This window comes from Streptomyces brasiliensis (assembly GCF_014647875.1).
Taxonomy (GTDB): Bacteria; Actinomycetota; Actinomycetes; order Streptomycetales; family Streptomycetaceae; genus Streptomyces; species Streptomyces brasiliensis.
In genome coordinates this window covers 1-57671 of sequence record NZ_BMQA01000034.1, presented here as the reverse complement: position 1 = coordinate 57671, position 57671 = coordinate 1, and the positions used below count along the sequence as shown (strand labels likewise).

Below are 57671 nucleotides of genomic sequence, written 5' to 3'. Positions count from 1 at the left end.
CCGTACGGCTTCAGCAACGGCGGCGTCGTGGTGGTGGTGGTGCGCTGAGCCTCCGGCCCCTGACACGGCAGAGGGCCGCCGCCCGCACTACGCGGGCGGCGGCCCTCACACTCGTATGGGACGTCGGCGTGGATCACACGTCGAAGAAGTGATGTCCTGGCTCGGCCACCTCGGCGGATGGCAGCCACTTTCTTCCTGACCAGCAAGGACGCTGTTGTTCTCTGGCGTCGTTGGTCGTCCTCGGTCTCCTTGGGACGGCCCACAGACGGCCGCGCTTTGCCGGTCGGGGGTGCCGCCCGCGATCGGGTAAGTCTGCTCCGTGCGGGTTCCCACCCGGCGCCTGGTGATCCTGGGCGAACCCGGCGCCGGCAAGAGCGTGCTGCTGATCCGGCTGCTGGACACCGGGCCCAAGTGGCCTCGCCGCGCCCGGGTTGCCACATTCCGGCTACTCGATGCACAAGGCGGAATCGTGGCGCTACGGGCGGCGTTGGCATCCGCAGGCCGGTATGCGGCGTGGGGTTCCCGAGGCGGGCGAACTGCGCGACCGGTGCAGGCACCTTTTCAGCGACTACGTGCTGCGGAGGCGCAAAGGGGAGGCCAGGGTGGACGACCGCACCGGCTCCCACCAGGGCGTATGAGGTTTTCGGCAAGGGCAGCACCCACGGAACCCGGAACTCAGAAGATGATTCTGGCCCGTTGGGTAGCTGAGAGGGCGGACTCGGCTCCGGACACCAGTTCCAGCGTCACTTCGGGGTCACGACCGGCCAGGGCACGCATGTACGCCAGGGCGTCCGCCCGGACGACCGACACCGGCTCGCCCGCGCCGATCAGCCACGAGCCGCCCGCAGCTCCGGTGAGCTCCAGCGCGATGGGCGCCTCGCGCCACGTCAGGGCCAGGTCGCGGACCACCTGCTCGACGATCTGTCCGTCGTGGTCGCCCACGGTGACGGTTTGTCCCGTTGCCTGCGCCAGGTCGATGCGGTGCATCCACAGGTCGCGGTTGTAGATGGTGTCGAGCAGATAGCCGACGGTCATGCGCGGCGCCGCCGGCATGCCGGTGTCGACCTTGGCGAGCCGCATCAGGCCGGGACGGCTTCGGCGTGCCTGTACGGCGCGGGGCCACAGCCGTGCGAACTGCGCGACCAGTACCGGTCCCGATGCCGCGGTGTGGTCTTCGATCTGCGCCGCCATATGGGCATCCACCGGGCCCTTGCCGCGGTGGCGCCGCCTGCCCGCGATCTCCCGACGCAGCATCGTACGCAGACTGATGTTGTCCTCGCACTGGGCGACGAGATGGGAGACCAGAGTGCGCACGTCCCATTCCACGCAGTCGGTGGGCCGCCGCCAGTCGTCGTCGCCGAGCTTTTCGAGCACTTCCAGAGCCGCCCGGCCTTCGGCCTCGGCGATCACGGCCGACTGGTCGTGATCAGTCTGCGGCAGGCGCGCGGCCTGGACAAAGGTCTGAGTCAACGGACTCGCCCTCCTCTGGGGCGTAGAAGCGGAAGAACATGTCCACTGCCGTCTGCGTGAGTCGGGTGAAGCGGCCTTCTTCGACCTGTGCGGACGGTTCATTGGCGAGCTGCTGGCTGATCACACCGGACATCAGTGCCGTGTAGAGGTCCACACCTTCGTCGCCGGCGGCCGCGGGGGCCAGTTGCCCGGCGTGTACGGCCGCCTGTAGCGCTGCCCGCAGGAGCTCCAGCTGCCGCACCGCGGGCTCGAAGGCCTGGGGGGTCGGTTCGAATCCGGGCACCGGCCGCCAGTACAGCAGCTGCGCCAGCACTGGATTGGCCATCGCCCAGGCGATGGCGGCCTGTTGGCCCGCCGTGATCGCAGCCCGCGGATCCTCGGCGAGCCCGGCACGGTACGGCTCCAGGATGCCGACCGACTCACGCATTCCCCGCTCGAACAGACGGTCGTAGATGGCCATCTTCGACTGGAAGTACTGGTAGAGCGAGGGCGGACGCACCCCCACCCGTCGAGCGACCTCGGCCATGCTCAGCGCGGCCACTCCTTCTTCCGCCATGACCTCGATCGCGGTGTCGAGGATCTCCTGCACGGTCTCAGTGCGCCGCCGAAGCCTCCGGTCGTCCCTCATGCCATTAAGAAAACCTAATACCAGTAGGGAAGTCAATGCCCCTTCAGTCAGCCCAGGTTGGAGGGGGACGCGCGGGCCGCTCGCCCGTCGGCGCCGCGCCTGGCGGTGCGCCGGCGTGACCTCGGTAGCGCTGGTGGTGGGGCGGCCCGTCGGTTCCAAACCCCCGGCGCCGGCTCGGGCAAGCGCGCCTCCGTAGCCAAACGAACCCGAACGCGTTGCTTCCCGCAGGGCACCCGCTGGCCCCGTACGTCAGCGACTTCGGGACGAGCCGGCATCGTCTCCATGACGACCAGGTAGCGATCAAGGCACTACGCCCAGCCGGGGACGACCAGGTACTGGAAGGTGCTCAAGGCGATGGCGATCTCCCCGGCCACTTCGTTCGGAGCGAGGCCTTCGAGGCGAACCCACTGGTCCCACATCGCGTCCCTCATCAGCTCCGAGATGATTTCCGACCGGGGTGGGTGCCCTTTGCGAGGCTTGCCATCACCGAGCATCGTTGAGGATTCAGTGAGCTCCACCCGTCCGGTCTTCCCCGAGCCCGACACACCCTCGGGCTCGCGGCACGGGCGTGCGGTGCACCTGGGGCAGACCGGTACCCGCACGCCACACAATCGCGGTTCCCTACGGGGAGCTGTCCCACCACCGGTCGGTACGGCGCTGAGGGTTGTAGTCCCCTGGTCAGCACACGGCCGACTGGTGTGCACCTCCATAGCTCAATGGCAGAGCGCCAGGGGCGCATCGCGCGGGCGTCAGCTTGTCGCTTGTCGGCTCACAGGTCCCTTTGCCGGCTTCGTGACCACGGAAGCCGGGTCTGCGCATCACGAGTTGTCCGATCTTGGTTCACAGGCATCCACGGTCGTCCGCTGACGAGCAGAACGGCAGGCATTAGATGACGTGCTCCGTAGACCCGCCGCGCAGAGGAAGTTCACCACGCCCGACAGCGACACCTATATCGGCGAGTGGGTCGCATATTTGAACCAAATGCATCTGATTGTTGGGCGATTCGGTGCAGGTGACATGCAGACTGTCGATCTCGACCACGGGCACATCGAAGAGCTGCGCCCCGGGTTGCGTCCTTGGAAGTGGTGTACGGGCTCCCACCTGATCCTGGCGTTTGGCCCGGCGTCTGAGTGAGTGCCCGGATACAAGAACGGCCACCGGCTGATCTTCGAGATGTCGAAGGCGCGAAAGAGATCAGCACTCGAAGTGCGCTCAGTTCAGCCGACCGGCCGGCACCGAAAAACGCCCCGCGTCGGTCGTTGCCGGTGCCAGGGCCTTGGCGTGGAGGCCTTTGACTCATTCCCTGTGCGGTAGGTTCCACAGGTGGAGGGTCGTCTGGTCCTTGGAGACCGTGTGCCAGGCGCCCTGCCCTGCCGATCGGGGAGGTCCCGAGACAGGGAAGGGGTAGGCGATCCGGCCGCGCAGGGCCATCGTGTGCGGGTCGACAAGCCAGTGGCGGGGGTCCTCCGCGGAGTAGTACTCGGTGCTGACCACGGCGGTGTCCTCGTAGGGGAACGCCGCCGCCTCGTAGTCCCAACGAACGCGGTCGTCGTCCACGCTTGCGGAGTGGGGCACGGCTTCCGCGGCGTCCAGGCTCCGCAGTTCCATGCCATCCTCCGCCCGGTGCAGGTAGAGGGTCCACTGCCCCAGATCCGTGGTCAGGAAGTGCTCCCCGGACGGGCTCACGGCGAGAAAGACCTCCTCGACGAACCGCTGGACGGTCAGGTTCGCGCCATCCCAGTGTCCCCACAGCACGGGCGAGTTCTCCTCGCCCTCGCCGACGGTCAGCCCCATGTACGCCGGGTTCGGATGGGGGGAGTGGTAGGAGCCCGATCCCACGGTCATCGTCTCGGCCTGGGCCAGCACCGTGCCGTCGGCGGGGTCGATGATCAGCCATTCCTCCTTGACGTCGCGCCCCGCGCGGTTGCGGACGTGTGCCCACAGGAGCTTGCCGTCCGAGGAGAAGGCCGCCGAGCCGATGTCCGCGTGGCCGTGCCCGTAGTCGTCGGCGTACTCGGCGAACGCAGCATGAGCCTCGGTGCACCTGGCGGCGGACCAACAACCATGCCGGATCTCCCACCGCACGGCACCGGTCAAATCCACGGCTCGCAACGCGTGCACGCCGGCGAATACGGCAACATCCCCCGTGGGCGAGACAGTCACCGAGCCGTACCGGCGAGGCCAGGGCGCGGGGAAGCGGACCTCTGTCCCCTCCCCATCGAGGTCGCGGACGGCCAGCTCGGTGTCCCCGCGCTGCAGCAGCAGCCTGCGCCCGGGCCAGTGCAGCACCTGGGGGGCGTCCGCACATGCAGGGTCGAGCGGAGCTGCGACGGTGGCCACGAGACGGGCAGCGACCTGGGCGTGACCCCCGTGAATAGCATCGTTCGGCATCGTCGTATGCTTTCACGCTCGTCAGATGGTGCAGCTGACCTGAAGTCGCCCGCTTCGACCAGCTTCTTGCATCGAGTCTTCGGCCTCACTTTGCGAGCCCGGTATCCGGTACGTCGCCGTGAGCAGGAGCCGGTTCACCTCGAACAGCGCCGCCAAGAAATCATTGAGCCATCTTCATCCTGAGTAGCGGCTGGTCTCGACGTGGTGCAGGACGAGGATGGCCTGCACGATCGGGGTCCTTCGGCGGGGGCAGCAGCGCAGCTGGGCCAGGATCAGCACGGCGAGGCCCCCGGTCGGGGCATCGCGTCTTGGTCGACCGCTGTCCTTACCTGGAGCCTCGCCGTCATCGATCTCTGGTCCCCGGCACCCACCGTGACCAGCATGATCACGATAAAAGGGCTCAGACAAAAGGGGCTCAACAGATAAAGCCGTCGGCCGGCTCTCCTGAAGATGGAGAGCCGGCCGACGGCCCAGAGACGGCCCGGGCGAGCGGTTATCCGCTCTGACCTGGGGCGATATCACACGTCGAAGTACAGCTCGAACTCGTGCGGGTGCGGACGCAGCTGCAGCGGCGCGATCTCGTTCGTGCGCTTGAAGTCGATCCACGTCTCGATCAGGTCGGACGTGAAGACGTCACCGGCGAGCAGGAACTCGTGGTCGCGCTCGAGCGAGTCGAGAACGGCCGGGAGCGAGGTCGGGACCTGCGCGACGTTCGCGTGCTCCTCGGGAGCCAGCTCGTAGAGGTCCTTGTCGATCGGCTCGGCCGGCTCGATCTTGTTCTTGATGCCATCCAGGCCGGCGAGCAGCAGCGCCGAGAAGGCGAGGTACGGGTTGCCGGAGGAGTCCGGGGCGCGGAACTCGACGCGCTTGGCCTTCGGGTTGGAACCGGTGATCGGGATACGCATCGCGGCGGAGCGGTTGCGCTGCGAGTACACCAGGTTGATCGGGGCCTCGAAGCCCGGGACCAGACGGTGGTACGAGTTCACCGTCGGGTTGGTGAAGGCCAGCAGCGACGGGGCGTGCCTGAGGATGCCGCCGATGTAGTAGCGGGCGGTGTCCGACAGGCCCGCGTAACCGGCCTCGTCGTAGAACAGCGGGTCGCCGTTGCTCCACAGCGACTGGTGCACGTGCATGCCCGAGCCGTTGTCACCGAAGATCGGCTTCGGCATGAAGGTCGCGGTCTTGCCGTTGCGCCAGGCGACGTTCTTCACGATGTATTTGAAGAGCTGCAGGTCGTCGGCGGCCGCGAGCAACGTGTTGAACTTGTAGTTGATCTCGGCCTGGCCGGCGGTGCCCACCTCGTGGTGCTGACGTTCGACCTTCAGGCCGGCCTTGGCCAGCTCCAGGGAGATCTCGGCGCGCAGGTCGGCGAAGTGGTCGACCGGCGGGACGGGGAAGTATCCGCCCTTGTAACGGACCTTGTAACCACGGTTGTCCTCGAGGGCACCGGTGTTCCAGGCGCCGGCCTCGGAGTCGATGTGGTAGAACGCCTCGTTCTCGGCGGTCTTGAAGCGGACGTTGTCGAAGACGTAGAACTCGGCCTCGGCGCCGAAGAACGCGGTGTCGGCGATGCCGGTGGAGGCCAGGTACGCCTCGGCCTTCTTCGCCACGTTGCGCGGGTCGCGGGAGTACTGCTCGCCCGTGATCGGGTCGTGGATGAAGAAGTTGATGTTGAGGGTCTTGTCCCGGCGGAACGGGTCCAGACGCGCGGTGGACAGGTCGGCGCGCAGGGCCATGTCGGACTCGTGGATGGCCTGGAAGCCGCGGATCGACGATCCGTCGAACGCCTGCTCCTCGTCGGGGTCGAAGGCCTCGGCGGGCAACGTGAAGTGCTGCATGACGCCCGGCAGGTCGCAGAAGCGGACGTCGATGAACTTGACGTCCTCGTCCGCGATGAACTTCTTGGCCTCGTCGGCGTTCTGGAACATCCAGCTCCTCCTACTCCCGACCGTCCGTGCCGGGGTGGTAGATCGTTCGTTCGTGCGGCCAGTGCGGTGGCACACGCTGGCCTCGACCCTAGGGACGTGTGGTTTCTCGCTCGTGACCCATTTGTTTCGCTGAAGTTAACCGGCCTTCTTCCACCGTAGCCCCGGGACACCCCGCCGTCCCCCGGTCATTTACGGGCGCAGTACCGTGGAGCGGTGGACAGAAGGCAAGCAGTGGGATCGTGGCTCTCCGGGCCGCGCGCGGCCATGGAAGAGGCCGGTGCCGACTTCGGCTACCGGGGCGAGCAGCTCGGTCTGCCGGAGGAGGGGCCGGGATCGATCGCCCGCCCGGGACGGCGCCTGGGCGCGCTGGCCGTGGACTGGGCGCTGTGCGTCTTGATCGCATACGGCCTCATCACCGACGGCTACAACCAGTCGACCAGCAACTGGGCGCTGCTCGTCTTCCTGGTGCTCGGCGTCCTCACCGTCGGCACGGTCGGCTTCACCCCCGGTAAGCGCCTCTTCGGCCTGCGCGTCGTCGAGCTCGCCACGGGCCGCGTGAACCCGCTGCGCGCCCTGCTGCGCACGGTCCTGCTCTGCCTCGCGATCCCGGCCCTGATCTGGGACCGCGACAGCCGCGGCCTGCACGATCGGCTGGCGAAGACGGTGGAAGTGCGGATCTAGTCCTCGTCCGGCTTCTCGTACGACGAAGGGGGGCGCCCGGAGTGATCCGGGCGCCCCCCTTCGTCGTACGGGTGACTAGCGGCCCTTCGGACCGCCGCGCGGCATCCGCATGCCCTTCGGCATCGGGCCCTTCGGCAGCGGCATGTTGCTCATCAGGTCGCCCATGGCGCGCAGCCGGTCGTTGGTGGTGGTGACCTGCGGGCCGGTCAGGACGCGCGGGAACTTCAGCAGCGTCGTGCGCAGCTTCTTCAGCTCGACCTGGCCCTCGCCCGTGCCGACCATCACGTCGTGCACCGGCACGTCCGCCACGATGCGGGCCATCTTCCGCTTCTCGGCGGCCAGCAGGGTCTTCAGCCGGTTCGGGTTGCCCTCGGCGACGAGGACGATGCCGGCCTTGCCGACCGCCCGGTGCACCACGTCCTGGCTGCGGTTCATCGCCACCGCGGGCGTCGTCGTCCAGCCCCGGCCGATGTTGTCCAGCACGGCCGCGGCCGCGCCCGGCTGGCCCTCCATCTGCCCGAAGGCCGCCCGCTCGGCTCGGCGCCCGAACACGATCGCCGACGCGAGGAAGGCGAGCAGCAGGCCCAGGATGCCGAGATAGATCTTTTGACCGATCAAGAAGCCGATCGCGAGGAAGACACCGAAGGTGACGATTCCGACAGCCGCGAGTACAAGACCGATCTTCTTGTCGGCCTTGCGGGTCATCTTGTAGGTCAGGGCGATCTGCTTCAGTCGCCCGGGATTTGCAGCGTCCGCTGCCGTGTCCTTCCTCGCCATGCCACGAAGTCTACGTGGCCCCGGGAGCGCCGACGACGGCAGTGTCCCGGAGAGGGAGGGACGTCAGGAGCGCGAGGAAGCGGCCTGCTCCAGGACGCGCTGTGCCTCGACCCGGTCCTTGGCGCGGCGGCGGTCCTCCAGGACGGAGGTCCAGGCGTTGCGGCGGGCGGTGCGCTGGCCGCCGCTCATCAGCAGGGACTCGACGGCACGGAGTGCGTCGGTGAAGGACGGGATGGGTGTGGCGCGAACCGGCGCGGCCTGCATGGCGGGGGTCCCCCTCGGTACGGCTCGTGTGTGGGTGTACCTGGCGTGAGTCGAGCGTCACTGACTGGTGTTACCAGGGCGTGACCGACCGGTCAAACACCAATGAAACCTTGTCGCGAGGGGCCGAAATGCTGACGCGGCCCTGACGGGCGCCCTCATCTGCGAGGACGCCCGGGGCCGCGTCGTATCGGTCGCTACTCGCCAGTAGCGGCGTGTGCGCGAACTCATACGAGTCCACCGCCGCTGCGGCGTAAGTCAAGTGACGGTGCGTCAGACAGCCTGGGCGGCGACCGGACCGCCCGGCAGCGGGGCGGCTGAGTGACGCTGTTCGACGGCCATCCGGTACAGCCGCCCGGCACGGTAGGAGGACCGTACCAGCGGGCCCGACATCACGCCGGAGAAACCGATCTGCTCGGCTTCCTCCTTCAGCTCGACGAACTCCTGCGGCTTCACCCAGCGCTCCACCGGGTGGTGCCGCACGGACGGGCGCAGGTACTGCGTGATGGTGACCAGCTCGCAGCCCGCGTCGTGCAGCTGCCGGAGCGCGTCGCCGACCTCCTCGCGGGTCTCGCCCATGCCGAGGATCAGGTTCGACTTGGTGACCAGGCCGTAGTCGCGGGCGGCAGTGATCACCTTCAGGGAGCGCTCGTAGCGGAAGCCGGGGCGGATGCGCTTGAAGATCCGGGGCACCGTCTCGACGTTGTGCGCGAACACCTCGGGGCGCGACGAGAAGACCTCGGCGAGCTGCTCGGGGACCGCGTTGAAGTCGGGGGCCAGCAGCTCGACCTTCGTGCGGCCCGCCTCGCGGCCGGCGGTCTGCGCGTGGATCTGGCGCACCGTCTCGGCGTACAGCCAGGCGCCGCCGTCCTCGAGGTCGTCGCGGGCGACGCCGGTGATGGTGGCGTAGTTCAGGTCCATGGTGACCACGGACTCGCCGACGCGGCGCGGCTCGTCGCGGTCGAGCGCCTCGGGCCTGCCGGTGTCGATCTGGCAGAAGTCGCAGCGCCGGGTGCACTGGTCGCCGCCGATGAGGAAGGTCGCCTCGCGGTCCTCCCAGCACTCGTAGATGTTGGGGCAGCCGGCTTCCTGGCAGACCGTGTGCAGGCCCTCGCTCTTCACGAGGCTCTGCATCTTCGTGTACTCGGGGCCCATTTTCGCCCGGGTCTTGATCCACTCGGGCTTGCGCTCGATGGGGGTCTGGCTGTTGCGGACCTCCAGGCGCAGCATCTTGCGTCCGTCGGGTGCGACTGCGGACACGACCGGCTCCCTAGCGTTTGATTCTTCGGCGTGATTCAGGGTACGCCCGTTGATTTGTTGGCCGGCGTGGGTGCTGGCCTTGGCTGTCTACAAGGGCCGGACTCGCTGGTTTATGCCGCCGAGTTCGATGCCGCCGGTGTCTTCTCGATCACCCTGGGGCTGAGGTCCGCGTTCTCGAGTACGTCGCTCAAGTGCCGCTCCACCACCGGCAGGACCTCGTCGATCGTCACGTCGCGGCCCAGTTCGTTCGCGAGGGAGGCCACGCCCGCGTCGCGGATGCCGCACGGGATGATCTTGTCGAACCAGCGGTTGTCGGGGTTCACGTTCAGTGCGAAGCCGTGCATCGTCACGCCCTTGGCGACGCGGATGCCGATCGCGGCGATCTTGCGGTCCTCGCGCCGCTGGCCCGCGTTGGACGGGGCGTACTCCGGGCCGTTGAGGCGGGGGTCGAACTCCTCGTCGTGCAGGCGCGGGTCGAAGTCGAGCGAGAGGCCGCCGAGCATCGGGCGCTGCTCGACCGGGTCGCCGAGGACCCAGACGCCGCTGCGGCCCTCGACCCGGGTGGTCTCCAGGCCGAACTCGGCGCAGGCGCGGATCAGGGCCTCTTCGAGCCGGCGGACATGGGCGACGACGTCCACGGGGCGCGGGAGCTTCTGGATCGGGTAGCCGACCAGCTGGCCCGGGCCGTGCCAGGTGATCTTGCCGCCGCGGTCCACGTCGATGACCGGGGTGCCGTCGAGCGGCCGCTCGTCGTCCGCCGTGCGCCGGCCCGCCGTGTACACCGGGGGGTGCTCCAGCAGCAGGACCGTGTCGGGGAGCTCGTCGGCGAACCGTGCCGCGTGCACCCGGCGCTGCTCGTCCCAGGCCTCCTGGTAGTCGACGGCCTGTGCCCCGAACCCCATGCGGACGAACCGCAACCCACTCACGGCAAACGCCTCCCTCGGCGATGTGTGTGTCAGGCACGTAACGCGCCCAAGCCACTGTACGTCCGGCCCGTGCACGTCAGCTCCGGAGGCAATCCTCACACGATCGGATGAATGGGGGGAGAAGTCTGCTATCGGCCGTTCACTCTCCGCTACATTCGCGCCGTCCATGAGGCCATAAGGGCTGCTCACAGGCAATCCGGGCACTTCGCCGGCCCGGAAGGCAGGAGACCGCACCACAGATGACGGAACGACCCGCGCAGCGCACGCCCAATCGCCAGCTCGCCGCGCTCATCGCAGAAGCGGGGTTCTCCAACGCAGGTCTGGCCCGTCGCGTCGACCAGCTCGGTCTCGAACATGGGCTGGATCTCAGATACGACAAGACGTCGGTGACGCGGTGGCTGCGCGGACAGCAGCCCCGGGGCACGACGCCCGCCCTCATCGCCGAGGTCTTCACGCGCCGGCTCGGACGCAGGCTCACGGCTCAGGACCTGGGCCTGGACGCCTGCGCGCCGGTGTACGCCGGGCTGGAGTTCGCCTCCACCCCCGAGGAGGCCGTGGACATCGTCAGCGGGCTGTGGCGCAAGGACTCGGGCAGCCACGCCGAGCTGCGCAAGATCGCGTTCACCCCGGCAGGCCTCGTCGTGCCCAGCCGCGACTGGCTGATCGGCCGGGCCGACGACAAGGTGGCCCGCGCCGAGCCCGCCCCCCGGGTGCCCGCCCAGGGCCGGACCGCCGCGCCCAGGTCCGTTCCGGAGCAGCCGGTACCCGCACCGTCCCGCCCGCGCGGCCCGCGCGAGCGGGACCCCGGCCAGAAGGTCACTCACGGCGACATCTCCGCGCTCCGTTCGGTCGGCGACCTCTTCCGCACGCTCGACGACCAGTACGGCGGCGGCCACGCCCGGCAGGCCCTGGTGCGCTACCTGGAGCACGAGTGCGAGCCCATGCTGCGCGGCAGCTACGACGAGCAGACGGGCCGCCGGCTGTTCGCCGCCGCGGCCGACCTCACCCGGCTCGCGGGCTGGACGTCGTACGACATCGCCGCGCACGGACTCGCCCAGCGCTACTACGTGCAGGCGCTGCGCCTCGCGCAGGCGGCCGGGGACCGGGCCTACGGCTCCTACGTCCTGGTCACCATGAGCCGCCAGGCCGTCTATCTCGCGCACGGGCGGGAGGCCGTCCAGCTCGCGCGCGTCGCCCAGCAGGGGGTGGGCACCAGCGCCCCGCCGGTCGTCCAGGCGCTGCTGCACTCCGCCGAGGCCCGCGCGCACAGCGTACTGGGGGAGGTGCGGGCGTGCACGGGTGCGCTGGTGCGGGCCGAACGCGCCCTGGAGGCGGCCCGGCCCGGGGACGAGGTCCCGCACTGGGCGCGCTTCTTCGACGAGGCACAGCTCGCCGACGAGTTGGGGCACTGTCACCGGGATCTGCAGCAGTTCCGGGCCGCGGCGCAGCATGCCGAGCGCTCGCTGCAACTGCGCGCCCCCCTGTACGCCCGCAGCCGGCTGTTCTGCCGGGTCGTCCTCGCCACCGCCCGGCTCGGCCTCGGTGAACTCGACCAGGCCTGCGCGCTGGCCGCCGAGGCGGCGGGCCAGGCGGTGGAGATGCGCTCGGCGCGGGCGGTCGAGTACGTCAGGGACTTCGAGCGCCGGCTGGAGCCGTACAAGGACGCGGCCCCGGTGCGCGGCTACCGGGACAAGGTGGCCGCGCTCGGGTAGACCGGGTCCTCCTCAGGCCGCCTTGCGCAACGCCGGGGGCGGGTCCGTGTGGTGCATCGAACCGGACGCGTCCAGGTCCGCCAGGATCGCCGACGCGGCCCGGTGGGCCGAGTGCAGGGCGCCCTGGACGGTGCTGGTGTCCCGGTGGTCGCCGCACACGTACAGGCCCGCCAGGAGCCGTACCGGGCGGCGCAGGTCGTGCGGCGGTCGCATCGCGGGGACGGCCTCGGGCGTGTGGTGCACGGCGAGGGTCTCCCAGCGGTGCGTCGGGGTGCCGTACAGCCGGGCCAGATGCATGCGTACGGCGGTGTCGACGTCCTCCGGGGGAGTGCCCAGGACGGTCGAGGAGACCAGCGCCCGGCCCGCGGGCGCGCGGCTCGGGTCGACCTCACTGACGACCGCGGTGTGCGCGACCGGGCCGCCGCGGTCGGCGTCGAGGAGCAACGAGGCGCCGGTGGCGGGCGGTTCGTCCGTGGTGTGGTGCACCACCGTCACCGGGTGGAACTCCGGGACGCGCAGGCCGGGCAGCAGCTCGGCGGCGGCGCGCGCGTCGGTCGCGAGCAGGAGGGCACGGCAGCGGATCTCGCCGTGCTCGGCGGTGGTCACCGAGGTCGTGCAGACGGAGGTGGCGCGGACGCCGGTGCGCACGGTGCCGGGCGGCAGTGCGCGGGCCAGCAGTTCGGGCACCACCTCGGCGCCCCCCTCGGGCACGCACAGCCGGCCGCTCGCGAAGGAACGCAGGGCGAGGTCGGCGCACCGGCTCGACGTGGTCAGCTCCGGGTCGCACAGCAGGGCGGCGAGCAGCGGGCGCAGAAATCCGTCGATCGTGCGGGCGGGCACCCCGCGAGCCGCGAGGGCGTGGGCGGCGGGCAGTTCGGGGCGGGCCAGGATGCGCTCGACGGGCGTACCCGCGATCCTCGCGAGGGCCACCCCCAGGCGGGCCTGGTCGACGGCTCCGCCCACCGGGGCGGGTGACGCGGCCGAGCCCCTGGGGGCGCTCGCCAGGGCGCGCACCGCGTGGAGTGCGCCCCTTGCGCTCCCTGCGCCCGCGGGTGCGCCCGCACGGTGCCGGCGTCCGTCGCGGTGCAGCAGAACACCGGACGCGAAGGGGCGCAGGACGAGGGCGTCCAGCCCCCGCGTCAGGCGTAGTTCGGGGTACGACGTGGACAGGAGCTGTCCGATCCGGTCGAGCCGGAAGCCGTCGACCTTCTCCGTCGACATGCGGCCGCCCACACACGGGGCGGCCTCCAGGACTACCGTCGACACTCCAGCGCTGGTCAGCCGATGGGCCGCCGAGAGTCCGGCGATGCCGGCCCCCACTACGACGACGTCCGCCTGGTACGCGGGCTCAAGCACGAGGCCCCTCCTCGAGGTTGCGCTGCCGGTGGAGACGTCATGCCCCCAACAGGCTCCAGGGATACCCGAGTTCGGGTCGAGGTTAGGTCCGTGATCGGTCGGGGGCAGTCGCGCATCGACAGGGCACGGTCGCACGGCGGTCGCACATCGGGCACACGCCCGCTCTCTCCTGGTCGGCCGTGCCCGTTCCGTGCGGTCCCGCGCGTCCCGTCAGTCCAGAGCGGCGCGGATCGCGTCCTCGATCCCGGGGAACGCGAACGTGAAGCCGGACTCCAACAGCCGCTTCGGCACCACCCGTTGACTGCCCAGCACGTCTCCCGCCAGCTCGCCCAGCACCGTCCGCAGCACCGGTGCCGGGACGGCGAACAGCGTCGGCCGGTGCAGCACCCGGCCCATCGCCGCGGTGATCTCACGGTTCGTCAGCGGCTGCGGGGCCGTCAGGTTGACCGGCCCGGACAGGCCGTCGGTGTCGATGAGATGGCGGAGCGCGGCGACCTCGTCCCGCAGCGCGATGTACGACCAGTACTGCCGCCCGCTCCCCAGCGGTCCGCCGAGCCCGGCCCGGAACAGCGGGAACAACCGGCCCCAGGCACCGCCCGTGCGCGCCACCACGAGCCCGGTGCGGGCGAACACCGTACGGATCCCCGCCTCCCGTACGGGCGCCGCGGCCTCCTCCCACTCCACGCACAGGGACGGCAGGAAACCGTTCCCGGGCGGCGCGTCCTCGTCCACCGTCCGCTCACCGGTGTCGCCGTAGAAGCCGATCGCGCTGCCGTTCACGAAGACGCGGGGCGGCTGGGGCAGCGACGCGACCGCCTCCGCCAGCGTGGCCGTGCCGAGCACCCTGCTGTCCCGCACCCGTTTCTTGTAGGCGTCCGTCCAGCGGTGGTCGCCCACCCCCGCACCGGCGAGATTGACCACCACGTCGCAGCCGGCCAGGGACGCCGCGTCCACGTACCGCCCCTCGGGGTCCCAGCACACCTCGGCGTCGCCGTGGGAGGCGCGGCGGACCAGACGCACCACCTCGTGCCCGTCCGCGGCCAGGGACCGCACCAGGGCGCTGCCGATCAGACCGGACGCGCCGGCCACCGCGATTCGCGAACGTTCCATGACCCCAGCATGCCGTTCCGGCGCCCGGAAAACCCTGCGGGGTGCCCGTGCCGTCCGACGTAGGGTGACCCACATGTCCGAGCTGCACATACGCGCCGCCCTGCCCGACGACGACGAGGAGTTGAGCCTCCTCGACCGGTCCACCTGGTCCCCGCTGCACGCGGTCATGCCCGAACCCCGGCCGCCGTATCCGCCCTTCTTCGACGAGCGCCACGCGGTCGACGACGTGCTCGTGGCCGAACTGGAGCGGCGCATCGTCGGCTACATCCGCCTGGGCCACCCGACCCGCCTCGCCGTCAACGCCCATGTGCACCAGATCCAGGGCCTCGCCGTCGCCGACGAGGCCCGCGGCCGGGGCGTCGCCCGCGCCCTGCTGCGCGCCGTCGCCGACGAGGCCCGCCGGCGCGGCGCCCGCCGCCTCACCCTGCGCGTCCTCGGCCACAACACCCCGGCCCGGAAGCTCTACGAGTCCGAGGGGTTCGCCGTCGAGGGTGTGCTGCCGGAGGAGTTCCTGATCGACGGCGCCTACGTGGACGACGTGTTCATGGGCCGGTTCCTGTAGCCGCTGTACCTGTTCTACGACGTGACCAGGTTCCCGGTGTCCACAGGGGCCGTCGCGTCCGCCGCCCGCCGGGCGTCGCCGGCCACCTCGTCGGCCGTCAGCACGTACCCCGTCTCGGCGTCCGACGTGGAGCGCGCGAACACCACGCCGTACACCCGGCCGTCCGTCGTCAGCAGCGGTCCGCCCGAGTTGCCGGGGCGGACCGTCGAGCGGATCGAGTAGATCTCCCGGGTGACCGTGCCGTCGTTGTAGATGTTCTGGCCGGTCGCCTGCACCCGGCTCGCCACGGTCGCCGCCTGGAGGTTCAGGGAGCCGTCCTGCGGATAGCCCGCGACCACCGCCGAGTCACCGCGCGCGGCACTGTCGTCGAAGCGCAGCACCGGCGCCGTGAGCCCCGGCACATACAGCACCGCCACGTCCCGGTCCGGGTCGAAGAGCACCACCCGGGCCTCGTACGACCGCCCGACGCCGCCGACGCGCACGGTCGGGTCGTCGATGCCCGCCACCACGTGCGCATTGGTCATCACGTGCCCCGCCGCGTACACGAACCCGCTGCCCTCGCGGCCCTCGGTGCCGGAGACGCCCTCGATCTTCACCGTGCTCAGCTTCGCCGCGTTCGTGGCGCCCGCCGTGACGCTGTCACCGGAGGGCCTGGCCACCTGGGCCGTCGACTCGTTCTCGAACGGGTTGAACACCTGCGGGAAGCCCGCCTCGGTGAGCGCCGACGTGGCGCGCGAGAACCAGGCGGGCGTGGTGTCCGGCATCGTGTCCTGGACCGCGCCCAGCAGCGCCGAGTTCCGGATCGCCGTCGTCAGCAGCGGCGAGGAGGAGGCGCCCAGCACGCTCGCCGCAACCCAGGCCACGATCAGCACCGCGACCGAGTTGGCCGCGGCCCCGCCCAGCCCGTCGGCCACCCGCAGCGGCCCCCGGTCCAGCTCGCCGCGCAGCCGCAGCGCCAGCCGCCCCGCCAGCTCGTGTCCCACCGCCGCCGGGACCAGCACCGTCAGCACCGCCGTCACCGTCGCCGCCGTCGTCCCGCGCGTGACCAGATCCATCACCCACGGCAGCACCCACACCCCGACGGCCGCACCGCCCACGAACCCGGCCAGCGAGACACAACCGGCCACGAGACCGCGCCGGTATCCCGATCCCGCGTAGACGAGGATCACCAGCACGAGCACCACATCGAGCAGATCCACTCAGCCGCCGCCTTTCTCTCGGACCCCCTGGTACGAGCGGGACGGGCCCAGTGATCAGGAACGCGCGCGTGTCGTCCGGAACCCGTCACACGTGCGTGTATCACATGAAACGTCCCGGACCGGGACGATGGTTCCGCCGGGTGGCAGAGCACACATCGCGGGCGGCGTGCGGCCCGCCCACAGTGGGACCCATGCGTGCCTTTCCGAGAGCGTGGGGAAAACGGGGGCCACGGGGGCGACGGGGGCGGCGCCGCGCCGTGCGGCTGCCCGGCGCCGTCCTGGTGCTCCTGGGCTGTCTGCCCGGCCTCACCGCCGTCGGCGCGCTGGTGCTGTGCGCCCGCACCGCCGAGGGTCCCGTCGTCCAGGCCCGGCCGGCGCAGCCCGCCGCGGCCCGCTCCGCCACCCCGCACCACGCGGCGGAGCCCCGCATCGTGCCCCGGTCGGCCTGGCTCGACACGACCACCCGGCACAGCCAGCCGCCGCCGCGCTACGACGACAAGGTCGTCGCCGTGTTCGTCCACCACACCGACTCTCCCAACGACTACCTCTGCGCCGACGCGCCGCGCATCATCCGCCATCTCTACGCCGGCCAGACCGGGGCCCGCGCCTGGGACGACATCGGCTACAACTTCCTCGTCGACCGCTGCGGCACGATCTACGAGGGCCGCGCCGGCGGCGTCGAGCGCGCCGTCACCGGCGCCCACACCCAGGGCTTCAACCACCGCACCACGGGCATCGCCGCCATCGGCACCTTCACGGCCGGGGTCCCGGTGCCGCGCGCGATGACCGAGGCGATCGCGAGCATCGCCGCCTGGAAACTCGGCCTCGCCGATGTCGACCCGCGCGCGACGGTCACCCTCACCTCCAGCAACAGCCTCAGCCGGTACCCGGCCGGCACCACCGCCTCCCTCCCCGCCCTGACCGGCCACGACAACGGCTACCGCACCACCTGCCCCGGCGCAGCCCTCACCGCCGAACTGCCGAAGATCAGAGAGCGGGCGGCGAAACTGCAGGGCCGCGCGGCGACGGGCATCGGCTGACGGAACCCGCTGGACACGTGCCGAGCATGCGGTGTTCCATGAGCCCGGTTCACGGCGGAAGCGGGGGAGGAACACACGATGGCCGGTGCGCCGCCGCTGGTGCGCATGGTCGACGCCACGATCGGTGAGGCGCTGGCCGGGGTGTCGGCAGGTGTCGTGGCGGACGTCGTCGTGTTCACCACCGTGGACGACTTGAGGCTCTCCGGCACCGCCGGGTGGATACAGCTCGGCCTCACCGGCGGCCTGGTGGTGGTCGGGCGCTCGGCTTCCTGCTGCACCGGCCGCGCCTGCGGCGGCAGTTCGCGGACGCGGTGGCACCGGCGTCGATGCCGGACCTGGAGCAGGAGACCCGCTGGCTGCGGACGGGCCGCCGTCGAGCGGCGCTCTTCGCCGTTGCCGTGACACTGGGCGGCGCTTACCTCGCCCACATCCCGCTCCTCGGCGTCGGCTTCCAGCTGATCTTCCTCATCGGCGCCGAGAACACCCGGAGCACCGTGCGGCAGTGGGAACGCCGGCACGGCGTCCGCCTGTGGAAGCCCTCGCTCGCCGCCGTGGGCCGGGAGGAGTTCCGCCGGGCGCCGTACTACGTGACACCGGACGGGGTCACTCCCTGAAGCGGTCCCACAGTTTGGGATAGCGCTCCGCGAGTGCCCGTTCGTTCTCGAAGTCCACCGGTGTGCCCTCCGGTTCGGCCGGGGCGGGGGCGATGCCCAGGTCCGGGGCCACCGTGCCGGTGAGCTGCTCGTAGGCCTCGTCCGGCGCGTAGCCCAGTTCCTCGCCGTCGCCGTCGATCTCCTCGTCGAAGTCGGCCAGCAGGTCGGCCAGCGAGTCCGGGTCGTGCACGGCGCCCTCGAAGACCTCCCGGCCCTGGCCGATCAGCCAGCACCGGAAGAAGTCGAACGCGTCGTCGCTGGCCCCGTCGAGCAGCACCCACGCGGCGCCCCACAGGTCCCAGGTGTAGGCGCGGTTGTAGCGGGACTCGAAGTGCCGGGAGAAGTCCAGGACCGACTCCGGGTCGAGCTGGACGAGACGGTCCACGAGCAGGTCCGCCTGATCCTCGGGGTCGCCCTCGGCGGCCTCCCGGGTGGCGTCCACCAGCTCCCAGAACTCCAGCTCCTCCATCACGGGACAAGCATCGTGCCTGTGCGGGTGGGACGCACGTGGAGTGCGGCGGATTGTTGTCGGGGCACACGGGTGCCCGGGTGCGCTCAGGGGCGTCCGTACAGCTCTCCGAGCCGCGCCGCATCTCGGGCGAACCGTTCCCGCAGCGTCTCGGGCGCCAGCACCTCGGCCTCCGGCCCGAGCGCCATGAGCTGGGTGTACGCGACCTCCTCCGACTCCACCGGCACCGTCACCGTGACCCGGCCGTCCGCGTCCGCGGCACCCGCGTCCCGCAACGCCTCGCGCGCCCCCGGCGGATCGACGGCGTACGCCAGCCTGCGCACGCCCTCGGGGGACAGCCGTACGACGACCTCGGCGCGCAGGATCGACCGGGCGAACTCCTCGGCCCGCTCGGCCCAGAAGCCGGGCAGGTCGAACTCCTCGTCGCGGACGAAGCGGGCGGCGGTCGCCTCGACGGCGGTGAACCGGTCGATGCGGTACGTCCGGAAGGCGTCAGCGTCCGGGACCCGCGCGCACAGATACCAGGTCCCCGCCTTCAGGACCAGGCCGTACGGCTCCAACACCCGCTCCACCTCGGCTCCGTCACGCCGGTAGCGGGTGGTCAGACAGCGGTCGGCCCACACCGCCTCCGCGACGGCGGACAGCAGAGCGGGCGTCTCCGGCTCGCGGAACCACGCGGGGGCGTCCAGATGGAACCGCTGCGCGGCCGTACGGGAGGCGTCGCCGAGGGACGGCAGGAGGGCCGCCGACACCTTCAGCCGCGCCGCCGAGGCCGCGTCCTCCAGCCCCATCTCCCGCAGCGCACCGGGCACCCCGGACAGGAACAGCGCCTCGGCCTCACTGCGGGCCAGCCCGGTCAGCCGCGTCCGATAACCGCCGACGAGCCGGTACCCACCGGCCCGCCCCCGGTCCGCGTACACCGGTACACCCGCCTCCGACAACGCCTGCGCGTCCCGCGTCACGGTCCGCTCCGACACCTCGAGCTCCCGCGCGAGCTCGCCGGCGGTCATGGAGGGCCGTGACTGCAGAAGGAGAACCATCTTGATGAGCCGAGCCGCACGCATGCGCTCATGATGCCGGGGGCCACCGACAGTGAAAGGGGTACGGCAGCTGCCGTACCCCTTTCACTTGATGCCGGGCGGATGTCAGGCCTTACAGCCCGTAGCGCTCCCGCGCCTCCTTCACCGCCGTCGCCTTGACCTCGCCGCGCCTCGCCAGCTGGGCCAGGGCCGCGACGGTGATCGACTGGGCGTCGACACCGAAGTGGCGGCGGGCCGCGTCGCGGGTGTCCGAGAGGCCGAAGCCGTCGGCGCCCAGCGAGGACCAGTCCTGCTCGACCCACTGCGCGATCTGGTCCGGGACCTGGCGCATGTAGTCGGAGACCGCGAGGACCGGGCCCTCGGCGCCGTGCAGCGCCCGGCGCACGTACGGCACGCGCTCCTCGCCCCGCAGCAGCGCCGCGTCCGCCTCCATGGCGTCCCGGCGCAGCTCGCCCCACGAGGTCGCCGACCAGACGTCCGCGGCCACGCCCCACTCCTCGGCGAGCAGCTTCTGCGCCGCCAGCGTCCAGTGGATCGCCGTACCGGAACCCAGCAGCTGGATGCGCGGCGCGTTGGCCGCCGGGGACAGCCCCGCGGACTCCGCCGTGTTGAAGCGGTACAGGCCCTTGACGATGCCCTCGTCGATGCCGGCTCCGGCCGGCTTCGCGGGCTGCGGCAGCGGCTCGTTGTAGACCGTCAGGTAGTAGAAGACGTTCTGGTCCTCGCCGGGGAGGGCCTCGCCGTACATCCGGCGCACACCCTCCCGCACGATCACCGCGATCTCGTACGCGAACGCCGGGTCGTACGTCAGCGCCGCCGGGTTCGTCGCCGCGATGACGGGGGAGTGGCCGTCGGCGTGCTGCAGGCCCTCACCCGTCAGCGTCGTACGACCGGCCGTCGCACCGACCAGGAAGCCGCGGCCCAGCTGGTCGCCGAGCTGCCACATCTGGTCGGCCGTGCGCTGCCAGCCGAACATCGAGTAGAAGATGTAGAACGGGATCATCGCCTCGCCGTGCGTCGCGTACGCGGTCGACGCGGCGACGAAGTCGGCCATCGAACCGGCCTCGGTGATCCCCTCGTTGAGGATCTGGCCGTTCTTGGCCTCCTTGTAGTACATCAGCTGGTCGCGGTCGACCGGCTCGTACGTCTGGCCCTTCGGCGAGTAGATGCCGAGGGACGGGAACAGCGACTCCATGCCGAAGGTGCGCGCCTCGTCGGGGACGATCGGCACCCAGCGCCTGCCCGTCTCCTTGTCGCGGACCAGGTCCTTGATCAGGCGGACGAACGCCATGGTCGTGGCCACGTTCTGGGAGCCCGAGCCCTTGTCGAAGGACGCGAACGCCTTCTCGGCCGGGGCGGGCAGCGGGGCGAGCGCGTGCGTACGGCGGGCCGGGGCCGGGCCGCCGAGGGCCGCGCGGCGCTCCTGGAGGTAGCGGACCTCGGGGGAGTCGGCGCCGGGGTGGCCGTAGGGCACCTGGCCGTCGGCGAAGGCGCTGTCCGGGATCGGCAGCTCCAGCAGGTCGCGCATCGTCCTGAACTCGTCCACCGTCAGCTTCTTCATCTGGTGGTTGGCGTTCTTCGACGCGAAGCCGTCGCCGAGCGTGAAGCCCTTGACGGTCTGGGCCAGGATCACGGTCGGCGCGCCCTTGTGCTCGAGGGCCGCCTTGTAGGCCGCGTACACCTTGCGGGACTCGTGACCGCCGCGCGAGAGGTGGAAGCACTCGAGGATCTTGTCGTCGCTCAGCAGCTTCGCCATCTCGACGAGCGCCGGGTCCTTGCCGAAGAAGTCCTGGCGGATGTAGGCGGCGTCGCGCGTCTGGTACGTCTGCACCTGCGCGTCCGGTACCTCACGCAGCCGCCGCACGAGCGCGCCGGTGGTGTCGAGCGCGAACAGCTCGTCCCACGCCGTGCCCCACAGCGTCTTGATCACGTTCCAGCCGGCGCCGCGGAACTGGGCCTCCAGCTCCTGCACGATCTTGAAGTTGGCGCGGACCGGGCCGTCGAGGCGCTGCAGGTTGCAGTTGATGACGAAGGTGAGGTTGTCCAGCTCCTCACGCGCGGCCAGGGCGAGCGCCGCCGTCGACTCCGGCTCGTCCATCTCGCCGTCGCCGAGGAAGGCCCACACGTGGGACGCGGAGACGTCCTTGATCGCGCGGTTGGTGAGATAGCGGTTGAAGCGCGCCTGATAGATGGCGGAGAGCGGACCGAGACCCATGGACACGGTCGGGAACTCCCACAGCCAGGGAAGGCGGCGCGGGTGCGGATACGACGGCAGGCCGTTGCCGCCCGCCTCCTGGCGGAAGTTGTCCAGGTGGGCCTCGGTCAGCCGGCCGTCGAGGAAGGCGCGGGCGTAGATGCCGGGGGAGGCGTGGCCCTGGATGTACAGCTGGTCGCCGGAGCCGTCGCCCTCCTTGCCGTGGAAGAAGTGGTTGAAGCCGGTCTCGTAGAGCCAGGCCGCCGAGGCGAAGGTGGCGATGTGGCCGCCGACGCCGTGCTTGCTGCCCCGGGTGACCATCGCGGCCGCGTTCCAGCGGTTCCAGGCGGTGATCCGGCGCTCCATCGCCTCGTCACCCGGTACGGCGGGCTCGGCGGCGGTGGGGATGCTGTTGACGTAGTCGGTCTCGAGCAGCTTGGGCAACGCGATGCCCGTGCCCTCGGCGCGCTCCAGTGTGCGGCGCAGCAGGTACGCGGCACGGTGCGGCCCGGCCGCCTTGTTGACGGCGTCCAGGGAGGCCTGCCATTCGGCGGTCTCCTCGGGGTCGCGGTCCGGGAGCTGGTCGAGCTCGCTCGGCTGGATGGCCTTGGGGTCGGTCATGTCGCCGCCTTCCTCAGTCGAAGGGGGTTCCCTCATCGGTAAGGGTTCGGGGGTGCCCTTGGTCTTTGGCAGGACAGGGCGGTGGACCTCGGTGGAAGTCCAACCGGGACTGTAACTCCCTGATCGATGATCGATCAAAGGGACCCGGGCAAAACTTCTCGATTTCGAGAAAGTCGGCACGGGGTGCCTTCGGCGATGGCACCGGGTGACGTGATTTGAGCGGGGTTTTTGCAGGTGGGGCGGGGTTTTGGGTGGGGCTCGGGGTGGCGGAGCCAGGGGGCGGTGGCGTCAGGCCCTCGGGGCGCAGCCCAGGACGTGGGACTTGACCAGGTCTGCGATGCGCGGGTCGTGTCTCTTGAAGGCGGCGACCAGTTCCTCGTGTTCCTCCGCGTACGACTGCTGCACCGTGCCCAGCCAGCGGATGGACAGGGCCGTGAAGACCTCGATGCCCAGGCCCTCCCAGGTGTGCAGAAGCACCGAGTTGCCCGCCGCGCGGACCAGCTCGCGGTGGAAGGCCACCGTGTGCCGCACCTGGGCCGTGCCGTCGGACTTGCGGTCGGCCTCGTACAGGGCCGCGACGTGCGGCTCGAGAGCCGAGCAGTCCTCCGCCAGCCGCTCGGCCGCCAGCTCCGCCGCGATGGCCTCCAGACCGGCCCGCACGGGGTAGCTCTCCTCCAGGTCGGCCGCGGTCAGGTTCCGTACGCGGACACCCTTGTTCGGCGCGGACTCGATCAGGCGCAGCGACTCCAGCTCGCGCAGTGCCTCGCGCACCGGGGTCTGGCTGACCTCCAGCTCGGTCGCGATCCGGCGCTCCACGATCCGCTCACCCGGCTGCCAGCGCCCGCTGACGATCCCCTCCACGATGTGCTCGCGGATCTGTTCGCGCAGCGAGTGGACGACGGGCGCGGTCATGAGGGCTCCTCAGTCGGGGCGGTTGACGTTTAGACAATAAGGCCGGTTCGCTCTGCGGGTAGGGCGGACGAGAGGGCTTTCGTGCAGGTGAGACGAGACTTACACGGTGCTCGAGACGGATTGGAGCTCGGGGTGGTCCGTCGTTCGGCGGGTGCGGGTTTCGTCGTTGTTTCTCGCGCCCACGCGGCGGAGCCGCATATCGACACAGCCTCGCGCCCCTGTTTTTTCGGGCTGCGCCCTCAAAAACATTGGTGCCCCTGCCCGGAGTTTTCCAGGCAGGGGCACCGATGACTCAGCGGTCAGAGGCGGTTACAGGCCCAGTTCGACCTCGAACTCGCCCGCCTCCAGGATCGCCTTGACCGCCGTCAGGTAACGGGCCGCGTCGGCGCCGTCGACCAGGCGGTGGTCGTAGGACAGGGTCAGGTACGTCATGTCGCGGACGCCGATGACCGTGCCCTCCTCCGTCTCGATGACGGCCGGGCGCTTGACCGTGGCGCCGATGCCGAGGATCGCGACCTGGCCCGGCGGCACGATGATCGTGTCGAACAGGGCGCCGCGCGAACCGGTGTTGCTGATCGTGAAGGTCGCACCGGCCAGCTCGTCCGGCGTGATCTTGTTGCCACGGACCTTGGCCGCCAGGTCGGCCGTGGCCTTGGCGATGCCCGCGATGTTGAGGTCGCCGGCGCGCTTGATGACCGGGGTCATCAAGCCCTTCTCGGAGTCCACCGCGATACCGATGTTCTCGGAGTCGAAGTAGGTGATCGTGCCCTCGGCCTCGTTGATCCTGGCGTTGATGACCGGGTGGGCCTTCAGCGCCTGGGCCGCCGCCTTCACGAAGAACGGCATCGGGGAGAGCTTGACGCCCTCGCGCGCGGCGAAGGAGTCCTTGGCCTGGGCGCGCAGGCGCATCAGGCGGGTCACGTCGACCTCGACGACCGACGACAGCTGGGCCTGCTCGTGCAGGGCCTTGACCATGTTGTCGCCGATGACCTTGCGGATGCGCGGCATCTTGACGGTCTGGCCGCGGAGGGGGGAGACCTCCAGCGTCGGCGCCGCCTTCCTCGCGGCCGGAGCGGCGGCAGCGGCCGGAGCCGGAGCCGCGGCGGCGGCCTTCGCGGCCTCGGCGGCGGCGAGGACGTCCTGCTTGCGGATACGGCCGCCGACGCCGGTGCCCTTGACGGTGGCCAGGTCGACGCCGTTCTCGGCGGCGAGCTTGCGCACCAGCGGGGTGACGTAGGCGCCCTCGTCGGTGGCACCCGCGGCGGGGGCCGGCGCGGCCGGGGTGACCGGGGCCGGAGCGGCCGGCGCGGGGGCCGGGGCCACCGGAGCCGGAGCGGCGACCGGGGCGGCCGGGGCGGCCGGGGCCGGGGTCGGCACGGGCGCCGGAGCGGCCGGGGCCGGCGGGGCCACGGGGGCGGCCGGGGCGGCGGCGGGGGCCGGAGCGGCGGCCGGAGCCGCGCCCGGGGCGCCGATGACGGCGAGCTTGGCGCCGACCTCGGCGGTCTCGTCCTCACTCACCACGATCTCGAGCAGCACACCGGAGGTGGGCGCCGGGATCTCGGTGTCGACCTTGTCCGTGGAGACCTCGAGCAGCGGCTCGTCGGCCTCGACGGCCTCGCCGACCGCCTTCAGCCAGCGGGTGACGGTGCCCTCGGTGACGGACTCACCGAGCGCGGGCAGGACCACGTCCGTGCCGGTGGCGCCGGCCCCTGCGGGGGCGGAAGGCGCGGCGGCGGGTGCCGGAGCCGGGGTCGGCGCGGGGGCGGCCGGGGCCTCGGCCACGGGGGCCGGGGCGGCGGCAGGTGCCGGAGCCGCGACGGGCTCGGCGGCCGGGGCGGGAGCGGCGACGGGGGCACCCGTGCCGTCGTCGATGACGGCCAGCTCGGCGCCGACCTCGACGGTCTCGTCCTCGGCGACCTTGATGGAGGCCAGCACACCGGCGGCCGGGGCGGGGATCTCGGTGTCGACCTTGTCGGTCGAGACCTCGAGCAGCGGCTCGTCGGCCTCGACGCGTTCGCCCTCGGCCTTCAGCCAGCGGGTGACAGTGCCCTCGGTGACGCTCTCGCCGAGCGCCGGAAGGGTTACGGAAACCGCCATGGTTTCGGTTGCTCCTTACGAGTTGCGGAAGTCTGTGTCGTCGCGTTCGTCGACCGAGGGTCAGTCGTGCGAGTGGAGGGGCTTGCCGGCCAGGGCAAGGTGGGCCTCGCCCATCGCCTCGTTCTGCGTCGGGTGGGCGTGGATGAGCTGGGCCACCTCGGCCGGCAGCGCCTCCCAGTTGTAGATCAGCTGGGCCTCGCCGACCTGCTCGCCCATGCGGTCACCGACCATGTGGACGCCGACCACGGCACCGTCCTTGACCTGGACGAGCTTGATCTCACCCGCGGTGTTCAGGATCTTGCTCTTGCCGTTGCCCGCCAGGTTGTACTTCAGAGCGACGACCTTGTCCGCGCCGTAGATCTCCTTGGCCTTGGCCTCGGTGATGCCGACGGAGGCGACCTCCGGGTGGCAGTACGTCACCCGCGGGACACCGTCGTAGTCGATCGGGACGGCCTTCAGACCGGCCAGACGCTCCGCCACCAGGATGCCCTCGGCGAAGCCGACGTGCGCGAGCTGGAGCGTCGGGACCAGGTCGCCGACGGCGGAGATGGTCGGGACGTTCGTCCGCATGTACTCGTCGACCAGGACGTAGCCCCGGTCCATGGCGACACCCTGCTCCTCGTAGCCGAGGCCCTGGGAGACCGGGCCGCGGCCGACGGCGACGAGGAGGACCTCGGCCTCGAACTCCTTGCCGTCGGCGAGGGTGACCTTGACGCCGTCCTGGGTGTACTCGGCCTTCGAGAAGAAGGTGCCCAGGTTGAACTTGATGCCGCGCTTGCGGAAGGCGCGCTCGAGAAGCTTGGAGGAGTTCTCGTCCTCGACCGGGACGAGGTGCTTCAGGCCCTCGATGACCGTGACGTCGGCGCCGAAGGACTTCCACGCCGAGGCGAACTCGACGCCGATGACACCGCCGCCCAGGATGATCGCGGACTGCGGAACGCGGTCCAGGACGAGGGCGTGGTCGGAGGAGATGATCCGGTTGCCGTCGATCTCCAGGCCCGGCAGCGACTTCGGCACGGAGCCGGTCGCCAGGAGGACGTGGCGGCCCTGGACCCGCTGTCCGTTCACGTCGACGGAGGTCGGCGAGGACAGGCGACCCTCACCCTCGATGTACGTCACCTTGCGGGAGGCGATGAGGCCCTGCAGACCCTTGTACAGGCCGGCGATGACGCCGTCCTTGTACTTGTGGACGGCCGGGACGTCGATGCCCTCGAAGGTGGTCTTGACACCGAACTGCTCGCTCTCGCGGGCCTGGTCGGCGATCTCGCCCGCGTGCAGCAGGGCCTTGGTGGGGATGCAACCCCGGTGCAGGCAGGTGCCGCCGACCTTGTCCTTCTCGATCAGGGCGACGTCCAGGCCCAGCTGCGCCCCGCGCAGGGCCGCGGCGTAACCACCGCTACCACCGCCGAGGATCACTAGGTCGAAAACGGTGCTGGCGTCGTTCGCCACGTCACGTCCTCCATGCATGTGCGCCGTACGCCGGTCTCCAGTGACCGGTCGGCGGCTGGTGTCCGGCCGCTCTTTCTTCGGCCCTGTGGTGGGGCCCTGTCCTGCCGAGGCCCATCTTCGCACTTGTCGAGGACGATGTAGACGCCGGGCCGGGGTGTGGAACGTCTGATCCGTCACGTCTCGAGCGCACGGCGAGGACGAACCTCCGGATTTCGTCGCCCCTTCAGGGGCAGCGCCCGAAGGGGCGCGGAGCCGTGTCGATATGCGGCTCCGCCGCGTGGGCGCGACCAGCCCCCACGCGGCGGCACTCGCCGACGCATCAGTCCGGACCGAGCTGGAAGGCGACCGTCACGCCAAGTCACCGGAGGCAGCGACCTCGGCCAGCCGCACCAACGTACGCACGGCAGACCCGGTCCCACCCTTCGGCGTGTAACCGAACGGTCCCTGCTCGTTGAACGCAGGCCCCGCGATGTCGATGTGCGCCCATGTGATCCCGTCGCCCACGAACTCGCGCAGGAACAGACCCGCGACCAGCCCGCCGCCCATCCGCTCACCCATGTTCGCGATGTCGGCGGTCGGGGAGTCCATCCCCTTGCGCAGGTGTTCCGGCAGCGGCATCGGCCAGGACGGCTCGCCGACCTCCTCCGCCACGTCGACGATCGACGAGCGGAACGCGTCGTCGTTCGCCATGACGCCGAACGTCCGGCTGCCCAGCGCCAGCACCATCGCCCCGGTCAGCGTCGCCACGTCGACGATCGCGTCCGGCTTCTCCGCCGACGCCGCCCACAGCGCGTCGGCCAGGACCAGCCGGCCCTCGGCGTCCGTGTTGAGCACCTCGACGGTCTTGCCGCTGTACATGCGCAGCACGTCGCCCGGGCGCACCGCGGAGCCCGACGGCATGTTCTCGGCGAGCGCCAGCCAGCCGGTGACGTTGACCTCCAGGCCGAGGCGCGCGGCGGAGACGACGGCGGCGAACACGGCGGCGGCGCCGCTCATGTCGCACTTCATCGTCTCGTTGTGCCCGGCGGGCTTGAGGGAGATGCCGCCCGAGTCGTAGGTGATGCCCTTGCCGACGAAGGCCAGGCTCTTGTTCGCCTTCGGGTGCGTGTACGACAGCTTCACCAGGCGCGGCGCCGACGCCGAGCCGCTGCCGACGCCGAGGATGCCGCCGTAGCCGCCCTTGGCCAGGGCCTTCTCGTCGAGGACCTGGATCTTGAGGCCGTGCTCCTTGGCCGCGCCCTGGGCGATGGCCGCGAACGCCGCCGGGTTGAGGTCGTTCGGCGGGGTGTTGATCAGGTCGCGGGCGCGGTTGAGCTCCTCGGAGACGGCGGTGGCGCGCTCGACGGCCGCCTTGTGCTCCTTGTCCCGAGGCTTGCCGCCGAGCAGCGCGGCCTCGGCGAGGGGCGCCTTGCCGTTCTTCGCCTTCGCCGCGTTGTCCGCGCCGGTCTCCTTGTACGTGTCGAAGGAGTACGCCCCGAGCAGCACGCCCTCGGCGACCGCGCCGACGGCGGCGGCGTCCGCGAGGGGCAGCGCGAAGGCGGCCTTCTTGGAGCCGGAGAGTGCGCGGGCGGCCACACCGGCGGCCCTGCGCAGCGCCTCCGGGTCGTGGGCGGCGTCCTTCTCGGGCTCGTCGCCCAGGCCGACCGCCACCACGAGCGGCGCCTTGAAGCCCGCCGGAGCGGGCAGCTTCGTCAGTTCGCCCTCGGCACCGGAGGCACCGAGGGTCTCCAGGACGTCGGCGAGCCTGCCGTCGTACCCCTTGTCCACGGCTTCGGCGCCCTGCGCGACGACGGGTCCCTTGGCGCCCTTGGCGACACCGACGACGATCGCGTCGGCCCGCAGGCCGGGCGCCGCGGCGGTGCTGAGAGTGAGAGCAGTCACGGTGGTGGAATCTCGCTTCCGGTGTGAAGTTGCTGTGGCCGAGTGGGTGGGTCGACCGGGCCCGGGAGCCGACCCTAGAGGTGTTCCAGGGGCTCGTCTCGACCGGGGCCTTCACTTCGTCGGCGGACACCCGGGACGAGCCTACGCGTGTGTGTGCGTTCGCTCATTCCTGCGGTCGTTCACCTGTGTGTGGGGGCATGGTCACTTTCCACCGCTCGGGCCCGGGTGCCGGTACACGCACGGGACCGGTGTGTTCGTGTACGCAGCCGTCGGTGCCGCCCAAGTCCCCCTGTCCGGCGCGCTGTTGGCAGGCGACGGCACCGCTGGACCTCCGGTGCCTTTGGTTAGCGCTGTGACCGGAAAGGTTCACCGGCTCGCGACGCCCGGCACGGCACCTCGCGGCGTTGTCGCCTCACCCGAGTACATCCAGTACGCGGGTGACGCTCCGCCTTGCGATGCACCGCACCGGACGCCGCGAGCTTCCCGGCAAACCTTCCCGGCCACAGCACTAGCGCCCCAGTGACAGCACCACGAGCGCCGTCGTCGCCGCCGTCTCGGCGAGTCCGCCGAACACGTCGCCCGTGACCCCGCCGAAGCGGCGCGTGCAGCGGCGGAGCAGGAGTTCGGCGGCCGCGACGGCGGCCACGACCGCGAGCACCGTGCGCGTGATGTCGTACGACCCGAGGAGCGCGCCGCCCGCCGCGGCCAGCGCGCCGACGCCGAGCGCGACGGCGACCGCGCCGCCTCTCGGTACCACCCCGGCGACCGCCGCACCCAGCCCCTCGGGGCGGGCGGCCGGTACCCCCGCGCGGGCGGCGAGGGTCAGTGCGAGCCGGGCGGCGGTCGCCGAGACGATCGCGGCGAGCGCGCCCCGGACCCACGAGTCGCCGTAGGCCTGCGCGAGGGCCGCCACCTGGGCCAGCAGGACGAACAGCAGGGTGATGACGCCGAAGGGCCCGATGTCCGACTGCTTCATGATCCGCAGGGCGTCCTCGGCGGGTTTTCCGCTGCCGAGCCCGTCGGCGGTGTCGGCGAGGCCGTCGAGGTGCAGGCCGCGTGTGAGCACGGCCGGTACGGCGGCGGTGGCGACGGCGGCGAGCAGGGGGCCGGCGCCGAGGAACAGCAGCAGCCCGCCCAGCGCCGCCGCGCACCCGCCGACCACGAGCCCGGCCAGCGGGGCGCACAGCATGCCGCCGCGCGCGGCGTCGCGGTCCCACCGGGTGACTCCGACGGGGAGCACGGTCAGGGTGCCGAAGGCGAAGCGCAGGCCGTCCGGCCAGGGGGTCTTGAGCACCGGCGCAGGCTACCCGGCGGTCCGGGAAGGCTGTACGTCCCTGGGGGCGAAGAGCTTTACGTCCTGGGGGCGAAGGGCTGTGCACCCTCGGGGATAAAGTGCGCATATGGGACAGTGGCTCTATCGGAACATCATCGAACCGGGCAAACTCCCGCTGCTCCTCGCCCTGACCGCCTTCGTAATGACGTTCCTGGTCACCCGGACCGTCACCCGTCTCATCCGGGCGGGCCGGGGGCCGTTCGGCAATGTGAAGGCGGGCGGTCTGCACATCCACCACGTGGTCCCCGGTGTCGTCCTCACCGTCATCGGCGGATTCGGCGCCGTGGCCAGCGGGCGGCAGGGCTTCGGGGCCGCCCTCGCCGCGGTCCTGTTCGGCATCGGCGCGGGCCTGGTCCTCGACGAGTTCGCGCTGATCCTGCATCTCGCCGACGTCTACTGGACGGAGGAGGGCCGCCGGAGCGTCGAGGTCGTCGTGCTCACCGCCGCCCTCGTGGGACTGCTCCTCGCCGGGTTCGTCCCCTTCGGCGTCAACGACCTCACGCAGGACGAACTCCAGGACCGTGGCACGGTCGTCGCGACCGTCGTGTCGAACTTCGTCTTCTCGCTCGTCGCCCTGAGCAAGGGCAAGGCCCGCACCGCGCTGTTCGGCGCGGTCGTTCCGGTCCTCGCGCTCGTCGGTGCCGTCCGCCTGGCCCGGCCCGGCTCGCCGTGGGCCAAGCGCTTCTACCGGAGCCGTCCGCGCGCCCGCGCCCGTGCCGGACTGCGCGCCTACCACCACGACCGCCGCTGGGCCGGCCGCGCCCGCGCGTTTCAGGACTGGATCGGCGGCAAACCCGACCCGGCCCGCCTGCCCGACCGCCGATGACCTCGACGGAGCCGGTGACGCAGCGCCGGCATCCCGCACAGCACCGCCACGCCCACCAGCGCCGCCAGATGTTCCTTGCCGGCGAGGTTCTCCTTGACCAGTACCTCGGTCGCCATCGCCGCCGCCACCGCCCCCGCCGTGGCATAGGCGCCGTAGCGCCAGCCCAGACAGACGGCGAGGCCCACCACGGCCGCCGACGGGCCGGTGTCCACGACCTGCGCGTCCGAGACCGGCAGCCCCAGCGGGTGGCCGGGGCCGAGGGCAATGCCCACGCGCGCGTACAGCGTCCCGGCCAGCGTCGCGACGTACGCGACAGTCAGCGTCCGCCGGCGGCCCAGGCAGATCTCGGCGACGCCGAACACGAACAGGATCTGCGCCAGCGCGCCCCACACCGGCAGGTCCAGCGCGGGGACGAACAGCGACAGTGGAGTGCGCAACAGGCCCAGCCACAACGGCTCCTCGGCTCGCACCGCGCCCGCGTTCTGCACGAGCCGGTAGCCCCACGACTGGTTCTGCACGATCTGCAGTACCGCCGTCAGACACACCGCCCCGACCGTCATCGGCACCGCCGCCAGGCGCCGCTTGAGCAGCGGTCTGCGCACGGTGACGTACAGCAGCCCCCACTCGACGCGGCCCCAGCGCGCGAGCCTTCTCATACAGCGGTCCTCATCGATGTGTCTTCAGCTGTCTGCGGTGCAGCCACTTCGGCAGCCCCGACGGCAGGGTGCCCAGGAACCCCTCCGCGCGCGCGGAGGCGAGGCCGATGCGCGGCAGGTCCGCGCTCTTCTCGAAGAGCAGGAACCGCGGCTCCCAGATGGGCCGGTACTTGGCGTTGGCGCGGTACAGCGACTCGATCTGCCACCAGCGCGAGAAGAAGCTGAGCAGTGACCGCCACAGCCGCAGCACCGGACCGGCACCGAGGCGCGCGCCACGTTCGAAGACGGACCGGAACATGGCGAAGTTGAGCGAGACCTGCGTGATCCCGATCTCCCGGGAGCGCCGCAGCAACTCGATGACCATGAACTCCATCAGCCCGTTGTCGGCGTCCCGGTCCCGCCGCATGAGGTCGAGCGACAGCCCGTGCGGGCCCCACGGCACGAACGACAGCAGCGCCTTCAGTTCGCCCTGCCCGTCCCGGCACTCGAGCATCACGCACCGCCCGTCCCCCGGGTCCCCGAGCCGCCCGAGCGCCATGCTGAACCCGCGCTCGGTGGCCCCGTCCCGCCAGTCGTCCGCCCGCTCGATCAGATACGCCATCTCGTCGGCCGGCACGTCCTCGTGGCGCCGGACGCGCACCGTGTACCCGGCCCGCCGCACGCGGTTGTGCGCCTGCCGTACGGTGCGCATGGCCCGCCCCTCCAGCGTGAACTCGGCCACCTCCACCAGGGCCTCGTCGCCGAGTTCCAGCGCGTCGAGGCCGTGCCGCGTGTACACGGTGCCGGCCTCCTCGCTCGCGCCCATCACCGCCGGGATCCACCCGTGCGCCCGCGCCTCGGCGAGCCACGGCACGATCGCGCCGGGCCATGCCTCGGGGTCGCCGAGCGGATCGCCGGAGGCCAGCGAGACCCCGCCCACGACCCGGTACGCCACCGCGGCCTTTCCGGTCGGCGACCACACCACGCTCTTCTCCCTGCGCAGCGCGAAGTACCCGAGCGAGTCCCGCTCGCCATGCCGCTCCAGCAGTTCCCGCAGCCGCTTCTCGTCGTCCTCGGTGAGCGGGTCGACGGCGCGCCGGGAGCGGAAGGCCGCGTACAGCACGGCGAGGACGAGGGCGGTGCTGAGCACGTTGACGACGACGTTGACCCAGTTGGGCGTGGAGATCCCGGGAAACCGGGACTCGTCGGCGGCGACCGACACCAGCCGCAGCGTCCCGTAGTGCCAGCGCTCCGGGAACGTCGAACTCCCGGCGTCCGGCGATCGGTTGGTGACCGTCACGAGGAGCGCGGCCAGCAGGGAGGCGCCGAGGCCGCCGCCGACCGCGACGCCGGCGGCGAGCCTCGGGTTGGACCGGTCGCCCTTGGCATAGAACGCGCGCCGCCCGACGAGCAGCGCGGCGACGAAGGCGGCCGTGAGGCCCAGGGAGATCCAGTTCTGGGCGTACCGCCGGATCTCCGGGAAAACCATGGCCACGGCGAACAGCGCGAGGAACGCTCCGCCGAGCACCAGATTCAGGATCCAGGCGGCGCGCTTGCGGCGGCGCATGGTGATGGCGAGGAACGCGGTGAACACACCGGAGGCGAAGCCGGCGGTCAGCAGGTACGGCGTGAAGAAGTTCTCCTGATTGTGCCGTCGTACGTCCTGCCCGAGGGACACCCACACGGCACTGAGGAAGTTGACGAAGGCGACGCCCCGCAAGTACCAGACGGCGAAGGCGGCGGCGCGAGCACCGGCCGCGCCGCCCGACGGCCCGTCTCCGGCTCCCCGTTCAGTGGCAATTCGGGCATATCTCATGAAAAGGGATCATATGCCCGCAATTCACCTGTCCCTGGTTATTGCTGACGTCCCCTCTGCCCCGTCGCCCCCTCGAATCCGCCGCGACAGCACTCGACCGGGACGGCGCAGTCCGGCGGTGCCGAACTCGCCGTCACCGACTACTCCTTCTCCTCCGCCTCGTCGGAAAGCCCCGCCTCCTCCGAAAGCCCCGGCTTCTCGGGGAGTTCCGCCTCTTCCGAAAGCGCAGGATCCTCGGGAAGTTCCGCTGTGAGAGACGCCGCGGCCTGGACCAACGGCAGAGCGAGCAACGCCCCGACCCCCTCGCCCACCTTCACGCCCTGGTCCAGCAGTGGCTCCAGTGCCATCCGGTCCAGCGCCTTCGCCTGCCCCGGTTCCCCGCTGTCGTGCCCGGCCAGCCACCAGTCCGGCGCCCGGAACGCGATCCGCTGCCCGACCAGCGCGCACGCCGAGGACACCACGCCGTCCAGCACCACCGGCAGCTTCCGGACGGCCGCTTGCAGCAGGAAGCCGGTCATCGCCGCGAGGTCGGCCCCGCCCACGGTCGCCAGCAACTGCAACTGGTCCCCGAGTACCGGCCGCGCCCGCCGCAGCGCGTCCCGGATCGCGGCGCACTTGCGCATCCACGCCAGATCGTCGATCGCGAGGCCGCCCCGGCCGGTCACCACCGACGCGTCGGTCCCGCACAGCGCGGCGACGAGCACGGCAGCCGCCGTCGTCCCGCCCACGCTCACATCCCCGAGGACCACCAGATCCGTACCGGAGTCGGCCTCCTCGTCGGCCACCGCGACACCCGCCCGGAAGGCCGCCTCGGCCTCGTCCAGGGTCAGCGCGTCCTCGACGTCGATACGACCGCTGCCGCGCCGCACCCGGTGCCGTACGACATCGGCCGGGAACGCCTCCGGTTCGCAGTCCAGCGCCATGTCCACCACCCGCACCGGCACCCCGAGCCGCCGCGCGAGGACCGCCACCGGACTGCCGCCCTCCAGGACCGCCCGCACGAGCAGTTCGGCACTGCCCGCGGGCCGCGCGGAGACGCCCAGTTCGGCGATCCCGTGGTCGCCGGCGAAGAGCACGACCCGCGGCCGTTCGACGGGGCGTACCGGTACCACGCCCTGTGCCGCGGTCAGCCACTCACCCAGGTCGTCGAGGCGCCCCAGGGACCCGGGCGGTACGACCAGACGTTCCCGGCGCGCCTCGGCGTCACGGCGCACGCCCCCGTCGGGGCGCTCGATCAGATCGGTGAAGTCGTCGAGATTAAGCGAGCTCATTCGCCGAACAGTACCGGCAGCGGGCGAACTCCCGGTCGCCACGTCGGCACCCCACCCGCACGGCGTCTTGGCAGCCAAGATCGCCATCCCCTACCTTCCGTTTGCGGCGGATTGCTAATGATTGCCGCGCATTGCCGAGGATCGGTGAGGATTGTCCTACGACCGGGAGTCACCCATGCCGCCGGAGCCGACCACGCCCCCCGCCCCCCGGGCCACCGCACCCGTGCACGAACCACGCCGCGAGGACTGTCCCTGGTGCGGCTCCAGACGGCTGCGCACCCGGCTCCGCGCCCCCGACCTGCGGCGCCGTACACCCGGGACCTTCGTCGTGGACGAGTGCCAGGACTGCGCCCACGCCTTCCAGAACCCCCGTCTCACCGCGGAGGGCCTGGCCCGGCACCATCGCGACCTGCGGGACGCACCCCCGCAGCCCTTCGCCGAGCGCGTCCGTTCCGCCCGCCGCCACCGCGCCGCGGCGCGGGCCATGCTCGTGTGTCCCGGTTTCGCCGAGCCGGAGAGCTGGCTGGACGTCGGCACGGGCCACGCCCGCTTCCCGGAGGCGGCGCGTCAACTGTTCACGTACACGTCGTTCGACGGTCTCGACCCCACGCCCCGCGTCCAGCAGGCCCGTGCGGCGGGCCGGATCGAGGAGGCGTACACCGGCCGGCTGACCGATCCGCGCATCGCCGTACGCCTGCGCGCCCGCTACGACGTGGTCAGCATGTTCCACCACCTGGAACACACCCCCGACCCGCGCGAGGAACTCCGCGCCGCACTCGGCGTCCTGCGCCCCGGCGGCCACCTCCTGCTCGAAGTCGCCGACCCCGGCAGCGCGTTCGGCACCCTGCTCGGCAAGTGGTGGCACCCGCACGGCCAGCCCCGCCATCTGCACCTCATGCCCTTGGGCAACCTCCGCGCGGAACTGGAGTCCCGGGGCTGCACGATCGTCACCACGGACCGCCGTGCCCCGCACACCCCCGACGATCTCGCGGCGGCCCTCTCCCTGGCGCTCACCCACGTCCTGCCGAAGCCCCTGCTGCGGGCGGCCGCGCCGCTGCCGGTGCTGGCGGCGGCCCTGGACCACGTCCTGGCGCCCGTGTTCCGCCGCACCCGCTTCTCCAACGCGTACCGCGTCATCGCCCGCAAGGCGCTCGACTAGTGCTGTGGCCGGGAAGGTTTGCCGGCCACAGCACTGGTCAGCCGCGCAACACCAGCGCCTGCCCGGCGACCACCAGCAGCACGTGCTCGCACTCGTGCGCGAACGCCGCGTTCAGCCGGCCCAACTCGTCCCGGTACCGGCGTCCGGACGCCGTCGCGGGCACGATGCCCGAGCCGACCTCGTTCGAGACGGCGACGACGGTCCGCCGGGTGGCGCGCAGCGCCGACGTCAGCTCCCGCACCCGCTCCCGCAACGCGTGCTCCCCGCCGGACGACCACTCCGCGTCGTCCCACGCCCCGACGGAGTCCATCGCGTCCGTCAGCCACAGCGACAGACAGTCGATCAGCACCGGCGGCCCGTCCTGTGCCAGCAACGGCACCAGATCGCAGGTCTCCTTGGTACGCCACGACCCCGGCCGCCGCTCCCGGTGGACCGCCACCCGCTCCGCCCACTCGGAGTCGCCGTCGCGAGCGCCCCCCGTCGCCACGTACAGCACGTCCGGGAACGCCTCCAGGCGCCGCTCGGCCTCCACCGACTTCCCCGACCGCGCGCCGCCCAGCACCAGCGTCCGGCGCGGCACGTCCGGCACCTCCTCGTACGCGCCCACCACCAGCGTCGTCCCGTCCGGCACCGCACGCGCCCCGGCCGCCGCCAGCCGCCGCCTGAGCTCCGCGCCCGGCGGCACGCCGTGGTCGAGGTGGACGGCGATCACGTCCGTGGCCGGCCCGACCGCGCCCACAGCCCGCAGCTTCGCCAGCGCGTCCGGCCGCCCCACGACATCGGTGAGCACCATGTCGTACGCCCCGTCGGTCCCCTCCTCCAGACCGGCCGGCGCGCTCCCCGGCGGCAGATACAGCAACCGCTGCCCGTCCGGCCCGGTCACCGCGTATCCGGTGCCGCCCGCGTCCATCGCCAGCGCCCGAACCCGATGCCCCGTCAGCAGCGTCAACTCCCGCCCGTCCGGCACCCGTACGGGCTGCGGCAGTCCGGCCGGCACCTCCACCGCCGGTCCGTCGTGCGGATGCGACAGCAGTACCTGCCGTACGCCGCCCAGCGAACGGCCCGCCCGCGCGGCCGCGAACGCCGCCCCGGGCGTCAGGTCGAGCAGCACCGCCCCGTCCACGAGCAGCGCGGTCGCCGCGCGCGCGTCCGGGCCGAGCGCGGTCGCGCACACCGCGCAGGGACAGTCGGGGCGAGGCAGTCCCGCCGGGGCACCGGTGCCGAGCAAAGTCACTTCCACGGAACTGATTTTCCCGTGTTCTCGCACGTGCCGCGCGTCTGAAGCGCCCTCAGTCCTCTCCCGGCCCCGCCCGAGGAGCGTCTACGCTTCGATCCAGACGCGCTCACACCTGGGAGGCCCCTACATGACGGCATGGACGTGGCGGTTCGAGAAGGCCGACGGGACGGAGGTCCAGCCCGCCGTGCAGCCCGAGGAGTTCACCACGCAGGGGGATGCCGAGTCCTGGATCGGTGAGTACTGGAAGGACCTGCTCGCCGGCGGCGCCGACCAGGTGCGGCTGTTCGAGGACGTCACGGAGATCTACGGCCCGATGAGCCTGCACGCCGACGAGTCGTAACGGCACCCGCACGCAAGGGGGCGGCCCCCGGGCCCGGCCGGGGCCGCCCCTTCCGCCCGCTCACTGCTCGCCCAGCGTCACGCCCACCGTCCGCTCGGCGCCGTCGCGCTGGAACGTCACCGTCGTCCGCTGCCCCGGCCGGTCCACGGCCAGCGCTTCGGCCAGCGAGGTGATCGTGCTGATCCCGGCGCTCCCGACCTTGGTGATGACGTCACCCGGCCGGATGCCCGCCTTGTCGGCCGCGCCGCCGCTGTGCACCTCGACCACGGCGACCCCGGCGGGCTGGAAGTTCGCGTCGACGACGGTCCGCCCCGTGATGCCGAGCGCCGCCCGCCCCGAGTTGGTGACCCGGCCCTCCTTGACGATCTGGTCGGCGATCCTCCTCACCATCGAGGACGGGATCGCGAACCCGATGCCCGGCGCCGTGCCGCCTAGGTCGGGGTCGGCCGCGGCGAGCGTGGGAATGCCGATGACCTGCCCGTCCAGGTCGACCAGCGCGCCCCCGCTGTTGCCCGGGTTGATGGCCGCCGAGGTCTGCACCATGTTCGCGATGGTGGCGCCGGTGCCTCCGCCCTGGCCGCCCTCGCTGACGGTCCGTCCGGTCGCCGACACGATGCCCTGTGTCACGCTGGACGACAGCCCGAGCGGCGAGCCCATGGCCAGCACGATCCGGCCGACCTGCACTTTCTTGGACTCCGCGAACCGGGCCGGCGCCAGCCCCTCGGGCAGGCGGTCGAGCTTGACCACCGCGAGGTCCTGTGCCGGGTACGAGTAGACGAGGCGGGCGGTGAGGGGTTCCTCGCTGTTGGCGGTGGTCACCTTGAAGGTCTTCTCGTTCCCGACCACGTGCGCGTTGGTGACGATGTGCCCCTGGGAGTCGTACACCACCCCGGACCCGAGATCCCGCCCGGCCTGGATCTGCACGACGGACGGCAGCACGTTGGCGATCACCTTCAGATAGTCGTTCTCCAGCTCGTTACTGGCCCGCGGCACCTGGGCCTCGGCCCGGGTGCTCGGATCCTGCCCCGGCGAACCGGAGCCCGTACACCCGGCCACGGCACACACGAGAACGACGACCAGCCCGACGGCCCGGGAAACATGGCAACGGAAGACGTCCATACGCCGAGTCTCCCGACCCGGTGACACTCCGTCCCCCGGACTTGACCCGAACGAGCCTCCGAATCAGCCCCCCTGCTGACGTGGCTCCGCCACAACAGCGCTCAGCGCCTCGCGCCATCCGGCCCCGCTGACGTGAATCCGCCGCAACGGCGCCCAGCCGAGGCGGCGCGATCCGGCGGTGCCGAACCGGCCCATCGCCCCCGGGCGGCTCAGCCCCGTACGCCGCACAGATGCAGCAGCGCCGCCACCCCGCGATACGGATCCGTCCGCCCCGCCCGCTCCTCGGCGGCCAGCAGCGTCTCCAGCTCACCCGGCCCACCGGGGAGATCCGTCCCGTCCGGCGCCGTGTCCGTGAAGACCCGCACGCCGTACCAGGCGTGCAACGGCGCCCCGATCCCGGCCAGCGTCGCCGTCACCGCGGACAGCCGGTCGGCGCGGACATCCAGCCCCAGCCGGTTGCGGTACGCCATGGTGTCGAACGCGGCCAGCGCCGTGGTCCAGTCGCCGGACAACCCGGAACGCATCGCCAGCGCGTCCCCGTTGCGCACCAGCAGCGACAGCAGTCCGCCCGGCGCGAGCATCCGGGCCAGCCCCGCCAGCAGGGCGTCCGGCTCCTCGACGTACATCAGCACCCCGTGGCACAGCACGACGTCGAAACCGCCCGGCAGGAAGTGGACCCCCGTGTCCCGCCCGTCCCCCTGCACGATCCGCACACGCTCGCGGATCCCCTCCGGTTCGGAGGCCACCGCCTGCCGCGCCGCCGCGACCATCGTGGCGTCCCGCTCGACGCCGGTCACCTGGTGCCCGGCGCGGGCCAGCCGCAGCGCCTGCGTGCCCTGGCCCATCCCCACGTCGAGCACCCGCAACCGCTGCCCCACCGGGAACCGCCCGGCTATCTGCTCGTCGAGCTGCCGGGCCACCAGCTCCTGTCGTACGACATCACGCAGCCCGCCCAGCCTGCTCAGCCAGGCGTTCACCGCGTCCCCGGAGAAAGAAGCTGCGCTCAGGGCCGCTCTCCGCGCTTGACCTGCGGCTTGGGCAGCCGGAGCCGACGCATCTGCAGGGAGCGCATCAGGGCGTAGGCGACCGCGCCCCGGGTGTTCTGGTCGGGGAAGCGCTCGGCGAGCCGCTTCTTGAGGCGGAAGCCCGAGAAGATCGAGTCCAGCACGATCAGGACGATCACGATCAGCCACAGCAGCAGCGCGATGCTCTGCAGGGCGGGCACCTGCACCACGCTCAGGATCAGGATCACCACGGCCAGCGGGAGGAAGAACTCCGCGACGTTGAAGCGGGAGTCGACCCAGGCACGGGCGAACTTGCGCACCGGACCCTTGTCCCGCGCCGGCAGATACCGCTCGTCACCGCCCGCCAGCGCCTGGCGCTGGCGCTCCATCTGGGTGCGGCGCTCGTCACGCTGCCGCTTGGCCGCGTCCTTGCGCGTCAGCTGCGTGTTGGCCACGCTGCGGCGCTGGGACTGGGCCTCACTGCGCTTGGGCGTGGGGCGGCCCTTGGGGGCCTGCGGGTCACGGGTCTGCTTGGAGTCGGTCACGGGCGCCTTGTCGGCGGGGACCTTCTCATCCTTGGCACGGCTACGGAACACAAAACCCAAGGGTACGGGGTGCCCGGGGTTGGACCCCAGCCCTGTGGGGAACGATCCGGCAACACCGGACGTCTGTAGGGGGACAGAGGGGACGTTGCAGACGGTTCACCCGGCGGCACCCCGGGAGCCACCTACTCCCTGCGCCGGAGCGGGATCGTACGCAGTCGTCCTTGGGGATGAGCGCATCGGTCCCCGAACAGTGCGGTAATGGAGGCAGGGCCCGTACTGTGGGTTCTGTCGCAGGATCTGTGAGCTGGAGTCCGTCAGAAGGGGGCGCGCGAAGCCCATGAGCGGTGTCATGAAGCGTATGGGGATGATCTTCCGCGCGAAGGCGAACAAGGCCCTGGACAGGGCCGAGGACCCGCGCGAGACCCTCGATTACTCGTACCAGAAGCAGCTGGAGCTGCTCCAGAAGGTGCGCCGCGGTGTCGCCGACGTGGCGACCAGCCGCAAGCGCCTGGAGCTCCAGCTCAACCAGCTGCAGTCGCAGTCCACCAAACTGGAGGACCAGGGCCGCAAGGCGCTCGCGCTGGGCCGGGAGGACCTGGCCCGCGAGGCGCTCTCGCGCCGCGCCGCCCTCCAGCAGCAGGTGACGGACCTCGAGACGCAGCACACGACTCTCCAGGGCGAGGAGGAGAAGCTCACCCTGGCGGCCCAGCGCCTCCAGGCCAAGGTCGACGCCTTCCGTACGAAGAAGGAGACGATCAAGGCCACGTACACCGCCGCCCAGGCCCAGACCCGCATCGGCGAGGCCTTCTCCGGCATCTCCGAGGAGATGGGCGACGTCGGCCTCGCGATCCAGCGCGCCGAGGACAAGACCGCCCAGCTCCAGGCCCGGGCCGGCGCCATCGACGAGCTGCTCGCCTCCGGTGCCCTCGACGACCCGTCCGGCATGGCCAAGGACGACATCCAGGCCGAGCTGGACCGGCTCTCCGGTGGTACGGATGTAGAGCTGGAGCTCCAGCGCATGAAGGCGGAGCTGGCCGGAGGGACCTCGGGTCAGCAGCAGGCCATCGAGGGCGGCACCGGCCAGGGGCAGCAGTCCCAGCAGCCGCAGGACACCCCGCGCTTCGACAAGCAGTAGCCGAACGCCTGGAGGGCGAGATGGCCGACATGGTCGTACGGATCATGGGGGAGGGGCAGCTGAGGCTGGCCGACAGCCACCTCGGCGAGCTCAACAAGCTGGACGACGAGCTGCTGTCCGAGATGCAGAGCGGCGACGGCCCGGGTTTCCGGGCCACCCTCCAGGCCCTCCTGGACAAGGTCCGTGAACTGGGCGAGCCCCTGCCCGACGACGCTCTCGAGCCCTCGGACCTCATCCTGCCGGCGCCTGACGCGACGCTGGACGAGGTCCGCAGGCTGCTCAGCGAGGACGGACTGATCCCGGGCTGACCGGCGGGCCGGCCCGCCCGGGACCGGCCGGTCAGCGCAGGGGGAACCAGGTGCTGCGGGACTTCTGCCACTCCGGGTGGTCGAGGTCCTTGGCCTGCCCGCCGTCGCCGTACAGGTCCGCGTCACCGTCGTCGGTGATCAGCTGGACCTGTGCGCCGGAGACGTCCGTCGAGGGCACCGACACGATGGACTCCCAGCCGCCCGCGTCCGACGTCGGCAGGTCTAGTACCTTCACCGGCTGGTGACCGGCCACGCCGTCCCAGGAGTAGACGGCGTACGGGTCGCTGTTGTCGTCGGCCGCCCAGGAGCCGGCCAGGATCAGGAACTGCCCCGAGTCGTTGCGGCGCAGGTCGCGGATGGACAGTCCGCCCAGGTTCAGCTCGATCGGCGTGCCGAAGGTGGCCTTGGTGCCCCGTGCGACCTGGTCGTAGTTCGTGACCGGGACGATCAACGCCTTGCCGCCCGACTGCGGCGGCACCAGCGGGGCCCGGAAGCCGACGTACGCCGTGGTCGTGGAGCCCGGCGCGAACTCCAGGCCCTCGACGTTGAAGCCGTCCACCTGCTTCGGGATCTGCCCGTCCGCGACCGCGTCCGCGAAGCCGTACCGGTCGCCGTTCGCCTCGTCCCACGCCACCAGGTCGTCCCGCAGCCGGTGTCCGGCGGTGCCGAAGGCCAGCGCGGTGGACGCGCCCGAGCCCGAGACCGTGGTGGTGAACACCGTGTTGCGGTCGGCCTTGTACTCGCCGTCCTTGTTGTTGCCGAGCGAGCCCGTCCAGTAGATCGTGTCGCCGACGCGGGCCGCGCCCTCGATGTCGACCTCCTTGTCGGCGTCGAGCTTGCCGTCGAGGTCCCAGGTCTTCACCGGCGGGCCGGAGGCGGCCCCGTCGTACAGGCGCAGGGTGTTGTCCTCGTCGTTGGCGACGACGACGTAGCCGTCACCGACGTCCACGGCGGCGGAGGCGTCCGAGGCGCCGGTCAGATAGCGTGCGTCGGCCGAGTGCTGCACGGCGGGCGAGGCGGCGTAGTGCAGCGTCGTCGTGGCGGTCTTGCCGCCGAGGCCGGTCACCTTCAACGTGAGGTCGGCGTAACCCTGGGCGTGCGCGGCCACCGCGAGGGTGCGGGCGGAGCCGGTCCCGGTGACCTGGACGTCGGTGGTGGCGGCCACCGACGTCTTGGTGCTCTTGGTCGCGGTCAAGGTCAGCGCGGACACGTCGGCGCCGCTCTGGGCGACGGTCACCGTGACGGTCGGGTCGCCGGTGCTGCCCACCGCGCCTGACAGATAGGCGGCCGAGAGCTTGATGGTGGGGGTGCCGTAACCAGCTGCCTGCGCGGGGGAGACCAGGCCCGCGACCGACACCAGCGCGATGGCCGCGACGGGCCAGAGCGCACGGCCGGAGGGCGAGGAATGAGGGCGCACGATGGCTGCCTTTCGTCGACGAGGCTCCGGCCGGTGCGGCGCGGACGCCGACGAGAAGGCTGAGCACGCCCGTCCAACACGGAGCGACCTGTACACGTCGTGATCGCGAACAGCGTCCGACACCTGACGCCGGGTGAGCTGGTCCCCGCGGCGTTCCGGCCGTCTCCGCGGCGCCGTACTGTGGCATGTCGTGAGCACTCTGGAACGCGCCCGGTGCCGTCTGAAGGCGCACCCCCTCGCGCTGGACGCGGCCATCGCGGCGGGCGCGCTGGTGTGCATGGTCGTCGGCTCCTTCGTCGAGCCCAACGGGGAGAACGGGGTGTCCTGGGGCGTCCGCACCCCGGACCACGTCAGCCTGCTCCTCATCACCATCGGTGCCGCGGCCCTCGTCCGCCGCCGCCGCGCCCCCAGGGCGGTCCTCGCCGTCACCGGCACGGTCTCCCTCGTCGAGGTCGTCACCGGCGACCCCCGCGCCCCGGTCGCGATCTCCGCCGTCATCGCGCTCTACACCGTCGCCTCCATCACCGACCGCTCCACCGCCCTGCGCGTCGGCCTGCTCACGATGACCGTGCTCACCGGCGCCGCCATGCTCGCCGGACCCCTGCCCTGGTACGCCCAGGAGAACCTCGCCATCTTCGCCTGGACCGGCATCGGCGCCACCGCCGGGGACGCCGTGCGCAGCCGCCGTGCCGTCGTACAGGCCATCAGGGAGCGGGCCGAGCGGGCCGAGCGCACCCGCGAGGAGGAGGCCCGCCGCCGCGTCGCCGAGGAGCGCCTGCGCATCGCCCGCGACCTGCACGACGTCGTCGCCCATCACATCGCCCTGGTCAACGTCCAGGCGGGCGTCGCCGCGCACGTCATGGACCGGCGCCCCGACCAGGCCAAGGAGGCCCTCGCCCACGTCCGCGAGGCCAGCCGCTCCGCCCTCAACGAACTCCGCGCCACCGTCGGCCTGCTCCGCCAGTCAGGCGACCCCGAGGCCCCGACCGAACCGGCCCCCGGCCTCAGCCGCCTCGAGGACCTCGCCGGCACCTTCCGCAGCGCCGGCTTCCGCGTCGACGTCGCCCGCGCCGACCAGGGCACCACCCTGCCCGCCGCCGTCGACCTGGCCGCCTACCGGATCATCCAGGAGGCCCTGACCAACGTGCAGAAGCACGCGGGTCGGGACGCCAAGGCCGAGGTCAGTGTCGTACGCGTCGGACCGAACGTCGAGGTGACCGTGCTCGACGACGGCCCGGGGGTGGACGACGCCCCCCAGGCGGGCGGCGGGCACGGCCTGCTGGGCATGCGGGAGCGTGTCACCGCCCTCGGCGGCACCCTCACCACCGGTCCCCGCTACGGCGGGGGCTTCCGCGTCCATGCGATCCTGCCGGTCAAGACCCGCACCGCCGCGAGTGGGGAGCGGGTGTGACGATCTGTACGGCGGCCGTGACGGGGCGCTGCGCGTGAGGAGCCGTACCGCCGCGTCGCGGCGAGCCCGTACGACGATCCGCACCGGCCGCCACGGGACCACTCGCACGGCCACCCGCCTCACCGCCACGGGAGACCCCGCATGACCATCCGTGTCCTGCTCGCCGACGACCAGGCGCTGCTGCGCAGCGCGTTCCGTGTGCTCGTCGACTCGGAGTCCGACATGGAGGTGGTGGGCGAGGCGTCCGACGGAGCGGAGGCCGTGCGGCTGGCCAAGGAGCAGCGGGCCGACGTCGTCCTCATGGACATCCGGATGCCCGGCACCGACGGACTCGCCGCCACCCGGCTGATCAGCGCCGACCCGTCGCTCGCGCAGGTCCGTGTGGTCATACTGACGACGTTCGAGGTCGACGACTACGTGGTGCAGGCGCTGCGGGCCGGCGCCTCCGGCTTCCTCGGCAAGGGCTCCGAGCCCGAGGAACTCCTGAGCGCCATCCGGGTCGCCGCGGGCGGCGAGGCCCTGCTCTCCCCGACGGCCACCAAGGGCCTCATCGCCCGCTTCCTGGCCCAGGGCGACGCGGCCGACGACGGCCGCGACCCGGCCCGCTCCGAACGGCTGGGTACACTCACCGGCCGGGAGCGCGAGGTACTCGTCCAGGTCGCGGGCGGCCATTCCAACGACGAGATCGCCGAGCGCCTCGAGGTCAGCCCGCTGACGGTGAAGACACACGTCAACCGGGCCATGGCCAAGCTCGGCGCACGCGACCGCGCCCAGCTCGTCGTGATCGCGTACGAGTCCGGGCTGGTACGTCCCCGGATGGACTGACCTCCACCCGGGCGTACTGCGGCCGGAGTAGACGCCGCACAAGGAAATGGACCTGGGGGCTACGGATCGGCCCCTGGACATGGCCGAAGGTGTTGGGGTGGGCGCCCCACCGTGCCCTTCTGCCGCTCACAGAAGAGAGACCCTGACCCATGTCCTGGCTGTCCAGATTCAGCCTCGCGCAACGGTCCCTGATCGGGCTGATGTCCCTCGTCGCGCTCGTCTTCGGGGCGATCGCGATACCGCAGATCAAGCAGCAGTTGCTGCCGACCATCGAACTGCCGTTGGTGTCGGTCCTCGCGCCCTACCAGGGCGCGTCCCCCGACGTCGTCGAGAAGCAGGTCGTCGAGCCCATCGAGGACAACCTCGAGGCGGTCGACGGCGTCACCGGTGTCACCTCCACCGCCAGTGAGGGCAACGCCGTGATCATGGCGTCCTTCGACTACGGCAACGACACCAAGCGGCTCGTCACCGACGTGCAGCAGGCCGTCAACCGGGCCCGCGCCCAGCTCCCGGACGACGTGGACCCGCAGGTCATCTCCGGTTCCACCGACGACATACCGACCGTCGTGCTCGCCGTCACCTCGGACAAGGACCAGCAGGCCCTGGCCGACCAGCTCGACAAGACGGTCGTACCGGATCTGAAGGACATCGACGGCGTCGGCCGGGTGCAGGTCACGGGTGTACGGGACCTCCAGGTAGCCGTCACGCCGAACGACGCGAAGCTGGCGAAGGCCGGCCTGACCCCCGCCGCCCTCGGTCAGGCCCTGCAGGCGGGCGGCGCGACCGTCCCGGCCGGCTCCTTCGACGAGGACGGCGCCAACCGCACTGTCCAGGTCGGCGGCGGGTTCACCTCGCTGAAGCAGATTCAGGACCTGATGGTCACCGGCGAGGCGGGCGGCAAGGCGGTGCGTCTCGGTTCCGTCGCCACGGTGAAGGAGCAGCCGGCCCCGGCCGACTCCATCACCCGCACCGGCGGCCGCCCGAGCCTCGCCGTCAACGTCACCACGGACCACGACGGCAGCGCGGTCTCGATCTCCAACGCGGTCAAGGACAAGCTGCCCTCGCTGCGCGAGGACCTCGGTTCCGGCGCGACGATCACCGTCGTCAGCGACCAGGGCCCGGCGGTCTCGAAGTCCATCAAGGGCCTGACCACCGAGGGCGCGCTCGGCCTGCTCTTCGCGGTCCTGGTCATCCTGGTGTTCCTGGCGTCGGTCCGCTCGACGCTGGTGACGGCGGTCTCGATCCCGCTCTCCGTGGTCCTGGCCCTGATCGTCCTGTGGACGCGCGGCCTGTCGCTGAACGTACTGACGCTGGGCGCGCTGACCATCGCGATCGGCCGGGTCGTCGACGACTCGATCGTGGTCCTGGAGAACATCAAGCGCCACCTCGGCTACGGCGAGGAGCGCCAGGCGGCGATCATCGGCGCGGTCCGTGAGGTGGCCGGCGCGGTGACCGCCTCGACGCTCACCACGGTCGCCGTCTTCCTGCCGATCGGTCTGGTCGGCGGCCTGGTGGGCGCGTTGTTCGGCTCCTTCAGCATCACGGTGACGGCGGCGCTGCTGGCGTCCCTGCTCGTGTCGCTGACCGTGGTGCCGGTCCTGGCGTACTGGTTCCTGCGCGCCCCCAAGGGAACACCCGAAGACGTGGAAGAGGCGCGCCGCAAGGCCGAGGAGAAGGAGGCGCGCAGCCGCCTCCAGCGCGCCTACGTCCCGATCCTGCGCTTCGCGACGCGCCGCCGCCTCACCAGCGTGCTGATCGCGATCGTCGTGCTGGTCCTCACGTTCGGCATGGGCGGCCTGCTCAAGACGAACTTCTTCGACCAGGGCGACCAGGAAGTCCTCACCGTCAAGCAGGAGTTGAAGCCCGGCACCAGCCTTGCGGCCACGGACGCGCAGGCCCGCCGGGTGGAGAAGCTGCTCGCCTCGACGAAGGGCGTCAAGTACTACCAGGTCACCGTCGGCTCGTCCGGCTTCATGGCGGCCTTCGGCGGCGGCACGGACACCAACCAGGCGTCGTACCAGGTGATGCTGGACGACTCGGCGTCGTACGACGCGGTGCAGCAGAACCTCGAGGACGGTCTCGCGAAGCTCAAGGGCATCGGTACGACCACGATCTCGGCCGGTGACGGCTTCGGCAGCCAGGACCTGAGCGTCGTCGTCAAGGCGGCGGACCCGGCGGCCCTGGAGAAGGCGTCGGAGCAGGTGCGTTCGGCCGTCGCCGGCCTGGACCACGTCACGGACGTGACGAGCGACCTGTCGCAGAGCGTGCCCCGCATCTCGGTCAAGGCCAACGCGAAGGCGGCCGAGGCCGGCTTCAACGACCAGACGCTGGGCGCCGCGGTGGCCCAGGCGGTCCGCGGTACGACGTCCGGCAAGGCGATCCTGGACGACACCGAGCGCGACATCGTGATCAAGTCGGCCAAGCCCGCGACCACCCTGGAGCAGCTGGAGAAGCTCCGCGTGGGCCCGGCCCGGCTGGGTGACATCGCCACGGTGAAGCTGGTGGACGGCCCGGTCTCGATGACCCGGATCGACGGTCAGCGCGCGGCGACGATCACCGCGAAGCCGACCAGCGACAACACCGGCGCGGTGAGCACCAAGCTCCAGTCGAAGATCAAGGCGCTGAAGCTCCCGGCGGGCGCGACGGCGGAGATCGGCGGCGTCTCCTCGGACCAGGGCGACGCGTTCAAGAACCTGGGCCTGGCGCTGCTGGCGGCCATCGCGATCGTGTTCATGCTCCTGGTGGCGACGTTCCGCTCCCTGGCGCAGCCCCTCATCCTGCTGGTCTCGATCCCGTTCGCGGCGACCGGCGCGATCGGCCTGCTGGTCGTCACGGGCACCCCGTTGGGTGTCCCGGCGATGATCGGCATGCTGATGCTGGTCGGCATCGTCGTGACGAACGCGATCGTCCTGATCGACCTGATCAACCAGTACCGGCGCCAGGGCCACGGCGTCGTCGAAGCGGTGATCGAGGGCGGCCGCCACCGCCTGCGCCCCATCCTGATGACGGCACTGGCGACGATCTTCGCCCTGCTCCCGATGGCACTCGGCGTCACGGGCGAGGGCGGCTTCATCGCCCAGCCGCTCGCGGTGGTGGTGATCGGCGGCCTGATCTCATCGACCCTGCTGACCCTGCTCCTGGTCCCGACGCTGTACGCGATGCTGGAGCTCCGCAAGGAGCGCCGAGCGAAGAAGCGGACGGCCAAGCGGGCGGCTGCCGCCGGGGCCGAGGAGGCCGAGGTGCGGGAGCCCGTGGGGGTGTGACGGCATGACGGCCGGGCCCGTACTTGCCGTACGGGCCCGGCCGTTGTCGTTGCACTACGTCCTCAGCGAGTCGACGAACACGTCCCGGACGCCGACCGGGACGACGAGTACGAGACCGTGAGGCTTCTTGCTGCCGCGGACGAGGGACGAGGCCGGGGGCTCGGTGCATCGTCCTCGTAGGCGCAGCTCCGACGCGTGTCCGGGCCGTCGCGATCGGCCGCTCGGCGCGCCTGTACAGCCCTGGCCTTCGCCTGATCGGGGATCGGTCGGTGTCCGAATCCAGGTGACGGGCCCCAGAGCCGTCGTCATGCCCGAGGCCCGTCCACCCGCTACGGCAGCGCCAGCATCCGCTCCAGTGCCAGCTTCGCGAATGTCTCCGTTTCCTGGTCGACCTCGATGCGGTTGACCAGGGTGCCCTCGGCCAGCGACTCCAGGGCCCAGACCAGGTGCGGCAGGTCGATGCGGTTCATCGTCGAGCAGAAGCAGACCGTCCTGTCGAGGAACACGATCTCCTTGCCCTCGGACGCGAAACGATTCGCCAGCCGGCGGACCAGGTTCAGCTCCGTGCCGATGGCCCACTTGGAGCCGGCCGGCGCGGCCTCCAGCGTCTTGATGATGTATTCGGTCGAACCGACGTAGTCCGCGGCGGCGACGACCTCGTGCCGGCACTCCGGGTGGACGAGCACGTTCACACCCGGGATGCGCTCGCGCACCTCGTTCACCGAGTCGAGACCGAAACGGCCGTGGACCGAGCAGTGCCCGCGCCACAGGATCATCTTGGCGCCGCGCAGCTCCTCCGCCGTGAGGCCCCCGTTCGGCTTGTGCGGGTTGTAGACGACGCAGTCCTCCAGCGACATCCCCATGTCCCGCACCGCGGTGTTCCGGCCGAGGTGCTGGTCCGGCAGGAAGAGCACCTTCTGGCCCTGCTGGAAGGCCCACTCCAGGGCCCGCTGCGCGTTCGACGACGTGCAGATCGTGCCGCCGTGCTTACCGGTGAACGCCTTGATGTCCGCCGAGGAGTTCATGTACGACACGGGTACGACCTGGTCGGCCACCCCCGCCTCGGTCAGCACGTCCCAGCACTCGGCGACCTGCTCGGCCGTGGCCATGTCGGCCATCGAGCAACCGGCTGCCAGGTCGGGGAGGACCACCTTCTGGTCGTCGGAGGTCAGGATGTCCGCCGACTCCGCCATGAAGTGCACACCGCAGAACACGATGTACTCGGCCTCGGGCCGCGCCGCCGCGTCCCGGGCCAGCTTGAAGGAGTCGCCCGTGACATCGGCGAACTGGATGACCTCGTCGCGCTGGTAGTGGTGGCCGAGCACGAAGACCTTGTTCCCGAGCTTCTCCTTGGCTGCGCGGGCACGCGCCACGAGGTCGGGGTCGGACGGCGAAGGCAGGTCACCGGGACATTCGACGCCGCGCTCGCTCTTCGGGTCGGCCTCCCGGCCGAGGAGCAGCAGGGCGAGGGGAGTCGGCTGAACGTCGAGCTCCGGGGTCTGGGCGGTGGTCACGACACGCACCCTTTCTGTTCTGCGGCTCGCCGGCCCGAGCTTCGGACCGGCGCTACTTTTCGTCGAAATGACGCTATCTATGATAACCGCTTCACGTCATATTGACGATGCCGATAGCGTCGATGTGACGTGAATCCCGAAGCGGGCCGGAGGAGGGTCCCGGCCGGTCGGAAACGGCGACTGAGGGCGCCCACGCGCTCGTCCACAGGGCGCTGTCCCCCTCCGGGGCCATGTGCGAGCATGAAGGCGGAAGCAAAAAGCCACAACGCGACGGCCCGGCCCGGAATGAATCCGCGGATCCGCCGGTTGCACTCGTCGGCAAGCAGTCTCCGTACAACCCGGGAGAGATGTAGATGTCCGTATCGGACGAGACCACCACCGTCACCGACGGCATCATCCTGACCGACGCCGCCGCGTCCAAGGTCAAGGCCCTGCTCGACCAGGAAGGCCGCGACGATCTCGCCCTTCGCGTCGCCGTCCAGCCCGGCGGCTGCTCCGGCCTGCGCTACCAGCTCTTCTTCGACGAGCGCGCCCTCGACGGAGACGTGGAGAAGGACTTCGGCGGGGTCAAGGTCGTCACCGACCGTATGAGCGCTCCGTACCTGGGCGGCGCCACGATCGACTTCGTGGACACGATCGAGAAGCAGGGCTTCACGATCGACAACCCGAACGCGACGGGCTCCTGCGCCTGCGGTGACTCCTTCAGCTGAGCCGGACCGCCCAGCGGCACGGTACTGAACGCGAAGGCGGCGGCCTCACGGGGGGTCCGCCGCTTTCGCGTGTCCGGCGCACCTACCGGGCCATCGAGGGCGGCGCGGGCAGCCGCGCCCCGGGCTTCAGCTGCGGGACCGCCTTCCCGTCCGAGCCGACCACCTTCCGGGCGCCCAGCGGCTCGTCCAGGTGCACGGTCTGCACGTATTCCTTGGCGATGAGGATGCACACCTTGTCCGGCCAGGGCGTCTCGGTCACCGTCACCTTCACCTGGTCCGCGCCCTCCTGGGCCGATGCCCCGTAGTCGGCGCACACCCCGCCCATGAAGCTGACGGTCAGCTCGTCGCCCTCGGCCGTATAGCCGTCGACGTGCACGTCCCGAGTGGTGGGAGCCGAGGTCGGGGCCGGAGTCGGGGTGGCGGACGGCGTCGCCGCCGGGGCCAGGTACTGGGGATCGAGAGCCGGATACGTCACCGTGAACGCGCCCTGCGCGCCCGGCCCCCGCACCGCGAACAGCCACGACGGCACCAGCGTCTGCCGCCCGGCCACGGAGTGCGAGGCCAGCCCGAAGACCGCCTTCTCGACGGTCACCGGGCCGGCCGCGGGTGCGGACGATCCGCAGGGCTGCTCGAGCCGGTCCTTCAGCGGTACGGGACTTGCGCAGCCCCCGATGCCCATCCGATGGTCGGTCCGCGGCGCCGCGTTCATCAGCTCCAGCGTCTTCTCCGCGCTCAGCACGGGATACGTGTCGCCCTTCACCGGTGCCTTCAACAGCCCGCTGCCGCCGACCACTTCACCCGGTCGGCTCACGGTCAGACCGGTCGCCCAGCCGTACGTCGGCAGCCCGCCCACCACCGGGTCGGCGTCGACCACCCGCCGGGCGCCCATGACCTGGCTCGCGTCGATCTTCGCGTCGTCCTGCCCCAGCGCCTTGAGCACGGGCGCCGCCGCCTTCTTCGCGACCGGCACGCTCACCGGGGCGGCGGCCGGGTCGGCGGGGTCCTGCGCGCAGACGGTGATCTTCTTGCAGTTGTCGGTGCCGGGGGCGTACCGCTCGAAGGTCCAGCTCCCCGGTGCCTGCCGGTTCACCCGCAGGCTCGGCCCGAATCCGTCCTTGCCCCCGACCCGCCAGGTCTGCCCCTCGGCCACCGGCGTCCCCTTCACCCCGAGCGCGTCGGCCAATCGGGTGACCTCGTCCCGGGTGACCTCGCCCGCGGGCCGGTACACGGCCGCCGAGCCGGGACCGCCGGGCAACGGTCCGCTCGCCCGATAGGTCACGCCGTACGGATCGGGCTCCCCAGGCGCGATGCCGTTGTTCGTACCACCGGTGGAACCACCCGCCGCGTAGCCGTCCAGGGACAGCGGCGGGGGAGTGCCACCACCGCCTGCCGACGCCTCCGTACGCCCCCCCGAGCCACCGCCCGCCGTCGCCGCGAGGTAGGCACCGCCACCACCGGCCAGCAGCACGGCGGCGGCCACCGAGGCGACGATCACGGGGGTGCGGCGGCGCGCGGGGCGCTCGTCAGAGGCCTCGGGGACGTCGTCGGCGGGTGCTCTTGCCGCGCCCCTCGGGACGTCGCCACCCGCCGCTCCGGTCGCCGCCTCCGGGACGTCGCCACCCGCCGCTCCGGCCGCCGCCCCCGGCTCCGAGAGCCCCTTCTCTTCCGCGGCACCGACCTCTTCCGAGGTCCCGGCAGCGCCCGCGCCCGCGTCGTCGGCGTGGTCCGGGTGATCGGGTCGCTCGGGGGTGTTCACCGCATCGCTCCTCGCTGGGTCGTATCCCGCCTCCCCGCCACGGGGGACAGCCTTGGGACGCGGCGGGGGAGCGCGCGGTTCCCGCGAGGGTGTCAGTCGCCGTAGTCCGACATCGCGTCCAGGAGCCGGGCCGACTTCGCCGGGACGCTCACCCCGTGGATGAGTGACGGGGGCACGGGACGGGCGTCGACATGCTCGGGAACGGCCCAGTGAGCAGCCATTTGCTCGCAGTCCCCGCGCAGCGACGCCAGGTCGCCTTCGAGGTCGGCCGGGGCGGGAGCATGGACCTTGAGGTTCGTCATGCCGGAACCGTAAGCACGGGGAGCCGTGCGACGAAAGATCTACTATCGGGTAGTTTTGTCGGCTTCGGAGCTAGGCCGGGAACCTTCAGAGCCCCGTCGGGAACCGGTAGCGTGAACTGTCAAACCCCCTCCCTCCAGGAGAGTCCCCGCCGTGCGCATCGCAGTCACCGGCTCCATCGCCACCGACCACCTCATGACCTTCCCCGGTCGCTTCGCCGACCAGCTCGTCGCGGACCAGCTGCACACGGTCTCGCTGTCGTTCCTGGTCGACAACCTCGACGTACGCCGGGGAGGGGTCGGCGCCAACATCGCCTTCGGCATGGGCCAGCTCGGCACCGGCCCCATCCTGGTGGGCGCGGCCGGCTTCGACTTCGACGACTACCGGTCGTGGCTCGGCCGGCACGGCGTGGACACGAAGTCCGTCCGTATCTCCGAGACGCTGCACACCGCCCGCTTCGTGGTCACGACCGACGCCGACCACAACCAGATCGGCTCCTTCTACACCGGCGCGATGAGCGAGGCCCGCCTCATCGAGCTGAAGACCGTCGCTGACCGCGTGGGCGGCCTCGACCTGGTCCTGATCGGCGCCGACGACCCGGAGGCGATGCTCCGCCACACGGAGGAGTGCCGATCCCGCCGCATTCCGTTCGCCGCCGACTTCTCCCAGCAGATCGCCCGGATGAACGGCGAGGAGATCCGCATACTACTGGACGGGGCGACGTACCTCTTCTCCAACGAGTACGAGAAGGGCCTCATCGAGTCCAAGACCGGCTGGAGCGACGAGGAGATCCTCGGCAAGGTCGGCCATCGCGTCACCACGCTCGGCTCGCGCGGCGTCCGCGTCGAGCGGGCGGGCGAGGACCCGATCGAGGTCGGCTGCCCGGAGGAGGAGCGCAAGGCCGACCCCACGGGTGTCGGTGACGCATTCCGCGCCGGATTCCTGTCGGGACTTGCGTGGGGGGTGTCCCACGAGCGGGCGGCGCAGGTGGGATGCATGCTCGCGACGCTCGTCATCGAGACGGTCGGCACCCAGGAGTACCAGCTTCGGCGGGCGCACTTCATGGACCGGTTCACGAAGGCGTACGGGCATGACGCGGCGGCCGAGGTTCAGGAGCATCTGGCCTGATTTCGGCTGCGGGTGCGTGGGGGCTGGTCGCGCCCGCGCGGCGGAGCCGCATGCCGGGCGGCAGCGCCCCCGAAGGGGCGCTGCCCCCGACGGCAATTCTCAGCTCGCCCGGCGTACCACGTACGCCGCCCCCCGTTCCGCCGGCTCCTCCCCCACGTACTCCTGCCCCCGCATCTCGCACCACGCCGGAATGTCCAGCCGCGCCGCCTCGTCGTCCGACAGGACTCGCACCGCGCCGCCCACCGGTACGTCGCCGATGACCTTGGCCAGCTCGATGACGGGGATCGGGCAGAGCTTGCCGAGGGCGTTCACGACCAGGACGTCGTTCCGTACGGCCGTCTCGGGCGTGGGCGCCCCCAGCTTCTCCCGTACGCCGGCCACCGCGCCCGGCAGCACGTCCAGGAACCGTTCGACGTCCTCGGCGGACGTCCCCAGCGGCAACGACACCCGTACGTTTCCCTCGCTCAGCACGCCCATCGCCTTCAGGACATGGCTCGGCGTCAGCGTGCTGCTCGTACAGGACGATCCGGACGATACGGAGAAACCCTCCCGGTCCAGCTCGTGGAGCAATGTCTCCCCGTCGACATAGAGACAGGAGAAGGTGACGATCCCCGGGAGCCGCCGCTCCGGATCGCCCACGACCTCCACGTCCGGCACCAACTCCGGTACCCGCGCGCGGATCCGCTCCGTCAGCTGTCGCAGCCGTACCGCCTCCCGGTCCGCCTCGGCCCGCACCGCCCGCAGCGAGGCCGCCGCCGCCACGATCGCCGGCAGGTTCTCGAACCCGGCCGCCCGCCCCGACTCCCGCTCGTCCGCGGGCCCTTGGACCGCGAACCGCACCCCCTTCCGTACGACCAGCAGCCCGACCCCGGACGGCCCGCCCCATTTGTGTGCACTGGCCGCGAGCAGCGACCAGTCACCCTCGACCGGCCCCCACCCCAGCGACTGCGCCGCATCCACCAGCAGGGGCACCCCGGCCGCCCGGCACACCTCGGCCACCGCGGCCACCGGCTGTTCGGTCCCCACCTCGTGATTGGCCGACTGCAGACAGGCCAGCGCGGTATCGGCCCGCAACGCGCTCTCGTACGACTCGACGCTCACCGCCCCCGCCCGCGACACCGGCACCCGCGTCACCGATCCCCCGTCCGTCTCGAACGCCTCCGCCGAATGGAGTACGGAGGAGTGCTCGACGGCCGACACGATCAGGTGACGTCCACTCCGACGACGCCCGGCCAACGCCCCGGCGATGCCGCTGTGCACGGCACGCGTCCCGGAGGGCGTGAACACCAACTCGTCGGGCCTGCACCCGACGGCCTCCGCGGCAGCCTCCCGAGCGGCGTCGAGCAGCAGCCGCGCCCGCCGCCCTTCCCGATACAGCCGTGAGGGATCGGCCCACCCCTCATCGAGGGAGGCCGACAACGCCTGACGGGCAACGGGGTGAAGAGGAGCGGTGGATGCGGCGTCGAAGTAGGCCATAGACCAACGTTAGAACGCCCGCGGGTGTCAAAGGGGCGCGGGACCGTGTCCATCTGCGGCTCCGCCCCCTGGGCGCGACGAGCCACGATGGAGCCGCAGCCGCCAAACCACAGGAACCGCCGAGCTATTAGGCACCCTCGACCCTCTCCAGAGTGACCCGGCGACGCGTATGCCCCCCTCCCCGCGAACCCCCGGAGGGCGTCGGCTAGGGTTTGGTCCGCATAAACATCCAAACCCCTGCCCGACGCAGGGCGGCGACCGACCAGCGAGAAGGCCGCAGCCGACCGCGCGGGCGAGACTCTCGGGAAGGCGCTACGTGAGTCCCAACGGCTCCGACCGCTCGCCGCGGCGCCCGATGCGGCGGAAGCTGCTGATGGCAATGACCGCGGGCCTGGTCCTGGCGACCGCAACCGGTTGCACATACAAGGACTTCCCCCGCCTTGGCATGCCCACCCCGACCACGGAAGAGGCTCCGCGGATCCTCTCCCTGTGGCAGGGCTCCTGGGCTGCCGCGCTCGCCGTCGGCGTGCTGGTGTGGGGCCTGATCCTGTGGAGCGCCATGTTCCACCGGCGCAGCCGCACCAAGATCGAGGTTCCTCCGCAGACCCGGTACAACATGCCGATCGAGGCTCTGTACACGGTGGTCCCGATCATCATCATCTCGGTCCTGTTCTACTTCACGGCCCGGGACGAGACGAAGCTCCTGGACCTCTCCAAGAAGCCCGACGTCACGGTCAACGTGGTCGGCTTCCAGTGGAGCTGGGGCTTCAACTACGTCACGGACGTTCCCGGTTCCACCGGCGACGCCAAGACCTCTCCGGAACTGAACGCGATTCCGGACCGGTACAAGAAGGACTTCCCGGCGAACGCCGGCGGTGTCTACGACGTCGGTACGCCGGGCACGCGGAACCCGCAGACCGGCAACCCCGGTCCGACCCTCTGGCTCCCCGAGGGCAAGACGGTCCGCTTCGTCCTGACCTCGCGTGACGTCATCCACTCCTTCTGGGTCGTGCCGTTCCTGATGAAGCAGGACGTCATCCCGGGCCACACCAACGCCTTCCAGGTGACCCCGAACCGTCAGGGCACCTTCCTGGGCAAGTGCGCGGAGCTCTGCGGCGTCGACCACTCTCGGATGCTGTTCAACGTGAAGGTCGTCTCCCCGGATCGTTACGAGCAGCACCTCAAGGACCTCGTCAAGAAGGGGCAGACCGGTTACATCCCCGCCGGCATCGCGCAGACGCCGCACGAGAAGAACCGGGAGACGAACAACCTGTGAGCATCCTCAACGAACCCCAGGGTGCCGCGGCAGCTGCAGACTCGTACGAGAACGAGCTGCCGGTCAGGCGCAAGCAGCCCGGCAACGTCGTGGTGAAGTGGCTGACGACCACCGACCACAAGACCATCGGAACGCTGTATCTGGTCACGTCGTTCGCGTTCTTCCTGATCGGCGGCGTCATGGCGCTGCTCATGCGCGCCGAGCTCGCTCGCCCCGGCCTGCAGATCATGTCGAACGAGCAGTTCAACCAGGCGTTCACGATGCACGGCACGATCATGCTGCTGATGTTCGCGACGCCGCTGTTCGCCGGCTTCGCGAACTGGATCATGCCGCTGCAGATCGGCGCCCCCGACGTCGCGTTCCCGCGGCTGAACATGTTCGCCTACTGGCTCTACCTGTTCGGCTCGCTCATCGCGGTGGGCGGCTTCATCACCCCGCAGGGCGCGGCCGACTTCGGCTGGTTCGCCTACAGCCCGCTGTCGGACGCGGTCCGCTCGCCGGGCGTCGGCGCCGATATGTGGATCATGGGTCTGGCCATGTCCGGCTTCGGCACCATCCTCGGCTCGGTCAACTTCATCACCACGATCATCTGCATGCGCGCACCGGGCATGACCATGTTCCGCATGCCGATCTTCGTGTGGAACGTGCTGCTGACCGGTGTCCTGGTCCTGCTCGCCTTCCCGGTCCTGGCCGCGGCCCTGTTCGCGCTGGAGGCCGACCGCAAGTTCGGCGCCCATGTCTTCGACGCCGCCAATGGCGGGGCCTTGCTATGGCAACACCTCTTCTGGTTCTTCGGCCATCCAGAGGTGTACATCATCGCGCTGCCGTTCTTCGGCATCATTTCCGAAGTCATCCCAGTGTTCTCGCGCAAGCCGATGTTCGGCTACATGGGCCTGATCGCGGCGACCATCTCGATCGCCGGTCTGTCGGTGACCGTGTGGGCCCACCACATGTACGTCACCGGCGGTGTGCTGCTGCCGTTCTTCTCCTTCATGACCTTCCTGATCGCGGTCCCGACCGGTGTGAAGTTCTTCAACTGGATCGGCACCATGTGGAAGGGCTCACTGAGCTTCGAGACACCGATGCTCTGGGCCACCGGCTTCCTCATCACCTTCACCTTCGGTGGTCTGACCGGTGTCATCCTGGCCTCGCCGCCGATGGACTTCCACGTCTCCGACTCGTACTTCGTGGTGGCGCACTTCCACTACGTCGTCTTCGGCACCGTCGTCTTCGCGATGTTCTCCGGCTTC

The 57671-nt window shown here is 71.1% G+C and carries 50 protein-coding genes and 1 pseudogene (1 of these 51 running past the window's edge); 18 read left to right on the top strand and 33 right to left on the bottom strand.

What is annotated here, in order from left to right:
• On the top strand, positions 1–48 hold the final stretch of the coding sequence (locus IEZ19_RS34195; RefSeq protein ID WP_189315273.1) for a hypothetical protein. It extends 279 nt beyond the left edge of the window; the window shows 48 of its 327 coding nt (coding positions 280–327); its start codon lies off the left edge, out of view; its stop codon occupies positions 46–48.
• A gap of 627 nt (positions 49–675) precedes the next feature.
• Here IEZ19_RS34195 and IEZ19_RS34190 read toward each other — a convergent pair.
• The 6 genes and pseudogenes from IEZ19_RS34190 to glnA all read right to left on the bottom strand — a co-directional run bounded on the left by IEZ19_RS34190 (position 676) and on the right by glnA (position 6417).
• Positions 676–1470 carry a maleylpyruvate isomerase family mycothiol-dependent enzyme gene (locus tag IEZ19_RS34190; protein ID WP_189315272.1) on the bottom strand — a complete coding sequence of 265 codons (795 nt, stop codon included), beginning with the start codon at positions 1468–1470 and terminating at the stop codon, positions 676–678.
• Positions 1427–2098 (bottom strand): TetR/AcrR family transcriptional regulator, encoded by a 672-nt coding sequence (locus IEZ19_RS34185; protein ID WP_189315271.1) that lies wholly within the window; start codon positions 2096–2098, stop codon positions 1427–1429. Before IEZ19_RS34185 ends, IEZ19_RS34190 begins: the two co-directional genes overlap by 44 nt.
• Positions 2099–2406: 308 nt before the next feature.
• Complete coding sequence (locus tag IEZ19_RS52735; RefSeq protein ID WP_268248710.1) at positions 2407–2529, bottom strand: hypothetical protein; 123 nt, start codon at positions 2527–2529, stop codon at positions 2407–2409.
• An 865-nt stretch (positions 2530–3394) separates the two neighbouring features.
• Positions 3395–4489 (bottom strand): hypothetical protein, encoded by a 1095-nt coding sequence (locus tag IEZ19_RS34180; protein WP_189315270.1) that lies wholly within the window; start codon positions 4487–4489, stop codon positions 3395–3397.
• Positions 4490–4663: 174 nt separating this feature from the next.
• A pseudogene (locus tag IEZ19_RS34175) lies at positions 4664–4762 on the bottom strand (IS5/IS1182 family transposase); the annotation flags it as partial.
• Between the two features lie 245 nt (positions 4763–5007).
• The gene (gene glnA, locus IEZ19_RS34170) at positions 5008–6417 is read right to left on the bottom strand and encodes a type I glutamate--ammonia ligase (protein ID WP_189315268.1); all 1410 of its coding nucleotides are present in this window, start codon (positions 6415–6417) and stop codon (positions 5008–5010) included.
• A 213-nt stretch (positions 6418–6630) separates the two neighbouring features.
• Between glnA and IEZ19_RS34165 the strand changes: the two genes are divergently transcribed.
• Positions 6631–7098 carry an RDD family protein gene (locus IEZ19_RS34165; protein WP_189315266.1) on the top strand — a complete coding sequence of 156 codons (468 nt, stop codon included), beginning with the start codon at positions 6631–6633 and terminating at the stop codon, positions 7096–7098.
• Between the two features lie 75 nt (positions 7099–7173).
• Here IEZ19_RS34165 and IEZ19_RS34160 read toward each other — a convergent pair whose 3' ends face one another.
• From IEZ19_RS34160 to lipB, 4 genes are all read right to left on the bottom strand, one after another.
• Positions 7174–7875 carry a DUF4191 domain-containing protein gene (locus tag IEZ19_RS34160; protein WP_189315265.1) on the bottom strand — a complete coding sequence of 234 codons (702 nt, stop codon included), beginning with the start codon at positions 7873–7875 and terminating at the stop codon, positions 7174–7176.
• 63 nt (positions 7876–7938) lie between these two features.
• Positions 7939–8139 carry an SCO2195 family GlnR-regulated protein gene (locus tag IEZ19_RS34155; protein WP_189315263.1) on the bottom strand — a complete coding sequence of 67 codons (201 nt, stop codon included), beginning with the start codon at positions 8137–8139 and terminating at the stop codon, positions 7939–7941.
• A gap of 270 nt (positions 8140–8409) precedes the next feature.
• Positions 8410–9396, bottom strand: coding sequence for a lipoyl synthase (lipA, locus tag IEZ19_RS34150; RefSeq protein WP_189315261.1), 987 nt, complete (start codon positions 9394–9396; stop codon positions 8410–8412).
• A 110-nt stretch (positions 9397–9506) separates the two neighbouring features.
• Positions 9507–10322, bottom strand: coding sequence for a lipoyl(octanoyl) transferase LipB (gene lipB, locus IEZ19_RS34145; RefSeq protein ID WP_189315259.1), 816 nt, complete (start codon positions 10320–10322; stop codon positions 9507–9509).
• 239 nt (positions 10323–10561) lie between these two features.
• Here lipB and IEZ19_RS34140 point away from each other — a divergent pair, with 239 nt between their 5' ends.
• The gene (locus tag IEZ19_RS34140) at positions 10562–12034 is read left to right on the top strand and encodes an NsdA family TPR-like regulatory protein (protein WP_189315257.1); all 1473 of its coding nucleotides are present in this window, start codon (positions 10562–10564) and stop codon (positions 12032–12034) included.
• Positions 12035–12046: 12 nt separating this feature from the next.
• Here the strand turns inward: IEZ19_RS34140 and IEZ19_RS34135 are convergent, their stop codons facing one another.
• On the bottom strand, positions 12047–13390 hold the full coding sequence (locus tag IEZ19_RS34135; protein ID WP_189315255.1) for an NAD(P)/FAD-dependent oxidoreductase: 1344 nt from the start codon (positions 13388–13390) through the stop codon (positions 12047–12049).
• Positions 13391–13600: 210 nt separating this feature from the next.
• Positions 13601–14500, bottom strand: coding sequence for a TIGR01777 family oxidoreductase (locus IEZ19_RS34130; RefSeq protein ID WP_189315253.1), 900 nt, complete (start codon positions 14498–14500; stop codon positions 13601–13603).
• A 73-nt stretch (positions 14501–14573) separates the two neighbouring features.
• On the opposite strand from IEZ19_RS34130, the gene IEZ19_RS34125 reads away from it, so the two are divergent.
• Positions 14574–15062 (top strand): GNAT family N-acetyltransferase, encoded by a 489-nt coding sequence (locus tag IEZ19_RS34125; protein WP_189315251.1) that lies wholly within the window; start codon positions 14574–14576, stop codon positions 15060–15062.
• Positions 15063–15076: 14 nt separating this feature from the next.
• Here the strand turns inward: IEZ19_RS34125 and IEZ19_RS34120 are convergent, their stop codons facing one another.
• The gene (locus tag IEZ19_RS34120; RefSeq protein ID WP_189315250.1) at positions 15077–16261 is read right to left on the bottom strand and encodes a MarP family serine protease; all 1185 of its coding nucleotides are present in this window, start codon (positions 16259–16261) and stop codon (positions 15077–15079) included.
• Positions 16262–16452: 191 nt separating this feature from the next.
• Here IEZ19_RS34120 and IEZ19_RS34115 point away from each other — a divergent pair, with 191 nt between their 5' ends.
• Together IEZ19_RS34115 and IEZ19_RS34110 are read left to right on the top strand one after the other, a co-directional pair.
• Entirely contained in the window at positions 16453–17301 is an 849-nt protein-coding gene (locus tag IEZ19_RS34115; RefSeq protein ID WP_189315248.1) for a peptidoglycan recognition protein family protein, read from the top strand.
• Between the two features lie 215 nt (positions 17302–17516).
• Positions 17517–17915, top strand: a complete 399-nt coding sequence (locus tag IEZ19_RS34110) for a hypothetical protein (protein WP_189315246.1) — start codon at positions 17517–17519, stop codon at positions 17913–17915.
• Here IEZ19_RS34110 and IEZ19_RS34105 read toward each other — a convergent pair.
• The 8 genes from IEZ19_RS34105 to IEZ19_RS34070 all read right to left on the bottom strand — a co-directional run bounded on the left by IEZ19_RS34105 (position 17905) and on the right by IEZ19_RS34070 (position 29911).
• Positions 17905–18423: a DUF4240 domain-containing protein gene (locus IEZ19_RS34105; RefSeq protein WP_189315304.1), complete on the bottom strand. Its 519-nt coding sequence runs from the start codon at positions 18421–18423 to the stop codon at positions 17905–17907. The two genes, IEZ19_RS34110 and IEZ19_RS34105, sit on opposite strands and share 11 nt — an antisense overlap.
• Before the next feature lie 86 nt (positions 18424–18509).
• A complete protein-coding gene (locus IEZ19_RS34100) occupies positions 18510–19487 on the bottom strand; it encodes a helix-turn-helix transcriptional regulator (protein ID WP_189315244.1) in 978 nt (325 codons plus the stop codon).
• 88 nt (positions 19488–19575) lie between these two features.
• A complete protein-coding gene (aceE, locus tag IEZ19_RS34095; RefSeq protein ID WP_189315243.1) occupies positions 19576–22278 on the bottom strand; it encodes a pyruvate dehydrogenase (acetyl-transferring), homodimeric type in 2703 nt (900 codons plus the stop codon).
• Positions 22279–22566: 288 nt separating this feature from the next.
• Positions 22567–23190, bottom strand: a complete 624-nt coding sequence (locus IEZ19_RS34090; RefSeq protein WP_189315241.1) for a GntR family transcriptional regulator — start codon at positions 23188–23190, stop codon at positions 22567–22569.
• 309 nt (positions 23191–23499) lie between these two features.
• Positions 23500–25287: a 2-oxoglutarate dehydrogenase, E2 component, dihydrolipoamide succinyltransferase gene (sucB, locus tag IEZ19_RS34085; RefSeq protein ID WP_189315239.1), complete on the bottom strand. Its 1788-nt coding sequence runs from the start codon at positions 25285–25287 to the stop codon at positions 23500–23502.
• Between the two features lie 60 nt (positions 25288–25347).
• Positions 25348–26736 carry a dihydrolipoyl dehydrogenase gene (gene lpdA / locus IEZ19_RS34080; protein ID WP_189315237.1) on the bottom strand — a complete coding sequence of 463 codons (1389 nt, stop codon included), beginning with the start codon at positions 26734–26736 and terminating at the stop codon, positions 25348–25350.
• 348 nt (positions 26737–27084) lie between these two features.
• Positions 27085–28617: a leucyl aminopeptidase gene (locus IEZ19_RS34075; RefSeq protein WP_189315235.1), complete on the bottom strand. Its 1533-nt coding sequence runs from the start codon at positions 28615–28617 to the stop codon at positions 27085–27087.
• A gap of 508 nt (positions 28618–29125) precedes the next feature.
• Positions 29126–29911, bottom strand: coding sequence for an adenosylcobinamide-GDP ribazoletransferase (locus IEZ19_RS34070; protein WP_189315234.1), 786 nt, complete (start codon positions 29909–29911; stop codon positions 29126–29128).
• A gap of 106 nt (positions 29912–30017) precedes the next feature.
• Here IEZ19_RS34070 and IEZ19_RS34065 point away from each other — a divergent pair, with 106 nt between their 5' ends.
• Positions 30018–30776 (top strand): hypothetical protein, encoded by a 759-nt coding sequence (locus tag IEZ19_RS34065; protein WP_189315232.1) that lies wholly within the window; start codon positions 30018–30020, stop codon positions 30774–30776.
• Here IEZ19_RS34065 and IEZ19_RS34060 read toward each other — a convergent pair.
• The 3 genes from IEZ19_RS34060 to cobT form a co-directional block, all read right to left on the bottom strand.
• On the bottom strand, positions 30722–31432 hold the full coding sequence (locus tag IEZ19_RS34060; protein ID WP_189315230.1) for a hypothetical protein: 711 nt from the start codon (positions 31430–31432) through the stop codon (positions 30722–30724). The two genes, IEZ19_RS34065 and IEZ19_RS34060, sit on opposite strands and share 55 nt — an antisense overlap.
• A 10-nt stretch (positions 31433–31442) precedes the next feature.
• Positions 31443–33227 (bottom strand): phosphatidylglycerol lysyltransferase domain-containing protein, encoded by a 1785-nt coding sequence (locus tag IEZ19_RS34055; RefSeq protein WP_189315228.1) that lies wholly within the window; start codon positions 33225–33227, stop codon positions 31443–31445.
• A 140-nt stretch (positions 33228–33367) separates the two neighbouring features.
• Positions 33368–34498: a nicotinate-nucleotide--dimethylbenzimidazole phosphoribosyltransferase gene (gene cobT, locus IEZ19_RS34050; protein ID WP_189315226.1), complete on the bottom strand. Its 1131-nt coding sequence runs from the start codon at positions 34496–34498 to the stop codon at positions 33368–33370.
• Between the two features lie 175 nt (positions 34499–34673).
• On the opposite strand from cobT, the gene IEZ19_RS34045 reads away from it, so the two are divergent.
• Positions 34674–35657 carry a class I SAM-dependent methyltransferase gene (locus IEZ19_RS34045; protein WP_189315224.1) on the top strand — a complete coding sequence of 328 codons (984 nt, stop codon included), beginning with the start codon at positions 34674–34676 and terminating at the stop codon, positions 35655–35657.
• A 37-nt stretch (positions 35658–35694) separates the two neighbouring features.
• On the opposite strand, the gene IEZ19_RS34040 is transcribed toward IEZ19_RS34045, so the two are convergent.
• On the bottom strand, positions 35695–36897 hold the full coding sequence (locus tag IEZ19_RS34040) for a bifunctional adenosylcobinamide kinase/adenosylcobinamide-phosphate guanylyltransferase (protein ID WP_189315222.1): 1203 nt from the start codon (positions 36895–36897) through the stop codon (positions 35695–35697).
• Positions 36898–37021: 124 nt separating this feature from the next.
• Between IEZ19_RS34040 and IEZ19_RS34035 the strand changes: the two genes are divergently transcribed.
• Positions 37022–37234 carry a hypothetical protein gene (locus IEZ19_RS34035; protein ID WP_189315221.1) on the top strand — a complete coding sequence of 71 codons (213 nt, stop codon included), beginning with the start codon at positions 37022–37024 and terminating at the stop codon, positions 37232–37234.
• Positions 37235–37294: 60 nt separating this feature from the next.
• On the opposite strand, the gene IEZ19_RS34030 is transcribed toward IEZ19_RS34035, so the two are convergent.
• From IEZ19_RS34030 to IEZ19_RS34020, 3 genes are all read right to left on the bottom strand, one after another.
• Positions 37295–38353 (bottom strand): S1C family serine protease, encoded by a 1059-nt coding sequence (locus IEZ19_RS34030; RefSeq protein WP_189315219.1) that lies wholly within the window; start codon positions 38351–38353, stop codon positions 37295–37297.
• A 209-nt stretch (positions 38354–38562) separates the two neighbouring features.
• A complete protein-coding gene (locus tag IEZ19_RS34025; protein ID WP_189315303.1) occupies positions 38563–39273 on the bottom strand; it encodes a class I SAM-dependent methyltransferase in 711 nt (236 codons plus the stop codon).
• An 83-nt stretch (positions 39274–39356) separates the two neighbouring features.
• Complete coding sequence (locus tag IEZ19_RS34020) at positions 39357–39992, bottom strand: DUF3043 domain-containing protein (RefSeq protein ID WP_189315302.1); 636 nt, start codon at positions 39990–39992, stop codon at positions 39357–39359.
• Between the two features lie 259 nt (positions 39993–40251).
• Here IEZ19_RS34020 and IEZ19_RS34015 point away from each other — a divergent pair, with 259 nt between their 5' ends.
• Both IEZ19_RS34015 and pspAA read left to right on the top strand, forming a co-directional pair.
• Positions 40252–41037, top strand: coding sequence for a PspA/IM30 family protein (locus IEZ19_RS34015; RefSeq protein WP_229841162.1), 786 nt, complete (start codon positions 40252–40254; stop codon positions 41035–41037).
• 29 nt (positions 41038–41066) lie between these two features.
• Positions 41067–41345 carry a PspA-associated protein PspAA gene (gene pspAA, locus IEZ19_RS34010; protein WP_189315301.1) on the top strand — a complete coding sequence of 93 codons (279 nt, stop codon included), beginning with the start codon at positions 41067–41069 and terminating at the stop codon, positions 41343–41345.
• 31 nt (positions 41346–41376) lie between these two features.
• Here the strand turns inward: pspAA and IEZ19_RS34005 are convergent, their stop codons facing one another.
• Positions 41377–42762, bottom strand: coding sequence for a DUF3616 domain-containing protein (locus IEZ19_RS34005; RefSeq protein ID WP_373297099.1), 1386 nt, complete (start codon positions 42760–42762; stop codon positions 41377–41379).
• 190 nt (positions 42763–42952) lie between these two features.
• Between IEZ19_RS34005 and IEZ19_RS34000 the strand changes: the two genes are divergently transcribed.
• The 3 genes from IEZ19_RS34000 to IEZ19_RS33990 all read left to right on the top strand — a co-directional run bounded on the left by IEZ19_RS34000 (position 42953) and on the right by IEZ19_RS33990 (position 48261).
• On the top strand, positions 42953–44173 hold the full coding sequence (locus IEZ19_RS34000; protein WP_189315215.1) for a sensor histidine kinase: 1221 nt from the start codon (positions 42953–42955) through the stop codon (positions 44171–44173).
• Positions 44174–44314: 141 nt separating this feature from the next.
• On the top strand, positions 44315–44998 hold the full coding sequence (locus IEZ19_RS33995) for a response regulator (RefSeq protein WP_189315213.1): 684 nt from the start codon (positions 44315–44317) through the stop codon (positions 44996–44998).
• 149 nt (positions 44999–45147) lie between these two features.
• The gene (locus IEZ19_RS33990) at positions 45148–48261 is read left to right on the top strand and encodes an efflux RND transporter permease subunit (protein ID WP_189315212.1); all 3114 of its coding nucleotides are present in this window, start codon (positions 45148–45150) and stop codon (positions 48259–48261) included.
• Between the two features lie 329 nt (positions 48262–48590).
• Here IEZ19_RS33990 and nadA read toward each other — a convergent pair whose 3' ends face one another.
• Positions 48591–49775, bottom strand: a complete 1185-nt coding sequence (gene nadA, locus IEZ19_RS33985) for a quinolinate synthase NadA (RefSeq protein WP_189315210.1) — start codon at positions 49773–49775, stop codon at positions 48591–48593.
• A gap of 353 nt (positions 49776–50128) precedes the next feature.
• Between nadA and IEZ19_RS33980 the strand changes: the two genes are divergently transcribed.
• Entirely contained in the window at positions 50129–50485 is a 357-nt protein-coding gene (locus IEZ19_RS33980) for a HesB/IscA family protein (protein ID WP_189315208.1), read from the top strand.
• An 82-nt stretch (positions 50486–50567) separates the two neighbouring features.
• Here the strand turns inward: IEZ19_RS33980 and IEZ19_RS33975 are convergent, their stop codons facing one another.
• Together IEZ19_RS33975 and IEZ19_RS33970 are read right to left on the bottom strand one after the other, a co-directional pair.
• A complete protein-coding gene (locus IEZ19_RS33975; protein ID WP_189315206.1) occupies positions 50568–52241 on the bottom strand; it encodes a hypothetical protein in 1674 nt (557 codons plus the stop codon).
• A gap of 92 nt (positions 52242–52333) precedes the next feature.
• On the bottom strand, positions 52334–52543 hold the full coding sequence (locus tag IEZ19_RS33970) for a hypothetical protein (protein ID WP_189315204.1): 210 nt from the start codon (positions 52541–52543) through the stop codon (positions 52334–52336).
• Positions 52544–52694: 151 nt separating this feature from the next.
• On the opposite strand from IEZ19_RS33970, the gene IEZ19_RS33965 reads away from it, so the two are divergent.
• Positions 52695–53669 (top strand): carbohydrate kinase family protein, encoded by a 975-nt coding sequence (locus tag IEZ19_RS33965; RefSeq protein WP_189315202.1) that lies wholly within the window; start codon positions 52695–52697, stop codon positions 53667–53669.
• A gap of 99 nt (positions 53670–53768) precedes the next feature.
• Here IEZ19_RS33965 and IEZ19_RS33960 read toward each other — a convergent pair whose 3' ends face one another.
• Positions 53769–55145, bottom strand: a complete 1377-nt coding sequence (locus tag IEZ19_RS33960; protein ID WP_189315201.1) for a cysteine desulfurase/sulfurtransferase TusA family protein — start codon at positions 55143–55145, stop codon at positions 53769–53771.
• A gap of 316 nt (positions 55146–55461) precedes the next feature.
• Between IEZ19_RS33960 and ctaC the strand changes: the two genes are divergently transcribed.
• Together ctaC and IEZ19_RS33950 are read left to right on the top strand one after the other, a co-directional pair.
• Complete coding sequence (gene ctaC, locus IEZ19_RS33955; RefSeq protein WP_189315199.1) at positions 55462–56421, top strand: aa3-type cytochrome oxidase subunit II; 960 nt, start codon at positions 55462–55464, stop codon at positions 56419–56421.
• Positions 56418–57671 (top strand): cytochrome c oxidase subunit I (locus IEZ19_RS33950; RefSeq protein WP_189315197.1); only part of this gene is annotated, 1254 nt, incomplete at its 3' end. The genes ctaC and IEZ19_RS33950, both read left to right, overlap by 4 nt.

Coding starts and splice junctions, on each gene's coding strand:
- IEZ19_RS34185 (WP_189315271.1), bottom strand. CDS start 2,098: ATGAGGGACGACCGGAGGCTTCGGCGGCGCACTGAGACCGTGCAGGAG.
- IEZ19_RS52735 (WP_268248710.1), bottom strand. CDS start 2,529: ATGAGGGACGCGATGTGGGACCAGTGGGTTCGCCTCGAAGGCCTCGCT.
- IEZ19_RS34180 (WP_189315270.1), bottom strand. CDS start 4,489: ATGCCGAACGATGCTATTCACGGGGGTCACGCCCAGGTCGCTGCCCGT.
- glnA (WP_189315268.1), bottom strand. CDS start 6,417: ATGTTCCAGAACGCCGACGAGGCCAAGAAGTTCATCGCGGACGAGGAC.
- IEZ19_RS34160 (WP_189315265.1), bottom strand. CDS start 7,875: ATGGCGAGGAAGGACACGGCAGCGGACGCTGCAAATCCCGGGCGACTG.
- IEZ19_RS34155 (WP_189315263.1), bottom strand. CDS start 8,139: ATGCAGGCCGCGCCGGTTCGCGCCACACCCATCCCGTCCTTCACCGAC.
- IEZ19_RS34140 (WP_189315257.1), top strand. CDS start 10,562: ATGACGGAACGACCCGCGCAGCGCACGCCCAATCGCCAGCTCGCCGCG.
- IEZ19_RS34130 (WP_189315253.1), bottom strand. CDS start 14,500: ATGGAACGTTCGCGAATCGCGGTGGCCGGCGCGTCCGGTCTGATCGGC.
- IEZ19_RS34125 (WP_189315251.1), top strand. CDS start 14,574: ATGTCCGAGCTGCACATACGCGCCGCCCTGCCCGACGACGACGAGGAG.
- IEZ19_RS34115 (WP_189315248.1), top strand. CDS start 16,453: ATGCGTGCCTTTCCGAGAGCGTGGGGAAAACGGGGGCCACGGGGGCGA.
- IEZ19_RS34105 (WP_189315304.1), bottom strand. CDS start 18,423: ATGGAGGAGCTGGAGTTCTGGGAGCTGGTGGACGCCACCCGGGAGGCC.
- IEZ19_RS34100 (WP_189315244.1), bottom strand. CDS start 19,487: ATGCGTGCGGCTCGGCTCATCAAGATGGTTCTCCTTCTGCAGTCACGG.
- aceE (WP_189315243.1), bottom strand. CDS start 22,278: ATGACCGACCCCAAGGCCATCCAGCCGAGCGAGCTCGACCAGCTCCCG.
- IEZ19_RS34090 (WP_189315241.1), bottom strand. CDS start 23,190: ATGACCGCGCCCGTCGTCCACTCGCTGCGCGAACAGATCCGCGAGCAC.
- sucB (WP_189315239.1), bottom strand. CDS start 25,287: ATGGCGGTTTCCGTAACCCTTCCGGCGCTCGGCGAGAGCGTCACCGAG.
- IEZ19_RS34065 (WP_189315232.1), top strand. CDS start 30,018: ATGGGACAGTGGCTCTATCGGAACATCATCGAACCGGGCAAACTCCCG.
- IEZ19_RS34060 (WP_189315230.1), bottom strand. CDS start 31,432: ATGAGAAGGCTCGCGCGCTGGGGCCGCGTCGAGTGGGGGCTGCTGTAC.
- IEZ19_RS34055 (WP_189315228.1), bottom strand. CDS start 33,227: ATGAGATATGCCCGAATTGCCACTGAACGGGGAGCCGGAGACGGGCCG.
- cobT (WP_189315226.1), bottom strand. CDS start 34,498: ATGAGCTCGCTTAATCTCGACGACTTCACCGATCTGATCGAGCGCCCC.
- IEZ19_RS34045 (WP_189315224.1), top strand. CDS start 34,674: ATGCCGCCGGAGCCGACCACGCCCCCCGCCCCCCGGGCCACCGCACCC.
- IEZ19_RS34035 (WP_189315221.1), top strand. CDS start 37,022: ATGACGGCATGGACGTGGCGGTTCGAGAAGGCCGACGGGACGGAGGTC.
- IEZ19_RS34030 (WP_189315219.1), bottom strand. CDS start 38,353: ATGGACGTCTTCCGTTGCCATGTTTCCCGGGCCGTCGGGCTGGTCGTC.
- IEZ19_RS34015 (WP_229841162.1), top strand. CDS start 40,252: ATGAAGCGTATGGGGATGATCTTCCGCGCGAAGGCGAACAAGGCCCTG.
- pspAA (WP_189315301.1), top strand. CDS start 41,067: ATGGTCGTACGGATCATGGGGGAGGGGCAGCTGAGGCTGGCCGACAGC.
- IEZ19_RS33995 (WP_189315213.1), top strand. CDS start 44,315: ATGACCATCCGTGTCCTGCTCGCCGACGACCAGGCGCTGCTGCGCAGC.
- IEZ19_RS33990 (WP_189315212.1), top strand. CDS start 45,148: ATGTCCTGGCTGTCCAGATTCAGCCTCGCGCAACGGTCCCTGATCGGG.
- IEZ19_RS33980 (WP_189315208.1), top strand. CDS start 50,129: ATGTCCGTATCGGACGAGACCACCACCGTCACCGACGGCATCATCCTG.
- IEZ19_RS33970 (WP_189315204.1), bottom strand. CDS start 52,543: ATGACGAACCTCAAGGTCCATGCTCCCGCCCCGGCCGACCTCGAAGGC.
- IEZ19_RS33960 (WP_189315201.1), bottom strand. CDS start 55,145: ATGGCCTACTTCGACGCCGCATCCACCGCTCCTCTTCACCCCGTTGCC.